Genomic DNA, 55117 nt, shown 5'->3' with positions numbered 1-55117 from the left:
GTGAGGGCGCTGTCCCGCTTCGATGTCGCGGTGGATCCGCGGCTGGAGTCGCTCACGCTGGAGCGCGGCGCGGACCGGCTGGACGTGACGTTCGGTCCCTCCGCCGTCAGCTGGGGGGGCCGCAACCTGTGGCAGGTGCGGATGCACGAGCGGGTCCACTGGCTGCGCCCGGACTGGAAGGAGAAGCTCACCGCCCAGGAGTCACGCGTGGCGGACTGTCTTCACGAGGGCCTGGCGAACAAGGAGATCTCCTCCCGGCTCGGGTGCTCCGTGGAGACGGTGAAGGTCCACATCAAGTCGCTGTTCGAGAAGACCGGCATCCACAGCCGCGGGGAGTTCGTCGCCAAGGGCCGCCGGGAGTGAGGCGGCCGGTGGGAGCTCGTCACCCGGGGACAGTGCTCAGAGCGCGCGGGCGAAGAAGTCGCGCAGGCGGCGCGCGTAGTCCTCGGGGGCCTTCTGCGCGTACTCGCCGTGGGCCGCCTCCGGCACCACCCATTGCTCGCGGGGCTCGCAGGCGGCGCGGTAGAGGCGGCCGTCCAGCTTCTGGGGGCCGTCCGGGTCGCTGCCGCCGTTGATGAGCAGCAGCGGCCGGCCCTCCAGCCGGCACATGCCGTCCACGGGCCTCACCGCGTCCACGTCGATGCCGGACCGGCGCAGGCCCCACAGCACCGCCCAGGTGCTCAGGCCGTAGTGCGAGCCCATGTCCCCCGCCAGGTCCGGGAACGCCCCCGCCGCCGCCACCGCCTTCACCCGCGCGTCCTCCTGCGCCACCAGCAGGGCCGTCGTCCCGCCCATGGAGAACCCGAACAGGCCCACGCGTCCCGGGGTGACGTCCGGCCGGGCCCGCACGAAGGCCAGGGCCGCGCGCACGTCCTCGCGCTCACTGTCGCCCCAGCCCACCGCGTCGCCTTCGCTTTCGCCCTGGCCGTGCAGGTCGAAGAGCAGCACGCCGTGCCCCGCCTCCGACAGCACCTTCGCTTCGAAGAGCACACGCGTGCGGTTGTCCGCGAAGCCGTGCACCAGCACCACCGCCGTCCCGTCGCGGGACGGCACGTACCACCCTTGAAGCTTCCGCCCCGCGGCCTCGAAGGACACGTCCTCCAGGTCTGGCAGCGCGTCCGGGTTGGGGGGCGGCGTCACCGGGATGCGCGCCGGGTGCACCAGCGCCTGGGCCGTGCGCAGACCTCGCGCCGCCGTGAACCCGCCCATGCCCAGCGCGCCCAGCGCGAGCCCCCACACGGCGATGCGACCCCAGCGGACGCGGTACTGCTTCGTGGACACGGTCAGCTCCGGACGGGGCCGCTCCCCACGCGCCAGCGCTCGACGAGGTTCGTCACGGCGGTCCCCCAGTCGGGGTACTCGAAGGTGAAGCCCGCGTCCAGCAGCCGCCCGGGCACCACGCGGCGGCTCTTGAGCAACAGCTCCGTGTCCGTGCGCATGAAGAACGCGCCCACCTCCAGCATCCACTTCGCCGCCGGCAGCCCCACGCTCACGTGCGCCGCCTCGCGCAGCTTCGCCATCAGCTCCCGCTGGGGCAGCGGGTTCGGCGCGGCCAGGTTCACCGGCCCGTCCAGGTCGTCGCGCTCCAGCAGCAGCTGCACCGCGCGCACGAAGTCCCGGTCGTGGATCCACGACACGTACTGCCGCCCGCTGCCCGCGGGGCCTCCCAGTCCCCGGCGCGTCAGGCCCAGGAGCACGTCGAAGATGCCCTCCTTGTCCGGGCTCATCACCATCGCGCTGCGCAGCGCCACCTTGCGCGTGCGGGGCGTGTCGGCCTCCGCCAGCGTGCGCTCCCAGGCCTGCGCGATGTCGATGCTGCGCTTCCAGTACGCGGGCACCCCCGGCTCGTTCCCGCCAATGAGCCCGGTGGCCTCGTCGTTGGGCGCGTCCATCCGGTGCGCGTACAGCGTCGCGGTGCTCATCTGCAGCCACACGCGCGGCGGCTTCGCGGCCTGCTGGATGGCCTGGCCCACCACCCGCGTGGAGTCCACCCGCGAGTCCATCATCTGGCGCAGGTTCTCCTCCGTGTAGCGGCAGTTCACGCTGCGCCCCGCCAGGTTGATGACCGCGTCGGCGCCATCCACCTCCTTCGCCCAGTCACCCAGGGTGCGCCCGTCCCAGGACACCGTGCGCGCCTCGCCCTGGCCTCCCCGGCTGATGAGGACGACGTCATCCCCCCGCGCGGTGAACGCCCGCGCCAGCAAGGCGCCCACCTGTCCCGTGCCACCCGGAATCACGACCTTCATGGACGAAGCCCCCTCATGTGGTGCGGCACCCGGAGGCATAGCGCGCACCCCGTCCGGGCCGCCCGGCTCCCGGAACCGGGCCCCCGGGTCGTCCTGGTGCCGCCGATGAGCCCCGCTTTTCCCCGGCTCCGGAGCCCGGCGGTGGGGCATTTTCCGGGATGTCCCGGGTCGGGCGGGAGAAACCAACCGGCTCGGAGGGAAAATGCGGCGCGTCACGCAACCGGGCCCGTGTCCGGACGACAATGCGTCATCCCCCCACCTCGAATCCTGAGGGCCGTCATGATCATCCCGTCCCGCCCGCTCTCCGCGACCCGCCCCTCGACGAACTCCGCGTCGGCCCCGGCCAACACGGCCCGTGTCACCCCGAAGGCGTTCTCGTCGGTCTCCACGTTCGAGGCCGGCCCTTCTGCGAAGAAGGCCCCGACGACGCCCACGACGCCGGTGCCCGCGCCGCAGGTGCCGGTGGAGGACGTGCCGCCCAAGTCGGATCCGCGCTACGACGGCCTGAAGGACCAGGCGCTGATCAACGCGCTGCACGACGCGGTCAGCAAGCACAAGAACCTGGGCTACGACCAGGCGCGGAAGATCATCTTCACCACCCTGGACAACCACGACGGCATCGTGACGTGCGTCTACACGGGCAAGGAACTGAAGACGAACAAGATCCCCAGCAGCAACGTGATGAACACCGAGCACACCTGGCCCCAGTCCAAGGGCGCCACGGGCGCGGCGAAGGCGGACCTGCACCACCTGTTCCCCACGGACAGCAAGGCCAACTCCATCCGGGGCAACTACCCCTTCGGCACGGTGACGAAGGTGAAGTGGGAGGAGAACGGCGCCAAGTTCGGCACCGACGCGCAGGGCCGCACCGTCTTCGAGCCGCCGGACGCGCACAAGGGCAACGTGGCGCGCGCGCTGTTCTACTTCTCCACCGTCTACAACAAGGCCATCCCGCCGCAAGACGAGGCGGTGCTCAAGGAGTGGAACAAGCTGGACAAGGTGGACGCGGCGGAGGTGGCGCGCAACGACGCCATCGAGACCTACCAGCAGAACCGCAACCCCTTCGTGGACGACGCGTCACTGGCCGACCGCATCGCGGACTTCTAGAGTCCGGGGCATGTCCCGTCCGCTCGCGCCCTTGTGGGCGCTCGTCCCTGGCCGCACCGGTGTCCCCCTGATGAAGGTGGGGGGCACGCCCGAGGCGCCGGGCCCCCTGGAGTGGCCCGCCTGCGCGATGTGCGGCGGGCCCCAGCGCTTCCTCTTCCAGCTGCCGCACGTCGAAGGACGGCTGGACCTGGCGCCGTACGCGTCGGTCCACGTCTTCCAGTGCGAGAACCCCGACACCGTCTGCTTCCGCTGGGACCCGGAGGAGGGCGCCAACGCGGCCGTGCCGGTGAAGGCGGGCGCGCCGTCCGTGAGCGCGCCGCCGGGGCCGGTGAAGCCGTACGCGGAATGGACGCTCGGCTTCGAGCCCGCCACCGAGGACACCGAGGCCCTGTCGGTGGACGTCAACGAGGCCACCGAGGAGCAGTTCGCCGCGCTCGACCGCGCCAAGGAGGAGGCGCCGGAGAGCAAGGTGGGCGGCGTGCCCGTGTGGCTCAACGGAGAAGCCATGCCGGAGTGCTGTGACGCGCCCATGCGCTTCGTCGCGCAGCTGGCCGCGATGCCGTTCGGCCTGGACTTCGGAGACAACGGCCGGGGCTACCTCTTCCGGTGCACCCGGGAGGACTGCCTGCGCCCCTTCCGCTTCCTCACGCAGGGCGCCTGAGCCTCAGCGCTGCATCGCCTTGAGCAGCTTGTGGGCGTCCTCCGCGCTGAGCTTGCCGGCCTCCACCAGGTCCAGTACTCGGCGCATCTCCTCGTCGGGGATGCCCCGGGCCTGCTGCGGAGGCGGGGGCGGCACGGGCGGCTGCGGCCGGTGGTGCCGGGAGCCCTGGCCTGCCCAGGGCGGCGCGCCCCAGGAGTTCGCCCAGGCGTGGGCCCACTGGTTCGCGTGGCGCTCGGCGCGGCGCTGCCAGCGCTCCGCCTGACGCTGCCAGCGCAGTGACTCCTCCTCCCAGCCCTCCGCGTCCTCGCCGCGCGAACGGCCCGACTCGCGGATGCGCACCGAGCCCAGCTCCGTCTCCAACAGGAGGGTCGTGGCGGCCTGGGGGTTGGACGGGTAGCGCGTCTGCGCCGAGCCCAGCGACGTATGGGCGGAGATGTTCACGTCCAGCCCGGGCACCAGGCGCAGCTCCACCGCGCCCACCTGCGTCCCGATGCGGTGCTCGCCCACGTCCAGCGCGTCCACGTCCAGCTTCACCGCGCCCGCGGCGGCGTGGACGTGGAGGGTGCCGCCCACGCGCTCGCCGATGATGCGGCCCGCGCCCGTGCGCAGGGTCAGCTTGCCGTGCACGTCGCGCAGGCTCGCCGTGCCCGCGTCGGTGTTCAGCTCCAGCTCGCAGTCCTTCAGGCCGGAGATGCGCACCGCGCCCGCGTCCAGCAGGAGCTTCGCGCGCACGTCCGGTGGAACGAACAGCTCCGCCTGTCCACCGTGGCGCCAGAACAGGGACAGGAAGCCGGCCTCGCGCGGCATCAGCTCCACCTTCGTCACCCGGCCGTGCTCCTGGATGCGCGTCTCCACCCGGCCGTGCGTCACCAGGTAGGGCTTCTCTCCCTCCGGCAGCGGCGACACGACGAGCGTGGCGGCGGGCGCGTGCAGCACCAGCTCCGCGTGCTGTCCCCACGGAATCGCGTGGCGCTGAGTCCCTTCTCGCGAGGAAGACGAGGCGTCGGAGGACGGCGTGGCTTCAGGGTCCATCATGGGGTTACTCCCGTGCCTTCTTGAGACGTTGAGCGGCCTCGTCCGCGTCGATGAGCCCGGCCGCGAGGTCATCGAGAATCTGCGCCCGGCGCGGGGAGCCGCGCTCCCGGGGCGGAGGTGGCGGCGCGGGAGGCGTGGGAGGCGTGGGAGGCGGCGGGGCTCCGGGCGCCTGGCCCAGGGCCTCCACCACGTCGTCCAGCCGCGCCACCACCGTCGGATAGGAGAGGCCCAGCGCCTGCTCCACGTCCTTGATCTTCCCCCGGCAGGCCATGAACACGCGCACGAACGCGAGCTGCTCCGGAGACAGCTGCTGCACCCAGCCCGTCGTGAAGCGCCCCTCCACCGCGGACGCGCACCCGTCGCAGCGCACCCGTTCGATGACGGTGCCGCCTCCACAGACGGGGCAGCGGGTGGGCACGGGCCAGGTGGACTTGGAGGTCGTCATGGTAGGTTATTCAGAAAATCAATTTCAGAATTGAGAATATTGATTTCTATGGCGCTGACAAGGGCGGGAGTTCATTTCCAGGAAAGACGGACACTTCCGAGCCGGTGGCCACGAAGGCGGAGTGGGGCGTGCCCCGGAGGCACTCCGTGAAGGCGGGGCCGTAGAAGCGGGCCACGTCGCAGTCGAAGGCGGTCTCCCGGGCGCGCCAGACGGTCCAGCGGGGATGCTCCACGCGGTACTCGGCGCAGCCGCCGTCGCGCTGGGCGGTGTAGCCCCAGTAGTGCTCGGTGATGAACTCCTCCTGGGAGCCGGGGGCGCTCTCGGCCGGCGTGCCGAGCGTCCGGGCCGACAGCTGGTGCCAGCGGCCGTGGGACTTCCAGGCGTACTCGACGTGGCCGGGCGCGCCGGTGTCCGCGCCGTCCATGTTCACGGCGTGGCGCATGGGGTGCGCGACGTAGGGCTCGTTGTAGAGGACACGCGCCACGGTGGCGATGGCGAGCCGGGGCACGATTTCGCGCACGAACACCACGCCGCGCCGCCAGCCTTCGGGGCCCAGGCGGCGCACGTAGAAGCGCAGGTTCACCTCATCGAAGTCCCGGTGGAACGGCACCGCGAGTCCCCGCACGCGCGTGTCGAGGAAGCGGAAGCCGACCATGCTCGCGAACGTGCGGCCCTGCCACGCGTCGAGCTCCGTGCCACGAGGGACGAGGGGCCGCAGCACCGCCGGATCCACCTCGTAGTTGAGCATCAGCAGGTACCGCCACGTCGCCGTCAGGAAGGGGCGCATGCACGAGGTCTAGCGCGCACGCGACACCCGGGCCCAGGCCCGCCCCCTTGCGCGGCTTCTGTCGCGCAGAAGCGCGGGCCGCCGTTCAGGGAACGGAGGGCTGCGCCTGTGGCTTCCTGGGCGCAAACCCCCGCTCCAGCCGCTCCCGCCACTTCAGCGCGGGCCGCTCCACGCCATGGTGCAGCGCGAGCGAGGCGAGCAGCACCGCCACGGCGCCGCCCACCCACGTGACGACGTGGAACGCGTCCATGCCATGTGGTGCCAGCGCTTCCCGCACGCCGTGCTGCACGGCCTTGTGCGTGAGGTAGACGGTGAAGCTCAGGACCGCGAAGGTCTTCACGCCCGGGATGCGCGCGCAGACGCGCGAGGCCGCGGGGCCCGCGAGCGACAGCAACAGCGCCGAGAAGCCCAGGGCGGCCAGGGGGAACGCCAGCAGGACATAGGGGAGGTAGCGGTAGTGCTCCTCGTTGATGAAGAGGACGCCGCCCAGGCACGCGAGTCCCACGAGGGCCATGGCCCGTGCGCGGGCGCCGCGAGTCCAGCGCTCCCAGGCCTGTGGCCGGAAGACGCGCAGGGCCGCGAGCAGCACGCCGCACATCAGCCCGTCGAGCCGCGCGTACGTCGGGTAGTAGAGGAGCATGTCGAAGTCGCGCCACCCTGGATCGGCCGGCCCGAGCGCGGAGAAGTGGTGCTGCCACAGCCCGCCGCGCAGGAGCATGCCGCCGCCCATCACGGCCGCCGCGATCGCGATGAGGGACGGCGCGCGGAGGCGCCCGCGCAGCGCGAGCACGGTGAGCGGCAGCACCAGATAGAAGTGCTCCTCCACGCACAGGGACCACGCGTGGGAGAAGCCATTGATGCGCAGGCCGAAGTTCTGGGTGAAGGTGAGGAAGCGCCACGCGGGCGTCACCAGGGGCCGCTCCGTCCAGGCCGGTACGAAGAGGTAGAGGCCCAGCACGACCAGGAAGGACGGAAGGATGCGCAGCGCGCGCCGCAGGTAGAAGCGCCGCAGCGACGGCGTCTCACCGCGCGACACCGGCTCCAGCAGCTGTGAGCCGATGAGGAAGCCGCTGAGCACGAAGAACAGCTCCACGCCCGTCCACCCGAAGTTGGCGAACGACTGGTAGGCCTCGTGCCCTTGGGGACGGGGGTAGTGGTAGACGACGACGACGAGGATGGCCAGGCACCGGAGCAGGTCCAGGCCGGCCAGATGGCGCGGTTCGGTGGCGTTCAGCGGAGTCAGCTTTCAGCGGGGGGATGCGCCCGATGCTAGCAAGGCGCGCCCGACCCGCCAGTGACACGCCGCTCAGCCCATTCGGGACGCGTCGGACCCGACGCGCCGGACACGCGTTGGCGCAGCCCCCGCCCGGATGCGCCCATGGCCCGAGCGACCAGGCGCCAGGCTCTTGGAAGCGAATGCGCTCCATCGCGATGAGAAGGTGAGAACCCGTTGATGGCTCCCCGTCGGAGGCGAACCGAAAAAACCTGTCCGACAGTCGGACCGGTTGGGAGAACCGCCGCCAGGGGAGGCCTCCTTGCCGCCCGAGCCGCGGAAACCTGTCGGACAGTCGGACAGGTTTTGGAGAACCGCCGCCAGGGGAGGGCCCCTTGCCGCCCGGGAAGCGGAAACCTGTCCGACAGTCGGACAGGTTTTGGGGCCGGGTCGGGCGGGAGGTGGGCATCCGGGTCCTGGAGCTTGGGGCCCTCGGCTTCACGCTTCGGACGGTGCCCTGGTCACACCTGGCACGCTCGGTGCCTGCTCTGGCTGCTCCATCGAATCCGGTCCCTTGGGTCAGGGCGTCTGGGCGTCCAGGTCCTCTACCCTCGCTCCCAGGCGCGCCGGCACACTTGCCAGGACCCGGAACTCCCTCGCTGAACGTTCGGTGTGCACGTCCGCGCCGTTCATCGTGGTCGTGCACCAGGCGTGCAGCTCGCGCAGCGCTCCGGCGAGGAAGGCCTCCCGCGTGGCTCGCCGCTGCACCTTGCCGCTGGAGGTCTTGGGCAGGCTCCCGGGCTCGATGAGCACCACCGCTCGGGGCCTCACCTCGTGCACCGTCGCCAGACGTCCTCGGATGGCTCCCATCACTGGCGCCACTTCGCCGTCCCACTTGCGTGCATCCACCTCCTGCACCACGACGAGGTGCTCCTCGCCGTCCACCTCCACGCCGAAGGCCACGCCGCATCCGGGCCTGAGCGCGGGGTGGCTCTCCTCCACCACCGACTCCAGGTCCTGGGGGTACAGGTTCCTGCCACGCACGATGATCAGGTCCTTCTCTCGCCCCGTGACGTACAGCTCTCCGTCGTCCAGGAAGCCCAGGTCCCCGGTCCTCAGGTAGGGCCCGTCTCCCTGCGCGGTCCTTGCCTGGAAGACCCTCGCGGACTCGTCCTCGCGCCTCCAGTAGCCCTTCGCCACGCTCGGCCCCTTCACCCAGACCTCGCCCACCTCGTCCGGCGGGAGCTCGCGGCGGGTGTCCGGCGCCACGATGCACAGGGATTGATCCGGCAGCGTCGCTCCGCTGCCCACCAGCGTCCGGGCCGCGCCAATGGGCGCCCTCGCGCTGCCTGCCTCCAGCGCGGCGGTGTCCACGTCTCGGAGGACGGGGGCTGCCTCCTTCGCTCCACCGGAGACGATGAGCGTCCCTTCCGCCAGGCCGTAGCATGGGTAGAACGCCTCTCGCCGGAAGCCATGCGGGCCGAACGCCTCCGTGAAGCGCTCCAGGGTGTCCGGGCGGATGGGCTCCGCGCCGCAGAACGCCACCTCCCAGCGGCCCAGGTCCAGGCCCTCCCGTTGCGCGAGCGGGATGCGCCGCACGCACAGGTCGAACGCGAAGTTGGGCCCGCCGCTGATGGTGCCGCCGAAGCGGGTGAGCGCCTCCAGCCACGCGCGGGGCCGCTTGAGGAACGTCAGCGGCGACATCAGCGCCGTGTGGAAGCCCTGCGCCAGCGGCACCAGCACGCCTCCAATGAGACCCATGTCGTGATACGGCGGCAGCCAGATGACGCCCACGCTGTCGTCGCGCGTCTGGAAGGCGCGGCGGATGGCTCCCAGGTTGTGCAGCAGGTTGCCGTGGCTGAGCATCACGCCCCGGGGCGTCCCGGTGCTGCCGGACGTGTACTGGAGAAAGGCCAGCGTGTCGGCCGTGACGTCCGGCCGCTTCCACTCCGCCGCGTCGCCTTCCTCCAGCGCGTCCGTCGCCACCCACTTCAGCGCTCGCAGCTCCGGCGCGTCCGTGAAGAGCAGCTCCGCCATGGACCGGATGAAGGACGTGGTGAGCACCACCGTGGCCCCGGAGTCCGCGATGAGCGCACGCAGGCGGGGCAGGGTGCGCTCCAGCCTCGATGGGTCCGGTGGATATGCCGGCACCGCCACCAACCCCGAGCACACGCAGCCGAAGAAGCCTCGGAGGTAGTCCGCGCCGGGCGGATAGAGCAGGACCGCGCGCTCGCCCCCGGCCGCGAGCGACTGGAGCGCCGCGGCGATGCGGTGTGCGCTCGATGCCAGCGCACCCCGCGTGAGCGTCACCTCCGCGTCGTCCTCCAGGAAGGTGTAGAGGCGTGGATCCGGAGGACGGCGGCTCCGCTCGTCGAGCAGGTCGATCAGCGTGACGGACATGCGCACCTCAATAGCTGCCGCCAATCATCAGGACGCCCGAGTAGCGGCCGTCCCCCGCGCCAAGGTCCTGCGTGGGCGAGAAGTCCTGGCCGAAGAGGAAGCTGTAGGTGCCGCGCACCTCGGCCGTGAGCTGGGGGTTGAGCTTGAATCGCACGCCCGCTCCCACGGGCGCGTAGCCCCCGGTGTCGTCGAAGAACCGGAAGAAGTTGCCCTCGCGCACCGAGTAGCGCTCGACGCCAATGCCTCCGTGCACGTAGGGCTGCAGCCGGGTGGGGGTGAAGCCAATCGTGAGCTCCGCCTGCCCTCCGTTTCGCACGATGTCCGGCGTGGCGAAGAAGTTGGAGCTGTCCGCGACGGACAGGCTGCTCACACCGCCGCTGTAGCCCAGCTCCAGGCCCAGGTAGTCATTGGCGCGGTAGCCCACGACGACGCCATACGACGGCCCCGGATCCAGGTTGGGCGCGAGCTTGCCCGTGTAGCCCTCCACGCCCAATCCCAGGAGGAAGTACGGGCCCTGCCAATCCACCCGGCCCATCCGCGTGGGCGCGTCCGTCGGTGGGTCCTGGGCCCGGGCGGCGCCACCCGTCAGTCCTGCCAGGCAGAGCCCCAACGCGATGCTTCGCCTCATGACCGCTCCCTCCATGTGTCTCATGCGCAGCCAGAAGGTGGTCTCCGGGGGAGGGGCGAACAACGAACGGACAGGCGGTACCCCGGAGGCCCACGGCGCCCCCGAGGGTGGGGGAGGCAGCGCACGGAGCCGGGCCCCGGCCTGCCTCCCTGCCCATCCCCTGTGAACCCCTGCGCGCGGCTTCCACCTTGAGCCGTACCCGGAGGCCCGCCGCACCTCCTCCTCGCGTCCGGGACGGGAGCACCCCGCCATGAACGACGCCGCCCACCCCCAGCCCGTCGCGGGCCCGTCCACCCCTTCCGGCATCCAGGACCGCGCCCGGCGCGTGCTCGCGCAGCTGGACGCGGTGCTGCCGGACGTGGACGCCCTCTACAGGGACCTGCATGAACACCCGGAGCTGTCCGGTCAGGAAGCGCGCACGGCCGCCCAGGTGGCGCGCCGGTTGGAGGCGGAGGGCTACGAGGTGAGCCGGGACGTGGGCGGCCACGGCGTGGTGGGCCTGCTGCGCAACGGTGACGGGCCCACGGTGCTCCTGCGTGGGGACATGGATGCGCTGCCCGTGGAGGAGAAGACGGGGCTGCCGTACGCGAGCCGCGCGCGGACGGAGGACGGCGAGCCGGTGATGCACGCGTGCGGCCACGACGTCCATACGGCGTGCCTGGTGGGCACGGCGGCGGTGCTGGCGCGCTCGCGCGACGCTTGGCGCGGCACGGTGATGGTGGTGGGGCAGCCGGCGGAGGAGACCCTCCAGGGCGCGAAGGCGATGCTGGACGCCGGGCTCTACTCGCGCTTCGGCACGCCGGACGCAGTGCTGGGCCAGCACACGGCGCCGCTGCCGGTGGGCACCTTCATGCACCGCGAGGGCGTGACGATGATGGGCTCCGCGCACGTGCGGATCCGACTCTTCGGCCGGGGCGCGCATGGAGCGCAGCCGGAGCTGTCCGTGGACCCCGTGGTGCTGGGGGCCAGCGTGGTGCTGCGCCTGCAGACCATCGTGTCGCGCGAGCTGTCACCGCTGGAGGCCGCGGTGGTGACGGTGGGCCACTTCCAGGCGGGCTCGCGCGCCAACGTGATTCCGGAGGAGGCCCTGCTGGAGCTGACGGTGCGCACGGAGGACGACGCGGTGCAGGCCCGGGTGCTCGCCGCCATCGAACGCATCGCGAAGGGCGAGGCCGCGGCGGCGGGCGCGCCGGAGCCTCCCCAGGTGGAGGTCCTGAACCGAGGGCCGGTGAACCGCAACGACCCGGAGCTCCTCCGCCGCGTCCGGGACGCGCACGCGGAATGGTTCGGTCACGCCGCGCTGGTGCCGGGCGTGCTCGCCACCGCGAGCGAGGACTTCCCCTTCTTCGCCCAGGGGCCGGAGCACCCGGTGCCCACCGCGTACTGGTACGCGGGCATCACGCCGCGAAAGGCCTGGGAGGAGGCGCCGGGCTCGACGCCGCTGGAGAAGGTGGCGCACGTCCCCGGGCCGCACTCCAGCCGCTACGCGCCGGACCGCGAGGGCTCGCTGCGCAGCGGCTGCGAGTCCCTCACCGTGGCGGCGCTGGCCTGCCTGCACGGAGGCGATGCGCCCGTGGAGCATTGAGAGAGGCCCCGGCCTGGAACGGGGCCGCTGGCCCGGCTGGCTCCCCGTCGCTTGCCCCCGCCGCGAGTGCCTCCAACTTGAGAGGCGGACGACACTTCTGGAGGACATCCTGATGAAGCTTCCGCTCATGGCCTCGATGACCGCGCTCCTGCTGGGCGGCTGTGCCACGCAGACCGCGTCCGTTCCACAGGAGTCCCCGTCCGAGGCATTCGCCAGCGACGAGATGTCCTGGGACGCGGAGGAGTCGCCTCGCACGCAGGAGATGCTGCGCGAGCATGGAATGAACTTCTACGGAGACGTGGGCGCCGAGGCCCAGGCCAACGCGGAGGCCACCGGAGGCACGGGCAGCCCATGGTCCTCGAAGCCGGAGGACTTCCAATGCGTGGACATCAACGAGGTGGGCACGGGCGGCTCGGGCAGCATCGACCTGCGCGACGTGGACAATCTGGCTCCGGAAGCCGTGCCGTCGCAGAACCCCGGCGCGCGGTTGGACATCATCCCGGAGGCCTGGAACCGCAACAAGGGCATCGGCACGAGCCCCGTGGCGCCGTCCACCGGCACGCCTCCCGCGGAGGGCAGCGGCGGCGCCGGCCATTAGGCGCTGACGCCTCAGCCCTGCTGCTTCACCAGCCGGGTCAGCTCGCGGTCCAGCGTGGCCGCGAACTGCTGGCGGTCCTGCGGTGAGAAGCCGCCGGGGCCGCCCGTGTTCACGCCGCTGTCGCGCAGCTCCTGCATGAAGTTCCGCATCGACAGCCGCTCGTCGATGGTCTCCGGCGTGAAGAGCTCCCCGCGGGGATCCATCACCACGACGCCCTTGGGGACGAGCAGCGCGGCCAGCGGGATGTCCTGCGTGACGGCCAGGTCCCCGGCCTCCGCGGACGTGGCGATGTGCCGGTCCGCCACGTCCAGCCCCGCGCCCACCTGCACGGTGGACACGTACGCCAGGCGCGGCAGCGCCAGCGGCTTGTTCGCCACGAAGACGATGGGCACCTTCACGCGCTGCACGGCGCGCAGCAGGATGTCCCGCACGGGCCCGGGACACGCATCGGCATCGACCCAGATTTTCATGCGCGCCATCCTCGCTGATTTTCCCCCGCGTGACGCGGACCGCGCGCAGGGCGCGGAGATTCGCTAGAAGCGGCTCCGTGCTCCCGGCGTCCTCCCCGTCCCGCCGCGACTTCGCGGCTTCGTCCCTCGCGGCCTGGCTGCTGTGTCTGGGGTTGTTCGCGGTCTACACCGCGAGCCAGGTGCAGATGCAGACGGACTCGCTGTGGTCCATCCCCTCCGCGGCCAGCATCCTCCACGAGGGCAACGCCGACCTGGACGAGTACGCGCCGTCGTTCGCCCCGGCGACCGCGTACGCGCGAGGCGTCCACGGCGGCCACACCTATTACGAGTACCCGCCCGGGGTGATGGTCGCCGCGCTCCCGTTCCTCGCGGCCGCGGAGGGGCTGTTCTCGTTGGGCCGGCCGCTGCTCGCGCACCTGGGGACTCCCGGCGCGGATGCGCTGGCGTGGCTGGAGGTGTTCCGGAGCACCGGCAAGGTGGACCTGGGCGCCTTCCACCGCACCGAGAACCTCATCGCTTCGTTCTACGTGTGCGCCGCCGCGGGCGTGCTGCTCGTCGCGCTGCGCAGGCGCGTGTCCGCCCGCGCCGCGCTCGTCACCGTCCTGCTCTTCGGGCTGGGGACGACGGCGTACTCCACCGCCAGCCGCGTCCTCTGGCAGCACGGCCCCGGGCTGCTCGCCATCGCCTGTGTCGTGCTGCTGCTGGCGAGGCCCGCGCAGACGCCGCGCACCGCGTTCCTCGCCGGGCTCGCGGTGGCGCTCGCGTATGTGTGCCGGCCCACGCACTCCCTCTCCGTGGTCGTCGTCACCGCGTCCTTCGCCCTGCGCTTCCGCCGGCTGCTGCCCGCGTACTTCGCGGGCGCGGCGCTCGTGGCGCTGCCGTTCTGCGGGTACAACCTCCGCACCTACGGCTCCATCCTGTCGCCGTATTACACGCACCCGCTGGACGTGATGGGTTCGCGCTTCCTCATGGCGCTGGCCACGAACCTGGTGAGCCCTTCGCGCGGGCTGCTCCTCTATTCGCCGTTCCTGGTGCTCGCCGGGGTGGGGTTCGTCCAGCGGTGGCAGAGCCGGGAGTTGACGCCCCCCGAGAAGGCCTTCGCCGTCATCGTGCTCCTGCACTGGGTGGCCATCTCCGCGTTCCCCGTCTGGTGGGCGGGGCACTCCGTGGGGCCGCGCTTCTTCACGGACGTGCTGCCCTATCTGGCCGTCTTCCTCGCGTATCCCGTGCAGCTCGCGGTGGATGCGCCCCGCCAGCATCGCGCCCTGGTGGGCGTGCTCGCCGCGACGGCCGCGTTCAGCTTCGTCTTCCACTGGCGCGCCTCCACCTCCTACGACGTGCATGCGTGGAACTCCGTGCCGGTGGACGTGGACAGCGCGCCGGAGCGCGTCTGGGATTGGAAGGATCCGCAGCTCGTGCGAGCCATTCCAGCCCGCTTCCGAGGCAACGTCCCATAGGACAGGGGCTCCGCCGCCTGTCTGCCTCCCTGCATGCGTTGGCGCCCGGACAGCCAGGGGTCTTGGCGTGCGCCGGGAACGCCTCCAGCTTTCCACCGGACCTTGCTGTTCGAGGAGGCGGTGTCATGGCGAAGGCGATGAGCAAGCTGCCGCGCGCGCTGGGCTGGTTCAGCGTGGGCCTGGGCGTCACGGAGTTGTTGGGTGCGTGGAACCTGCTGCGGTTCTTCGGCATCTCGCGCGGGGACACGTGGGTGCGGGCCTACGGCGCCCGGGAGCTCGCCGCCGGTGTGGCGCTGCTGAGCCCCGCGAAGAAGCGCCCGTGGCTGTGGGCGCGCGTGGCAGGTGACGCGCTCGACCTGGCCACCATGGGCAGGGGCCTGCGCGAGCCGGGAGTGCGCAAGGGCCGCCTGCTCGCCGCCACCGGCGCTGTCGCGGGCATCACGCTGCTGGACATCTACGCCGCCGCGAGGGCGTAGGCCCACGCGGGACGTGCGCTAGGCTTCCTCCCTCTTCAAAAGGAAGGAAGCCCGTGCGCCCCGTTCTCCTGTCCCTGCTGCTCCTGTCCTCGCTCGCGGGTGCCGCCGCCCCGAAGGCGCAGGACCCCTTCGTCTTCACGGGCGTGGAGCGCATCGTCGCCGTGGCGGACGTGCACGGCGACGTGGACGCGCTGAAGGAAGTGCTCCGGCTCGCGGGCCTCATTGACGCGAAGGACCGCTGGATTGGCGGCAAGGCGCACCTGGTGCAGACCGGGGACCTGCCGGACCGGGGCGACCACACCCGCGACGCCTTCGAGTTGCTCATGCGCCTGGAAACCGAGGCGCGCAAGGCCGGCGGCCGCGTGCACCCGCTCCTGGGCAACCACGAGCTGATGAACATGCGCGGGGACCTGCGCTACGTCACGCCCGGCGAGTTCGCCTCCTTCGCGGATCAGTCCCCCGTCGCGGACGGCCCGGGCGAGCCCAAGGGGCTCCACGGCCACGCCGCCGCCTACGCCGCAGACGGGCGCTACGGGAAGTGGCTGCGCTCGCACCCCGCCGTCATCCGCATCAACGACACGCTCTTCCTCCACGGCGGCCTGGCGCCCACCGTCCCCGGCACCACCCTGGAGGAGGTGAACCGCTGGGTGTGGCAGGACCTGACGCCGGGGCAGGCGCCGGGCGGCGGCGTGGATCCTCAGGGCCCGGTGTGGTTCCGCGGCTACGCCATCGATGACGAAGCGAAGTGGGACGCGGGACTCACGCAGGTGCTGGAGCGCTTCGGCGCCCGCCGCATGGTGATGGGCCACACGCCGTCCAAGGATGGCCGGCTCTCCATCCGCTTCGGCGGCCGGGTCATCGTCATCGACACGGGCCTCAGCACCCACTACGGCCGCCACCTGGCCGCGCTGGAGCTTCGCGGCGACCGCCTCACCGCGCTCTACCCGGAAGGCCGCGTGCCCCTGCTCACCACGCCCAAGGCCGCCACTCCGGCCCCGCGCCCGGCGGCGAAGACGGGCACGAAGTAGGCGGTCCTCTTCGCTGAACGCCCACTGGGAGGGGGCGCTGGAAGTCTTTTGACTTTGATATTCAGTATCAATATCATCTGGCCCCATCAAGCGCAGGGAGCCGCGATGCACGAGGGATGCGGGCCACAGGGAAGTGCCGGAGAGCTGCGCTGCATGTGCGGCAGCCTGCTGGCGCGACTGGTGCCGGGCGGCGTGGAGCTGAAGTGCCGCCGGTGTCACCGGACGCAGGTGGTGCCGCTGGAGGCCGGGCCTTCGGCGGAGCCACGGGGTGGCGGTGCTCCCCGGAGGGGTGAGCGAGGCTGAGACGCATGGAAGGAACGGGCCTCCGGTGAGGGGCTCGCGGCAGTGTGTTTCCTGCGGCCCGAGGCCCTTGAGCCCAGCGCCCGACCGGCCTCCCGTGAGCGGAGGCCCCCGGCTTTCGCGCCGGGAGGACGAGGGATGTCCGGGCGTTGGTGGCTGTGCGCGCTGCTGTGGAGTGCCGTGTCCGGCCTGGCCCGGGCGGAGGACGTGCCGTCCGCGGATGGAGGCGTGGCGCAGGCCGCGTCGCCGTCCGAAGCGGAGCCCGCCCAGGCGGGGGAGGCCGCGCTTCCAGTGGAGGAGCCTCCCGCGCTCCAGACGGTGGTGACGGGCTCCCGCACGCAGGAGCGTCTGCGCGAGACGCCGGTGGCCACCGAGGTCATCACCCGCTCGGAGATTGTCGCCAGCGGCGCACGGGACGCATCGGAGCTGTTGAACGCGCGCCCGGGCTTCGGGGTGCGGCAGGGCTTCTCTGGCTCCGGGCTGTCCATGCAGGGCCTGGCCCCGGAGTACGTGCTGGTGCTGGTGGACGGCGAGCGCGTCACCGGCAAGGTGGACGGCGACATCGACCTGTCGCGCCTGTCGCTGGAGGACATCGAGCAGGTCGAAATCGTGAAGGGCCCCGGGTCCGTGCTCTACGGCAGCGACGCGGTGGCGGGCGTGGTGAACTTCATCACCCGCCGCGCGCAGCGCACCCTGGGCGCGGACCTGCGCGCCGCGTACGGCACGCTCGGGCGCCTGGAGCTGGACGCCACCGGTGAGGCGCGCGGCGACGCGTGGGGCCTGCGCATGAGCGCTGGACTCCAGCGGCGCGACGCCTACGACCTGGACGCCTCGGACATCGGCACCACGGGCAGCACGCTGAGCGGCCACGACGTGTCCGCGCGCGGTGACTGGCGCGGCGCGGAGACGCTGTCGCTGGAGGGCACCGCGTCCTATTCGCACCGCCTCCAGCGCGGCGTGGACCTGGGCGCCGCGGGCGCGGTGTTCGACCGGGCCACCCGCGACAACACCTTCAGCTCGCGCCTGTCTCCGGCCTGGCGGCTGGGGGAGAAGGTGAACCTGCGCACGGACGTGTCCTACGGGCACTACGCGCGGCGCTACCTGCGCGACCAGCGCAACGCCTCCGCGCTGGACACCGTGGAGGACACGCGCGACCAGCAGGCCCGCGTGGGCGCGCAGCTGGACGCGCGTCCCGGCGGCGGCCACGCGCTGGTGGTGGGCACCGAGTACCTGGGCGAATGGCTCCAGTCGGACCGGCTGGACGGTGGCCGCGGACGGCGCGGGCGCGGCTCGCTGTACGCGCAGGACAGCTGGACGCTGTGGGAGCGCCTGGGGTTGGTGGCGGTGCTCGGCGGACGGGTGGACGTGGATTCGCAGTTCGGGCTCGCGCTCACGCCCCGCTTCGCGCTGAAGGTGGACCCGCTGTCGTGGCTCACCGTGCGCGGCAGCTACGGCTGGGGCTACCGCGCGCCTGGCTTCCAGGACCTGCTCATCGACTTCGAGAACCCTGGCGTGGGCTACACCGTGCGCGGCAACCCGGACCTGAAGCCGGAGCGCTCGCGCAGCTTCAGCTTCAACGTGGAGACGCGCCCCACGCGTGACTCCGTGGTGTGGGTGGGCCTGTTCCAGCACTCGCTGCGCGACATGATCTCCGCGTCGCTCCAGTCCGAGGGCGACTTCCTGCGCTACTCGTACGTCAACATCGCCCGGGCCCGCGTGCGCGGCGGCGAGCTGGGCCTGCGCCAGACGCTGCCCGGCCGCATCCAGGTGGAGCTGGGCTACACGCTCACCGACGGCACCGACCAGGAGCTGGACCGCGCGCTGGAAGGCCAGGCGCGGCACCGGCTCACCGCGCAGGCCACGTGGCGTCACCGCGAGTGGCGCCTGGAGGCCAGCGTGCGCGGCGCGCTCACGGGCGAGCGTCCCTTCCATCCCGATACCAACGGAGACGGTGTGGCGGATTCCTACCGTGCCAGCCCCACCGTCTCCCTGGATGCCCGGGTCGCCTGGCTCATGCCAGCGGGCGGGCTCCAGCTTTTCGTAGTGGGCAGCAACCTCACTGGTGCGGGCAATCCGGCGGACCTGCCCATCCCCCCCCGCACCCTCCAGGCCGGTGTCTCCACCCGGCTCTGATTCTTCCCCCCTGCACCCTGAAGGAGTCCGCATGTTCCTCATTCCCTTTCGTCCTGGCTTCCTGGGCCGCGCCTGCGCGGCGCTGCTCATCGCGGGCCTGGGCACCGCGTGCGGTGACGACCTCCAGCCCACGCCAGGGCCCGGCGAGGACGAGAACCCCGGTGTCACGCCGCGGGACGGCGCGAACCTGAAGCACCACGACAACGGCGATGGCTCGTTCACCTCCGTCGTCGACGCGACCGGCATGGAAGCGTGGGTGGGCGTGGATCTGGACACGGGCGAGCAGGTGAGCGCGACGGAGGACGCGGTCTGGGACCTGGCCTTCCAGCGCTACACGGTGAAGGCGCGCGGCGGCGTCAGCGGCACGGGTGGCGTGCAGGTGGCCATCGTGCCGGGCACGGCGTTCGCGGCGCTCACCCAGGCGCCCGCGTCCGGCTACGTGACGGACGCGGCGGACGGCCCGGACACCGGCGACAGCCCGGACACCGTCTTCAACGCGGGGGACGGCTGGTACAGCTACGACCCGCCGACCCACACGCTCACGCCGCGCGACCAGCTCTACGTCGTGCGCTCGGATTCGGGGACGTACTTCAAGGTGCGGGTGCAGTCGTATTACGACGCCGCCGGCACGCCCGCGATGATGAAGCTGCTCTGGGCGAAGGTGGCCGCGCCGGCCGGGGTGCGGCCGTGATGGGCCGCACGGAGGAGGGGAGCCCGCTCGCCGCACTGAGGGAGCGCTGGGTGGCCCTGCGTGAGTCCGAGCCGCGCATGCGCATCCGCGACGCGGCGGACACGCTGGGGGTGAGCGAGGCGGAGCTGCTCGCCACCGGCTTGAATGGCGAGCTGGTGCGGCTGGAGCCGCGCCTGGACGTGCTGCTGCCCCGGCTGGAGTCGCTGGGCCGGGTGATGGCGCTCACGCGCAACGCGTCCGCCGTGCATGAGAAGAAGGGCGTCTACCGCAAGGTGGAGCTGCACGGCGCCCGGGCGCTGGTGCTGGACGAGGACATCGACCTGCGGCTGTTCCTGTCGCGCTGGTGCTTCGTCTTCGCGCTGCGCGAGGACCTCTCCGGCCAGGTGCGCCGCAGCTTCCAGGTGTTCGACGCCGCCGGTACGGCGGTGCACAAAATCTACCTCCAGGACGAAGCGAACGTCGCCGCCTTCGAGGGGCTGGTGCGCGAGCTCCAGCACGAGGACCCGGGCCACGTGCTGGACGTGGTGCCGGCGTCTCCTCCCGCCGGGCCCCGGCCGGATTCGGAGATCGACACGCTGGGGCTCAAGGCCGGCTGGCGCGCGCTCCAGGACACGCACGAGTTCTTCGCGCTGCTCGGCAGGTTCAAGGTGGCGCGCACGCAGGCGCTGCGGCTCGCGGGGACGGAGTTCGCGAAGCCGGTGACGCCGGACTCGCTGGGCTGGACGCTGGAGCGCGCCGCGGCGAGCGAGCTGCCCATCATGGTGTTCGTGGGCAACCCGGGCGCCATTCAAATCCACACCGGCCCGGTGCGCACGGTGCGGCCCATGGGCCCGTGGATGAACGTGATGGATCCGGGCTTCAACCTGCACGTCCGCGCGGACCACATCCACACCGCCTGGGTGGTGCGCAAGCCCACGCGCGACGGCGACGTCACCTCGCTGGAGCTGTTCGACGAGGCGGGGGAGAACATCGCGCTGCTCTTCGGCAAGCGGAAGCCGGGCGAGCTGGAGTCCCCCGCGTGGCGGGCGCTGATGGAGGAGTTGGTCCGGGCGCTGCCCGCGGTGGAGGTGGCGTCATGAGGCGGACGGGCTCGAAGTGGGGGCTCGTCGCGGCGCTGTTCTCGCTGGCGGCGCACGCGGCGCCGTCCGTCGCAGCGAAGCCCGCGCCGAAGCTCATCACCATTGGACCGGCCATCACGCAGACGGTGTTCGCGCTGGGCGCGGGCGACCGGGTGGTGGGCGTGGACGACTCCAGCGCGGCGCTGCCGGAGGCGTCGAAGGTGCGCACGGTGGGCTACCAGCGCGCGCTGTCCGCGGAAGGGGTGCTGTCGCTGGGCGCGGGCCTGCTCCTGGGCTCCGCGGAGGCCGGGCCTCCGCCGGTGCTGGAGCAGCTCAAGCAGGCGGGCATGAAGGTGGAGACGTTCGCCAACGAGCCCACGGTGGAGGGCGCGCGTGCGCGCATCCAGGGCATCGCGGAGCGGCTGGGCGCGCCGGAGCAGGGCAAGGCGCTGGTGGCGAAGCTGGACGCGGACCTGAAGAAGGCGGCGGACCGCGCGACGCGGGTGAGGGGGGCGAAGCCGCCGCGCATCCTCGCCATTTACGCGCGCGGCGCGGGCACGATGATGGTGGCGGGCTCGGGCACCGTGGCGGACACGCTCATCCGCCTGACGGGCGCGGTGAACGCGGCGGAATCGCTGCAGGGCTACAAGCCGCTGGGCGCGGAGGCCGTGGTGGCGGCGGCGGCGGAGTTCGTGCTGCTTCCCGCGAGCTCGGTGCCGGTGGTGGGCGGCGCGGAGGGGCTGGCGAAGCTGCCCGGGCTGTCGCAGGTGAAGGGCTGGAGGCTCGTCGCCGTGGACGACGTGGACTTCATGGGGCTGGGGCCCAATCTGGGCCAGGCGGTGGCTCGCGTGCAGGACGCGGTGGCCCCGGCTCCGGCTGCTGCTCCGGCGAAGGGCGGCGGCAAATGAGCGCGTCGGAGGCCATGTCCGTGCCCGCGTCGCGTCCGGTGCCTTCCAGTCTGCCGGGCGCGGGGCCCTGGGTGACGCTGGGGCTGCTGTTGGCGTTGATGGTCCTGGTGTCGTTGGCGGTGGGCTCCATGCCGGTGCCGCCGTCCGCCATCCTCGGAAGTCTCTGGGAGGCGCTGGGCCTGGGCGAGGCCTCCCACCGGATGGACGCCATGCAGCGCGCGGTGCTGCTCACCTTGCGCCTGCCGCGCGTGCTGATGGCCGTGCTGGTGGGCGGAGTGCTGGCGGCCACGGGCGCCGCGCTCCAGGCCCTCTTCCGCAATCCGCTGGTGGAGCCTGGTCTGCTGGGCACCTCCAGCGGGGCGGCGCTGGGCGCGGTGCTGGCCATCGTGCTGGACGTGACGCTGGCCGCGCACGTGGGGCCCTTCCGGATGCTGGTGGTGCCGGGGGCGGCCTTCCTGGGCGCGCTGGCGGCGACGGTGCTCGCCCTGCGGCTGGGCACGGGAGGAGGGCGCACGGACGCGCCGCGCGTGCTGCTGGCGGGCGTGGCGGTGAGCGCGGGCGCGTTCGCGGGCATGGGCCTGCTCACGCACAGCGCGTCGGACGCGCAGTTGCGCACCCTCACCTTCTGGAGTCTGGGCAGCCTGGGCGGCGCGTCGTGGGAGGCCGTGGGGGCCGCGGCGCTCCCGCTGGCCGTGACGCTGGGGTTGCTCCTGAGTGAGGCGCGGGCGCTCAACCTGATGCTCCTGGGCGAGCGTGAGGCGTGGCACCTGGGCGTGGACGTGGAGCGGCTCAAGCGCAAGCTCATCCTCGCCGCCGCGCTGGGCGTGGGCGCCGCGGTGTCGTTCTGCGGGATGATTGGCTTCGTGGGCCTGCTGGTGCCGGCGCTGTTGCGCATCGCGCTCGGTCCGGACCACCGGCGGCTGCTGGCCGCGTCCTCGCTGTCGGGGGCTTCGCTGCTCCTCGCGGCGGACCTGCTCGCGCGCACGTTGGCGGCCCCTTCCGAACTGCCGGTGGGCGCGCTCACGTCCGTGCTGGGCGTGCCCGCGTTCATCGCGCTGCTCGCACGCAAGGGGCTGCATGAGCCGCGAGGAACATGAGGCGGGGCGCGCCGCCGCGCCGGGCATGCTGCCGGGTGATGGCGCCATCGCGTTGCCAACTCGCACGCAAGGGCACGGCATGCGCCGCGAGGTACATGACGCGGGGCGCATCGCTGCGCCGGCATGCTGTCTGTTGATGGCGCCATCACGTTGCCTGTTCGCGCAAGGGGGCGGCATGCGCCGCGAGGTACATGACGCGGGGCGCATCGCTGCGCCGGGCATGCTGTTTGGTCATTGCACCATCGCGTTTCCTGCTCGGAAGGGGGCGGCATGAGCCTGGAGGCGCGCGGCATCGAGGTGTGGCGCGGACGGGGCAGGGTGGCCGGTCCGCTGTCGTTGGAGGTCCAGCCCGGCGAGGTGTTGGCCGTGGTGGGCCCCAACGGCGCGGGCAAGTCGTCCCTGGTCGCGGCGCTGTCGGGCGAGCTGCGCTGCAAGACGGGCGACGTGTACCTGGAGGGTCGAGCGCTGCACGAGTGGCCCTACCTGGAGCGCGCGCAGCGGTTGGGGGTGCTGCCGCAGGAGTCCTCGCTGGGCTTCGGCTTCACCGCGCTGGAGGTGGCGGCCCTGGGCCGCAGCCCGCATGCCCGGCGGGGCGGCGACGCGTCCGACCTGGACATCGCCCGCGCGGCGCTGGATGCCACCGACACGCAGCACCTGGCCTCGCGCGCGTACACCACGCTCTCCGGTGGCGAGCGGCAACGCGTGCAGCTGGCCCGCGTGCTCGCCCAGCTGTGGACGCCGCCCGCGCACGGGCACCGCTACCTGCTGCTGGACGAGCCGACGGCGAGCCTGGACCTGTCCCACCAGCACCTGGTGCTGGAGCGCGCCCGAGCGTTCGCGCAGGACGGCGGTGCGGTGCTCGCGGTGTTGCATGACCTGAACCTGGCCGCGCGCTACGCGGACCGCATCGCGGTGTTGGCTCAGGGGCAGTGCGTGCGGACGGGCACGCCTTCGGGAGTGCTGACGCCCGGCCTCATCGCGGGCACCTTCGGGTTGCAGGTGGAGGTGGTGTCGCGGCCGGACCTGCCCGGCCCGCTGGTGATTCCCCTGGGCCGCGCAACTGCGCAGCCCTGACGCACCGGTTTCCTCCCGCGAGGAGGGTTTCCACGCGCGCGAACGCCCCTCCAAGGCCACGCGTCGGGCCCTCCTCGCGGAAGGGCGTCGTGCCCTTCACATGCGGGCCACGCGCTCCCGCGTCGCGCGCCGGGGACGCGCCAGGGCCGGCTCCGGACGCAGGTAGCCGAGCGCGAGCGCGGCGATTTCATCCACGAACGCATCGTCCTCTACGTAGTCCGGCCGGTCCGTCAGCGCCGTGTGGCACAGCGCCTCCACGGTGTTCACGAGGATGAAGACCGCCATGTCCAGGTTCCGGGGGCGCAGGTCCTCGAGGCGGGGCGCGAGGAAGGCCCGCACCAGCCGGTGCAGCCGCTGCGAGTACGCATCCGACAGGCCCCACTGCCGCATCCGCGGCATCAGCTCGTGCAGCACCTGCTGCAGGCGAGGGTTCTCCCGCTTCACCGCGAGCACCTGCCGGATGATGGCGCGCATCGCCACCGGGAGTGGCTGTCCGGCGAGCGGCACCAGCCCGGCCTCGAAGTCCGCCAGTGACCGCGCGCGGTGCTGCTCCATCAGCGCCGTCACCAGCCCCTCCTTGCTGGGAAAGTACTGGTAGAGCGAGCCCACGCTCACCCCCGCTTCCTGGGCGATGCGGTTGGTGCTCGCGGCCTCGTAGCCATCCCTGAGCAGAACGCGAGCGGTCGCGGTGAGGATGGCGTCCACCGTGGCCTGCGCGCGCTCCTGGCGGGGCGCCCTGCGACGGGAGGGAGGGGGACGGCGGGGCATGAGGCCTCCTCGGGGAAATGTGAGCACCACGCGAGTTGAGAACGTGAGCGACCGCTCACATTCCAACCCCATGCAAACGACCTCGTCCCAGTCCCCTGTTCGTTCGTCCGTCTCCCCAGCCGCTTCGCGGGGCAAGGCCTTCCCCTACGCAGGCCACCGCGCGCTCGTGACGGGCGCGTCGTCCGGCCTGGGAGAGGTGGTCGCCCGCGAGCTGGCGGCGCGCGGAATGGACCTCTTCCTGGTGGCCCGCTCCGAGGACCGGATGCGCGCGCTGGCGGCGGAGCTGACGAAGGCCCACCCCATCCAGGCGGAGGTCATCGCTTTGGACCTGGGGCGCGAGGGCGCGGGCCGTGACCTGTACGCGCGTTGCCAGGAGAAGGGCCTGCGGGTGGATCTGCTGGTGAACAACGCGGGCTTCGGCACGCACGGGGCCTTCGACGCGGCGCCGTTCGAGCGGCAGCACGAGCAGGTGATGCTCAACGTCACGTCGCTGGTGGACACCAGCCACCTGTTCCTGCCGGGCATGCTCACGCGCGGCGTGGGCGGCATCCTCAACGTGGCCTCCACCGCGAGCTTCCAGCCGGTGCCGTACATGGCCATCTACGGGGCCACCAAGGCGTTCGTGCTGTCCTTCACGGAGGCGCTGTCGGAGGAGACGCGCGAGCGCGGCGTGCGAGTGACTGCCCTGTGCCCGGGGCCCGTGAAGACGGCGTTCTTCGATGTGGTGGGCACCCGGCAGGCGGCCGTCGGTCCCATGGCGACAGCCGAGGAGGTGGTGCTGCGTGGCCTCAAGGCCCTGGACCAGGGCAGGGCGTCGGTGGTGCCGGGGTGGCGCAACTGGCTGCAGGCCAAGCTGACGCGCTTCACGCCGCGCTGGCTGGGCCTGCGCGTGGCGGCGGGGATGCTGCGGCCGCCGGAGGCAGTGGGCAAGGGCACCGCGCGGCTCGCGCCGTAGCGGTGTGCCGTTGGCTCAAGGACACCGGACGCCGCTTCGGCACTGGCGGCGTGGGCGAGTCCAGGTCCGCGGCGCTCCGCGCGTCGGCGAGCTGGAAGAAGGCCTCGCCGCGCGGGGCCCACCCGCCAGTGAAGACGAACGAAGCCCTCCAGCTCCGAAGGTCTGCTGCCACGGAAGGCCACCGCGGCCGGGTCGAGCCACTGCGCCGTGTCGATGGCACCCTCATCCGTCGCGAACTCCAGCCCCGGTCCTTCCGGCGCCCGGACGTGCAGCGACTTGCACGGGGCTGGCAAATCCCATGGCCTGAAGTTCTCCGCGATAAGCACAGCGCCGCCCACCGGGCACGCTTTCCGGAAACCAGTCCGACAGTCGGACAGGGATGCGCCGCATGAAGCCCCAGCCTCGATGGTGGGCCACGGTCGTGGCGGTGCGCGGACGCGAAGGTGGGGCACGGACAGAGGTCCCCGCCCGAGCCCGGTTGCCTCAAAACCAGTCCGACTGTCGGACAGGGATGCACCGCATGAAGCCCCACCTCGATGGTGGGCCACGGTCGTGGCGGTGCGCGGACGCGAAGGTGGGGCACGGACAAGAGGTCCCCGCCCGAGCTCGGTTGCCTCAAAACCAGTCCGACTGTCGGACAGGGATGCACCGCATGAAGCCCCAACCTCGATGGTGGGCCGCAGTCGTGGCCGTGCGCGGACGCGAAGGTGCGGCATGGATAGAGGTCCCCTCCCGGGCCCGGCTGCCTCAAAACCTGTCCGACTGTCGGACAGGTTTTCGCCGCATGCAGCCCGAAGCCGTGAGTTTGTCCGACAGTCGGACAGCTTTTCATCGCTCGGGCCCGGAGGGCGCGCCCTTCCGATAGGCGACGCGGAGGGTTTGCCCGCGCGTCCATGTCAGACCCCTGTGGTTGGATGGCGATGCTGGAACGAGGAAGGGGAATGGGGATGGGACGGGGAGGACTCGTGGCCTATGTGGAGGCGCAAATCGAGCGCGATATCGCGCTGGGGCGGCTGCACCCGAGCGGGCAGTTTGGTTCCGAAGCGAAGCTGGCGCGCCGCTATGAGGTATGCCGGGGTACCATCCGCGAGGCGCTGCGGCGGCTGGCGGCGAGGGGCCTGGTGGTGCAGCGCTCCGGACGAAAGACGCGCGCGGTGGCGCTGGATGAGTCGCTGACGCTGGAGAACCTGTCCCTGGCACTGCATGGCGTGCGCACCCCGAAGGCCCGGTGGCTTCTGGAGGGCTACTTCAGCCTCAAGCGGCAGGCGCTGGTGGAGCTTCTGGTCGACTGCTGCGCGAGGGCCTCGGACCTCGACCTGGACCGGCTGGGGAGCACGTGCTTCCAGCTCCAGGACGCGGCGCGCTGGGAGTCAGGGGAAGCCTGCGCGCAGGCGGAGTTCGAGTTGCTGCGGTTGGCGGCCCGGGTGGCGGAGCGGCCCGGGCATGTGCTCCTGGTTCAGTCCCTACAGCGGGCCTTTCTGGGCTGTGCGGCGCGGCTGCAGCCCCTCATGGGCGGAGAGGCGCTGCGTGAGTGGGCCTGGTACGCGATGGGGGCCCTGCGGGAGCGCGACGCGCGGGCGCTCCAGCACGAGCTGCCGGCCCTGCTGAAGGCGCGCGATGAGCGCCTGCTGGACGCCTTCGCCCCAACCTCCCAGGGGCGCCCCTCCTCTCAGGACGACCACGCCCAGGACGCCCGCGCCCAGGACGACCACGCCCAGGACGCCCGCGCCCAGGAGGAGCGCTCCCCGGCCCCTGCGTCAGCCACCGCGCAGGTCGATGCAATGGAGGCACCCCCCGACGTGGAGGCGTGTGGCCCTGGCGGTCCCACCCGCGCAGTCGAGAGCAGTGAGGTGCTCGTCCATGAGCACGGCTTCCTCGTGGAGCAGACCGCCGGGCCGCTGCTGTTTCCAGCCGCCATCGGGCTCGTACCCTGTGACCCAGTCAGGGCGTGTGCCGGGGACTCGGTGAGCGCGGCCTTGGGCAACGTGTCCTGCTGTCGGACAGGTCCTGCCGCCTTGGGAGTGGAGGAGCGACTCTTGCCCGGGACTCCGCCCATGGGCTCTCGCGGCTTCTCCCAGGGGGCGGTGCACACGGGCGGCGGTCCGCTTCACCGTGGCCGGGGCCCGCTGGGGCGGTGGGCTGCTCGCCTCTGGCGATTCATTGCCATGACCCTGGGGCTGCCTGATTCATGAGTGGCGACAGGCCTTGCGTCCTCTGTTGCCGTTTGGGGCGACTTGCGTCTGTCTCACTGCTCAAGGGACGGCCTTGGTGGTGGCGGGCGCGAAGGCCTCTCGCAGCACCTTCGCCTCCAGCGAGCGGTAGATGTTGGCGTGGCGCAGGTCGGGCCGGGGTTCGTACTTCCACTTCAGTCCCGTGGGCGCGTTCGCGCGGAGCGCTTCGGCCAGGCGTCCGGCCTCGGCCGCGACGTCGTCACCGGCGGACGCCACGTAGAGCGTGGCCTTCAGGTCCGGCTTCGCCTTGAGTGGGTCGCCGGCCTTTCGCACCCATTCCTCGTTGTTCCACCAGAGGCTGGGGCTCAGCGCGATGGAGGTGCTGAACATCCCGGGCTGGAGGAAGAACGTCTCCAGGATGAACAGCCCCGCGAGCGACTCGCCGATGATGGCCGTCTCGTCGGTGACGCGGTACTTGCGGCGGACGTGGGGCATCAGCTCGTCGCGCAGGAAGGCGCGGAACGCCGCGGAGCCGCCGACGCGCGGGGCGATCTTCTTGTCCTCCTCGACCTGCGTGGGCCCGGTCATGTCCCGGCGCCGTTCGGTGTTCTCGATGCCGACGAGGATGACGGGCCGCATCTCCCCGGCGCGGATGGCCGTGTCCACGGTGGTGGCGACGTGCGGGAAGTCCTCCTGCTCGCCACCGTCGGGCATGTAGAGCACGGGGTAGCGCACGCCCTTCGCCGCGTCGTAGCCGGGCGGCGTGTAGACGTTGATGCGCCGCGTTTCCCGGAGCTTCTTCGACCGCAGCGTGAACGTCGTGTGCGGAGGCATTGGCTCCGTTTCAGCGGCATGACCCACGCCGCTGACGAGGACGACGGCGAGCAGGAACAGACGGACGCACCGCATGGGCTGCTACCTCCGGAGGGGGAGAATGCTCGTGTGACTCAGCGCTTTCGGGACGGCGGCCGGGACGACGACGGCGACTTCGCCTTGGGCACGCGCCGGGCGACGAAGAGGGTGTGCTTCGGTCCCTTGGTGCCGTGCGCCGTGGGGTGGAGGAGGTTGACGGTGAAGCCCACCTCTTCCAGCAGCTTCACGTACGCGACCGAGGGCCCGGCGCTCCACACCACCAGCGTTCCGTTGGCGCGCAGGGAGTTGAAGGCGTGCGACACGCCGGTGAGGTCGTAGAGGCTGTCGTTGTCCGGGTGGGTCATGGCCTTCGGGCCGTTGTCCACGTCGAGCAGGATGGCGTCGAAGGCGCCCTGCTGCCTGCGCATCACCTTGCCCACGTCACCCTCCACCACGGTGACGCGCGGGTCCTCCAGCGGCGCCTTCGCCAGCGGCGCGAGCACCCCCCGGTTCCACTCCACGACCGGGGACATCAGCTCCGCGACGACGATGCGGGCACCCGGCCCCAGGCGGTCGAGCACCGCGCGGACCGTGAAGCCGAAGCCCAGCCCGCCCACGAGCACCCGGGCGGGCGCGTCCGCCTTGAGGTTCGCGCAGCCGGCCTCGGCCATGGCCATCTCCGAGCCATGCTGGCGGCTGGACATCAACGTCTGACCGCGCACGCGCAGCACGTACTCTTCGTCCCGCCGGGCGAGCACGACTTCGCCCACGTCCGGCACCTGCGCTCGCTCCACTGTTTCCCAGGGCTTCATGCCAGCGCTCTTCGCGCGACCGGGCCTCCGGGTCAAGTCGCCGCCTTGACACCCCGGGACGTGCCTGCGAAATGCCGGACGACCGCCCCCACCCCATGGAACGCAACGGACGACAGGCGTGGCCCCCGGAGCTCTCCGAGCCCTTGCGCGAGGTGGACCGCCTGCGCCGGGGAGGCCGCTACACGTCGGCGCTCGCGCTGGCCCGGACGCTGGCGGAGGCGCATCCGACACAGGTGCGGGTGCTGGTGGAGGTGGGGCTGACGCTGGGCGTGTGGGGAGGCCAGCCGGCGGAGGCGCTGCCCTGGTTCGACCGCGTGCTGGAGCTGGCGCCCGGCCACGTGGCCACGCGCTACCACCGGGCGCTCACGCTCGCCCGGCTGGGCAGGCACGCGGAGGCGGTGGAGGGCTTCACGCAGGTGGAGGCCGAGGGCTTCCGCAAGGCGCTGGTGCTGCACATGAAGCGCGCGGAGTCGCTCGAAGCGCTGGGCCGGCTGGCGGAGGCGGAGGCGGACTGGACGGCGGCCCTGGCGGAGGACCGGGGCAACCCGTGGCTGCTCCAGCAGCGGGCCCGGAGCCGCGCCCGCGCGGGGCGGATGGACGCCGCGGAGGCGGACCTCACCGAAGCGCTCGCGTCCCAGCAGGGCGAAGCGGTGGACCCGGAGCTGCTGTACGAGCGGGGCGTGCTCCGGCTCCAGCGCGGTGATGTCGCGGGCGCGCACGCGGACTTCGACGCGGGGCTCCAGTCCTTCCGCGTGGGCGACCCGCCGTCGTTGCTGGACGCGCTCCGGCACGGGCGCCAGGACGCGACAGCCCGTGAGGGTGGGGCGCGCTGAGCGCTTCTTGGCGAGCCCCAGTCCATCAAGGGGCATGGCACCGGGGGGCTGACCCGGTTCTTGGGCACTCTTAAGATTCAGGCCATGGTGAATGACAGGCATCCCCTTCGGGCCGCGTCCGAACTCGCCCAGGCAGGGAGGACGGCCGAGGCCATCGCTTGCCTCGAAGCGGCTCTCGCGCTCACCCGGTCAGACAAGGAAAGGCCCGCCAATGCCTCCCTTCTGGCGAGAACAGCGGGCCTCCACTGCGAGGTCACCGGGAGACTTTCGCAGGCAGCGCGCTACTACGAAGAAGCCATTGCTACGGCGGATCCGGATCCACTCCTCCTGATTGCATTGGCGAGCGTCCTCTGGCGGTCAGGCCAGGCGGACAGCGCACGCTCGCAGCTGGCAAGCGCCGAATCCCTGGCCCAGTCCCTCGCGGATGCGGATGCCTTGAAGCGGGTCGCCAACATCCGCGCGGAGTGGGCGAGCGACGACCGTTGAGCATCTCTCGCGGGGCTAGGCGTGTTCGGCGTGTGCTGGCGTGGGACGACCGCCGCCACGGTTCGCGACCGCGAAGAGCGCTGCTCCGAGCAGCGTGAGCGCGACGGCGGCCCAGGCCGGCGCGAGGTACCCATACCCGGCCGCGATGACCAGGCCGCCCAGCCACGCTCCCGCGGCGTTGGCGATGTTCAGGGCGGAGTGGGACATCGACGCGGCCAGTGAGGGCGCGCCGGGCGAGGCCTCCATCAGCCGCACCTGCACCGCGGGCGCGAGGAACTGCGCCGCGATGCCGATGAGGAACACCAGCGGGACCGCCGCCCAGGGCGACGTGGCCGTGAGCGCGAACAGGACCATCACCACCGTCGTCGCGCCGAACCCGACCCACATCGCGAGCGTCACCGAGTGGTCCGTGAGGCGGCCACCCAGAAACGCCCCCACCGTCATGCCCACGCCGAAGAGGGCGAGCACCCACGGCAGTGCCGACTCGGGCATGCCCGACGCGAACGTCAGCGTCGGCGCGATGTAGCTGTAGACCGCGAACAGCCCCCCGAAGCCCACCGCGCCCACCAGCGACGTCCACCACACCTGCGGCTGCTTCAGCGCGGACAGCTCCTGACGGATGCTGCTTCCTCCTAGTGACGCCATGTGCGGCACCCACAGCCAGAGGGCCGCGAGCGTCACCAGGCCGATGGCGCCGACCAGCAGGAACGTGCTCCGCCAGCCCAGCTGCTGCCCCAGGAACGTCGCCGCCGGGACGCCGATGATGTTGGCGACGGTGAGTCCGGCCATGATCAGCGCCACCGCGCGCCCCTTGCGCCCGGGCCCCAGCAGCTCGGCGCCCACGACGGACGCCACCCCGAAGTAGGCCCCGTGCGGCAGGCCCGCCATGAACCGGGCCGCGATGAGCGTTTCAATCGTGGGCGCCAGCGCCGAGGCCGTGTTGCCCAGGGTGAACGCCACCATCAACACCAGCAGCAGCGCCCGGCGCGACATCCGCGCGGTCACGATGGCGACCAGCGGCGCTCCCACGACGACGCCCAGCGCATAGGCGGCGATGACGTGCCCGCTCCGGGGAATCGTCGTCCCGAGCCCGCTCGCGATCCGCGGGAGGATGCCCATGGTGGCGAACTCGGTCGTCCCGATGCCAAAGCCCCCCAGGGACAGCGCCAGGAGGGCCCTGCCTACGTCTTGTGTCTTCACCCGCGTCCCCGTATCAGGTCGGCGGACGCCTGTCGCATCGGGGCTCAGCCCTCGCGGGGGATGGGCTCGAACTCGAGCGTCTTCCCGTGGGGGCGCACGTAATAGAGGTGGATGCGCAGGTGCGGGTACGCCGTCTGCAACTCCTTCGCGCCGAAGTGCAGGTCCTTCAGCTGCTGCTCCACGGCGATGTCCGGCCCCAGCGCGCTGTGCTTCGCGTGGTAGTAGCCGCACCCCGCGTGCGCCAGCATCAGCACGTCCTCGATGTGGTGGCCTTCGATGAGGAAGCGGGCGGCCTTCGTGAAGCCCTCGCTCTCCAGGTAGTCCGACGCCCAGCGGTTGAGGAGCGCGGGGCCTCCAGGGAGGGTGAGCGTGTCGATGCGCGGGTGGCCCAGGTGGCGGGCCAGGTCCTCCACGGCCTCGGTGAAGCGTCCGTCCGGGCAGTACACGGCCAGGGTCTTCGGGTGGACGGGCTCGAAGGGGACGGGGGAGACGTAGGGTGCGCTCATGCGCCCCAGGTTAATGGCTTCCGGCTCCCACGAAAGCGCCTTCGGGCCGTTCCGTGGGAACTGGGAAGCACTCCTGGAGCACCTCCAGCACGGCGGGCTCCTGGGGGTTGTTGAAGTGGCGCCCCCCGGGGATGAGGCGGACCTCCGCGCCCAGGCGCTCCTCGAAGAGGCGCGTGTTGCGGCGGAAGTCGGACGTGAAGGGGTCGGAGTCCGACAGCACCACCACGCAGCGGCGGAGCGCGGCGCGGATCCGCTCGAAGTCCATGGGCGTGTCCAGCCACGGCCGCAGCGTGTCCCAGGGCGTGTCGACCTCGAACCAGCCCGCGACGAACACGGCGCCTTCCACGGTGTGGCCCGCAGGCAGCGCGGACAGGTAGCGCATCACGGCCTGACAGCCGACGCTGTGGCCCAGGAACACGGTGGAGGGATGGGGCACCGGGCCCACCTCCGCGGCGAGCGTGGACACCCAGCCGTCGATGGTGGGCGCGCCCGGCGTGGGCATGGCCAGCGTGCGGACGTCGTCGAAGAGGGGCGGCGGCGTGCGCAGCTTCGCGGTGAGCCACGGATAGAAGTCCGTGTCGGGGCTTCCGGCCCAGCGGGGGACCATGATGAGCGAGCGGGTCATGGCCGCCCAGTGTGCCACGGGCTCAGCCCTCGCGAATGGCCCGGGCCTCCAGCGCGGCGCGGGCCCGCTCCGCGAGCCGCAGGCTGTCGGGCAGCTCCCGGCCCAGCAGCCTGGGGGCGCCCACGGCCAGCGCCACCGCGTTGCTGTAGAAGCATGCCTGCGCCCGGGACAGGTCCGCGAGCGGCAGCACGCGCTCCACCACCGGCAGGCCGTCCACGGACGCCATGGCCAGCAGCACCGCTCTCGCGATGCCCGGCAGGCACGGCGCGGACAGCGGCGGGGTGACGAGCGCGCCGTCCAGTTGCACGAAGAGGTTGGCGGTGGGCAGCTCGCAGACCTCCGCCGCCTCATTGGTGAGCACGGGCATCCACGGCTGCAGCGCGTGCTGGCGGAAGTACGCCAGGCCCTTGTGGTTCACCGTGCGCTCCGCGCGCCGGTACGCCCCGGCCTCCACGCCCTCCAGTTCGCGGCCCTGCCGGTGCAGCGCTTCGAGCTCCGGGGGCAAGGGCCGGAAGGTGCACAGCACGTGTCCGTCGCTGACCGCGAGCTTGCCCACGCCGGTGAAGCGGGGACCCATCGCCGCATCCGCGCTGAGACAGCGCCGCAGGGCTTCCCGCACGGCGTCCTCGCGAAGGAGCGCGGGCGCCGGAGCGCGCACGGCGGTGGGGAACGCGTCCAGGCTTGAGCGCAGGCGGGCCAGGTGCCGCGCGAGGAACCGCGGCTGCCCGGCGTCGATGCGGAACGTGGTGAAGAAGCCCGCGCCGAAGAAGAAGCCCTGGGAGAAGTCGTGCAGGCGCAGGTCCTCCCAGCGCTGGACGACGCCATCGACGGAGACGGTCTGCGGGTGCATGGGTTCATTCTAGAGCCACGCCAGCGCCCGGCGAGTGGCGTCACGGGATGGCGGGCAGCGTGAAGAAGAACGCGGCGCCGTGGCCCGGCGGGCTCTCCACCCAGACGCGGCCGCCGTGGGCCTCCACCAGCCCCTTGACGATGGCGAGCCCCAACCCCGCGCCCGCCCTGCGCGTGTGGATGGCCTGCCAGAAGCGGTCGAACACGTGGGGCAGCGACCGCGGGTCGATGCCCGGCCCCGAGTCCACCACGCGGAAGCACACCTGCTCCCCCTGCCGCTCGGCCTTCAGGAGGATGCGGCCCCCGGCCGGGGTGAAGCGGATGGCGTTGCCCACCAGGTTCTGGAAGACGCGCACCAGGCGCGCCCGGTCCGCGCGCACCGGGGGCAGGCCCGGCCCGGTCTCCACGTCGAGCCGCAGCGCCTTGTCCGCCGCCAACAGCTCGTTCAGGGCCTGCACCTGGTGGAGCAGCGGGGGCACGTCCAGCGGCTCCAGGTCCAGCGTCGTGTGCCCCGACTCCACGTGCGCCACCTCCAGCAGGTCGTCGATGAGCCCCTCCATGTTGCCCACCACGAGGCGGACCTTGCGCAGGGCCTCCGCGGCGTGCGCCTCCTCGTGCGTCCGGAGCAGGCTGCGCTCCGCGGAGCGGGACAGCAGCGAGATGGTGTTCAGCGGCGCGCGCAGGTCATGGGAGACGATGCCCAGCGTCTCGTCGCGCGCGGCGACGGCCTGCTTCGCGGTGCGGTACAGCCGCGCGTTCTCCAGCGCCAGCGCGGTCCGCCGCGCCAGCTCCTCCACCAGGGGGATGCTCTCCTTGCCGTAGCGCAGGCCCGTGTGCGCGGACACCAGCAGCAGCGCCCCCAGGGCGTGGTCCTGGAAGGCCAGCGGCACGGCCACCGCGGACACCACGCCGGGGCTGTCCTCGGCGGGCCCTGGCAGGAGCACTCCCGCGCCCGTGCGCACCGCCTGCGCCACGGTCCGCCCCAAGGCGGTCTGGGCCCCGGGGGCGCACGCCGCTCGCAGCGCGTCCGCCAGCTCGGGCGTCACGGCGGTGGCCTCGGTGGCGGGCCCCTCGTCGAGGCAGCCGTCCCGCGTGGAGACGGCGCAGCCGTCCGCGAGCGTGGGCACCGCGAGCGTCACCACGGTGCGGACCACCTCCCCGCAGTCCAGGGAGCGGGTGCTGGCGGCGCCCATGTCGGAGAGGAAGCGGCCCCACAGCTCCACGCGCCGCTTCTCGGTGATGTCGCGGAAGTAGACGGAGAGCCCCTCCGGGGACGGGTACGCCACGACGCGCAGCCAGCGGTTGTCCACGACCGAGGGTTGCTCCTCCTCCACCGGGAGCTGCGCCGCCGAGGCCCGGCGCACCAGGGCCGCCATGGCCGGGCCGTGGTCGCCGGAGAAGACGTCCTCCAGCCGCCGGCCCAGCAGCACCTCGCGCTTGAGGCCGAAGTGGGCCTCGGCGGGCCGGTTCACGTAGGTGAAGCGTCCGTCCCGGTCGAACGCGGCGAAGCCGTCGGTGATGCGCTCGAGCACCGCGTTCATCCGCTCGCGCGCGGCCTCCGCCTCCTCCCGGGCGGCCTCCTCCCGCACCAGCCGGTTGCGCGCCTCGTCGGCTTCGTGGCGGGCGGTGATGTCCTCGTGGGCCATCACCACGCGCATCGGGCCCGACCCGATGAAGCGCGTGGCGCGCAGCAGGAACCAGCGCCGCTTGCCTCCCGCGGGCTCGTGGCACGGGTAGTCCAGGAGGAACGACTCGCGGCGGCCCGCGAGGATGTCGCGGATGCCTTGCGCCACGGAGGCCGCCTCCCCGGCGTTCGCGCCGCGCGCGGCCTCCGTCACCCGCAGGTAGTTCGCGCCCACGCCGCAGCGGCCGTCATCGTCCTGACAGCCGTTGTCGTGCGCGAAGCGCCTCCAGGCGGCGTTGACGGCGAGGATGGCGCCCTGGCCATCCAGGATGGCGATGTGCGTGGACAGCGAGTCGAGCGTGGCGCGCAGGAACTTCTCCGACTCATGCCGCGCATGTTCGGCGCGGACGCGGGCGCTGACATCCCGGAAGGTGATGGTGAGGCCTCCCGAGGAGGGGTACGCCCGCACGTCCAGCCAGGCCTCGAGGGGTTCGTAGTAGGCCTCGAACGCGACATGGACCTGCTGCGTGAGCGCCCGCTGGTACTCCTGCTCGAACACGGAGCCGCGCGCCTCGGGGAACTCGTCCCAGACGTTGTGCCCGAGGAGCTCCTCGCGCGGGCGGCGCAGCACCCACTCGCTGCTCGCGTTGAGGTAGGTGAAGCGCCAGGAGCGGTCGAGCGAGAAGACCGCGTCCGAGATGCGCTCCAGGGCGTCGAGGGCCTGGATGGACGAGGAGTCCCCGGGCGCGGGGGGGCCACGCGCGGTCCACTCCTGGCCCTGTCTCACGGCCATTCCTCTACTCCCCTCATGAGAGACACTTGGAGGAAGTATGGGAGCCGCTGCCGCGAGAAGCCGCGTGAGGCCGGCTCTCTGCTCGTGGGCCGGTTCCACCCGCGGGAGGGGAGCGCCCCCCTGCCCGCGGGCTCCGGTGCCGGAGGGTTACTGGGCCGCCGGCGCGAACCCGGGGCATTCCTCACTGAATCCCGTGAGCGCGTACGCGGTCATCTGGCCCGTTCGCAAGGGAGTCCTGCCGCAGAAGCACCGATCCGAGCCGACCTCCGTCGTGTACGTGGCGTCGCTGTAATAGATGGTCAAGGAGTCGGTCGTGCAGCGGTAGAGCGCGTCCACGCGCCTCTCCGGCTCCGAGGCCGCGCGCTGCTCGGCTTCGTCCATTCCACAGCCAAACTGAAGTCCGACGACGGCAAGGCCCAGCATCAATGAGCGGCGCATGGTGTCTCCAGGAGAGAGGGGGGAGCTGCCTGTCCATGGTGCCACGTTGGCTCGCGCGAAGGTCCGTGGGTGGGCGCAAAGGCTCTCAAATGCCTGGGTTGTGTTGGATTCACGACCCGGGTGGACTCAGCCCGCGTTGCGGATGCCCTGCTCCCCGGAGCGGTGCGCGAGCTGGAGGATCTCCTCCTCCGACAGTTGCTCTGTCTTGATGATGTTCCGGTCCGCCTTGAGCTGTTCGACCTGGCCTTCACGCAGGACATGGAATTGACCTGTCTTCTGCGCCGGGAGGCGAACCGAGGCGTCCACGCGCGCCTCCGAGAACATCGGCTTGAGCTTCCGGAGCGCGGTCTCCTCCTTCACGCGGCCCGCGAACCAGGCGCGCACGTTGTCGCGGCACTTGTAGTCCAGATCGCCCGGGCTCTGCGTCGCGAGCATCACGCCGACGCCGGCCGAACGCGCTCGCCGGAGCAGGTTCTCCATGGGCTGCTTCGTGGCGGGGATGCCGACCGCGGGCAGGTAGATGTCCGCCTCGTCGAAGAGGAGGACCGCCTGGAGCCTGGGCGACGGGTGCTGGCTGGCCCAGCGATTGGCCTCCACCAGCAGCTGTGACACCCAGAACAGCGAGCTGTGCAACCCGCCCAGGAACTTGGTGCTGATGATGGTGAGCCGTGTCTTGCCCGGCACCTTCGCGGCCCCCAGCCCCAGCAGCTCGTTCATGTCGAGCTTCTCTCCCGTGTTGGAGAGCAGCGCCTGCGCGTTGAGCCGCAGCGTCGCCAGGTCCTGGGCCAGCTTGACGAAGACCTTGTCATCCAGCCCGTGCGCCTCCTGGACGAGCGTCATGTCCTGCGCGGCGACGAAGCGCTGGATGAGGTCCAGGGTGATCTCCTTGCCGGACGGACGCTGCACCAACAGGCGCAGCGCCAGGGCCAGCAGGGCCTTCGCGGCCTTGTCCTTCTGGCTGCTCTTGTACTCCAGCATGGTGGAGAGGGCGTCCGCCGCCTGCTGGAGGATTTGATCGCGCTCCTCGGGTGAGAGCTTGTCGAGCCCCCGGGGCACCACTGGAATCGACAGCGGGCGTCCGTCCGAGCGGCCCGGCGTGTAGAGCGCCACGTCCACGCGCTCGCGCAGTTGCTTGCGGCGCTCGACCATCATCGGGTCGTCCAGTTCCTCGTCCCACGCCTCGTCGCGCGCATACGCGGCGAGGTCGCCCTTGCGGTCCACGAGGATGGCGGGAACACCCTGGATCACCAGCTGCTCGATGAGGTTCAAGGCGAGCGTCGTCTTGCCGCTGCCAGGACCGCCGAGGAAGGCGCTGTGCTTGTTCAGCTCATCCGCTTGGACGAAGACGGTGTTGGCGAAGACGCCTTCGGAGACGCCCACGCGCATCTGGCCCTTGGGGCCTTCGCCCTTCTTCGAGTTCCTGGGCACTTCTTCCGGATGGACCGTGGGCGTCGGCTTCTCTTCCGTGTGCGGCAGGATGTGGCCCGCGGGAGTCACTTCCCATTCGTTGACCCCGTCCGTCACGGAGGCCTCGCTCGAAGTGGCGGTCTTGCTGGACACGGGCGTGGCTGCCGCCGTGGCCGAAGGCACGTACTTCTCCAGGGACAGCAGGTCCGTGATGCCCTGGAGCCGCGTCACCGGACGGGCCACGCGGCTCCAGCCGAGGAACGCGGCTTCGTCGTGCTGCTTTCGGAACGCCTTCAACGCGAGCAGCTCCCGCAGGTCGCTGGGCCCCACCACCGCCCGTCTGCCGCCCTTGCGGTGGAGCACCGCGGTCTGGTCCGCCACGAGCGTGCCCAGGCCCCCAGGGAACTCCGTGGAGCGCACCAGTACCGGGAGGTTCTTCTTCGCGGCCTTGATGGCGCCCTCCATCTGCCTCGCCAGGTGTCCACCTCGCGAGGTGGTGTTGCAGATCGCGACGTACAGATGGGTGTTTCCCGGCTGGATCGTGACGTCGAGCGCACCCTTCCCACAGGGCTCCACCAGGAAGCGGGTGGCGCCTCCCAATTCCTCCGCGCTCACCTGGATGCCCCAGTCGAGCAGCGCCGCGATATCCGCATCTTCTTCGGGCACACGCTCCTTGAACTTCGCCTTGAAGTCCGTCCAGGCCTGATCCAGGTCTGGCGCCAGAGGCGTCTGCGTGATGACGGTGACTCCCTTCGCGGGAGACTGATGCTTCTCCGGCAGGGGGAACGCCGCCGGCAGCTTCCCATCCTGGATGGCCTGCTCCCGGTAGCGGTGGCAGGCGTTCAGGATGTCGCGCGTCCGCTGTCCGCTCAGCAAATCGAAGCCCTGGGGCGGAATGGGGTAGGTGGGCTGGGACGGGTTGAACGCGATGCCCTGCTGCTCGTACAGGGACTTCAGCCGGCGGGCCGCGATGTCGCGTCCCGTCTGCGCGGTGACGTTGAGCTCCAGGTCCACGGGCTCGGGGTTGCGCTCGATGCGGTCGAGCATCGCGCGGTTGAGGTGCGAGCGCGTCGCGACCCAGAAGTCGGACAGGCAGCAGACCACCACGATGGCCGAGGGCACCTGGGCCGCCAGCGCCACCAGCGTGCTCATCGCGCGGCGGAAGGAGGGCTCCATCTGGGGCCTCTGCTCGAAGTCGAGCATGTCCTCCACCTGGTCGACGCAGAGGACCATCGCCTTGCCGAAGATGCCCATCAGCTGACCCAGCTGGATGAGCATCCGGCTGGGAGACTCCTCGGTGTTGCGAGGCACCAGGTTGCCGATGATGGCCCGGTCCTCGGGTGACATCTCCTCGCAGCGCAGCCACTGGACGATGCGGTGGTGGAAGCGGGCCTCGCGGCGCTGGAGGCAGAGCAGGGCGCGCAGCAGGTTGACGTCGATGTTCCGGAACGCAGCGTCCGCGTGCAGGTCGTCCGCGACCGCGCGGATGTTGCCGTGCAGCTCCTCGTCGTCCAGCACGTCCTCGTCCGGGATGTGGGCCGCGAAGATGTTCGTGCAGCGCTTGAGCACGGCCTCGGACAGCAGCATCAGCCCCGTGTCTTCGACGTGGCCGTGGTCATACGGCTTCTCCAGCGAGTCGATGACTTCCGACAGGATGTACCGGTCGTAGTGCGTCACATCGACGGTCATGGGCAGATACCCGACGTAGCCCCTGCCGCTCTCGTGCACGCTGTTGCGGAAGGCGCGCACCAGGTGTGTCTTCCCGCTGCCGGAGTCCCCCTTCAAGAGGAGGATCCGTCCGTCCTCCGGCGGCGTCTGGGCGGTGGCGCGCTTCACGAGCCGCTCGAACGCCACCCGCGCGGGGGCATTGATGGAGGGCACGTCGAACGGATCCCGCTTCCAGAGCGTCTGGCCCTGCTGGACGCTGTTGAAGATCTCGGGGCCATCGGACAGGAACGCTTGCAGACGGGCGTCTTTGGACATGGGGAGGCTCCTGAGCGGGATGGGGCTAGAGGACGACGAAGTGGAAGGTGGCGCCGACGGCGCGCACTTCGGATTCAGTGATGTCCCGGGGGTTCATGGCCGCCAGCAGGTCCGCGCGTCCCAGGGACAGCTGATTCGCGCGGTTGGCTTCGAGCAGCGCCTCGTTGAACGCCGGGCGGTCCGCCCACTCCGGCTGCAACGCCTTCCACACGTGGGAGATGAAGACCTTGTTGTCACCGAAGCGGCCTGAAGGAGGCACGGCCCCCGCCGTGTCCAGCACCCGCCGGGCGAAAGACACCGTGTCCGTGGGCAGCGTCTTGGGGGTGACCTTCACGGCCGCCTCCACGAGCTTCGGCCTGGGCGCGGAAACCCGGTCCGCCTCCGCCAGCACCCACTCCCGCAGCGCCGCCATCCGCACCACCTCCGCGTCCACCCGTGCCGCCCCTACCGCGCGGGCGGCCAGCTGCTCCACGCCGCGCTTCGGGTCGCGGACCTCCTGCTCCAGCAGCTGGCCCAGCAGGTGCGCCTGCACCGCGCGCAGCGAGAACGCCTCGTCCGTCTCCACGCCCAGCTGCCGCCACAGCAGCCGGTCGCGCACCTGCGCCAGCGTCGGCGTCTCCGGCCCCTCCAGCTTGTGCGCCCGCTTGAGCACCAGGGCCCGCACGCCGTCCGCGTCCGACAGGCGCCCCAGCGCGGACTTGGAACCCGGCAGGCCCAGCCCCTTCGCCAGCAGGTGCTGCTGCTTCACGCGCTTCCACGTGAGCCCCTTGGGGGAGTCCACTCGCAGGAACTTCAACGCCTGCTGACGGCCCGCCCCCGTCAACGCCAGCCCCGAACGGCCCCGGGCCTCCACGAGCTTGTCCTCCAGCAGCTCCGTCAGCAGCGCGTCGAACCGGCCGCTCCATTCGCCCCGGCTCCAGCGGTGCTCCACGAACGCGTGCAGCGTCTTCGTCAGCTCGGCGCGCGTGCCGGCCTTCTTCTCCGAGCGCGTCGCCAGCCAGGCCAGGGCCAGGCCCTGAAGCCGGGTGTCAGGAGTGTCGGTGTCCATGTCGTGGCTCCCGCCCGCCAGGCTCGCGCCCGCGGGCTTCAATCAACGTGTCGAGGGTGTGGAGGATGTGCTCCAGCTGGGACAGCACATCCGTCGCGAGCAGCCGGTACACCCAGTAGCCCTCGCGCTGCAGGTCCAGGTCCTTGCGACGGTCGCGGCGGAACCGCTCCGGATCCTGGAAGTGGTGGTAGCCGTCGATCTCCACCGCGATGCGCAGCCGGCGGCACAGCAGGTCCACCTCCCAGCTGCGCTTGTCCTCGGGGTGCAGCCGGGCGTTGAGCTCGAAGAGGCCCGCCGTGGCGGGGTGCTCCTCCAGCCGGTCGCGCAGGTACGCCTCCGCCTTGCTCCGCGCCCGGTCCGCGCCCGCCGCGCCCGCGCCCGTCAGCACCGCCAGCGCCACCTCGGCGGCGCTCACCCGCTGCTGCTCGGGTGCGCCCGTGCGCTCCAGCTTCCGGAGCGTCGCCACCGCGCTCGCGGCCTCGGAGGGCTCCACGGGCACCTCCAGCACGCCCTCGCGCACCAGCGCCTTCAGCCGCGTCTCCCCGCCCGCCAGGAACGCCCCCAGCGCCTCGCTGGACACCACGCACGCCACCGCGAGCGCCGGCACCGCGGTGCTCAGCACCCCCGCCACCTGGAGCCCCCGGTGCGATGGCGCCTCCCCCACCGCCATTCGCACCACCGGGGCCTTCCCGGGCGGCACCAGCGCGTGCAGCGCGCGCAGCCCCGCGCCCAGGTTCTTCGCGAGCGCCGTGCGCACGGCGTCTGGGAGCGTTCCTGGCTCCACCGCCTCCCGTTCAATCACCAGCTCCCGGCACAGCGCCCACGTGGCGTCCGCCAGCATCGCGGGCGGCGGCAGCGCCTCCAGCAACACGCGCCGCTCATGGGCTGTCTTTCCCCGGAACACCGGCGTGTGTCTGGGGTTCGCCGCCGTCAGGCTGAACGCCGCCAGCGCCTCCGCGTCCGCCCCCAGGTCCCGGGTCGCCGCCAGCGCCCGGGCCCAGCCCAGCGCCGCCTCGTGCGGGTCCTCCCCGGACACCTCCACCACCGTCAGCCCGTGCCTCGCGGCCCACTGGCTCCAGAGGGTCCCTCCCAGGGCCTCCGGCCCCTCCAGCACGCTCAGCGTCGCGATGCCCTCCGCCCTGCGCCGGGCCTGACGGTCCAGCGCATCCAGCAGCGCGACTTCACCCGCCAATGGCAAGCACTACCCCCCGGGGGTGATGGCTTCACCGCCCCTCGTGAGCAAAAGACTGCTCCCACGGGTCGGGTGAAGACAAGCCCCCCAAAGGAGGTATGGGGTTGCCGGGAAGGAAGGGACCCGGGTGGGTCTGAGAGGCTTTAGCGCCCTGCGTCGTCGCCGGTCTCCCGACGGAGGAGCAGCCCCAACCCGGCCGCCGCGAGCGCTGAGACCATGCCCGTCAGGAAGGGGGCCTGGGTGCTCCATGACGCATACATCCAGCCGCTCGCCACCGGCCCTACCGTGCGGGCCAGGCCGCCGCACGACTGCGCCAGCCCCAGCACGGCGCCCTGCTGCGCCGGCGGGGCGACCTGCGAGGCCTGGCTCGAAATCAACGGCTGCAGGAAGCCCGTCCCCACGCCCACCAGCACCACGGAGGCCATCATCGGAAGCGCCTGCCACGACACCGCGAGCCCCGCCATGCCGCCCGCGAGCAGGAGCGCTCCGCAGATCATCAGCCGGAACTCACCCGCCGCGCGCGACAGCGGGCCAATCAGCCCGCCCTGGATGACCATGCCCAGGCCGCCCACCACGGCGAAGGTGTAGCCCACCTCCTTGGAGCCCCAGCCCAGCCGCGCCTGCACCAGCAGCGCGAACGCCACCTGGAGCGTGGTCATGGACAGGAACACCGCGAAGAACAACCCCAGCACCATCCCCAAGGCCTTGCGCCGCGGCGAGTCCTGCAACGCGGACCAGCGCGTCTGGGATTTCGCCTCCGCGCGCTGCTCCACCGGGTGCGTCTCCGGCATCAAGAAGAACGCGGCCAGGAATCCCACCAGCGCCAGGCCTCCCGCGAGCAGCGGCGGCACCCACGGGCCCAGCCCGGAGAACAGGCCGCCCAGCGTGGGCCCCAGCACCATGCCCAGGCCAATGCCCGCGCCAATGCGCCCCATGGCCCGGGCGCGCGTCTCCTTCGTCGTCACGTCCGCGAGCGCCGCCTGACACGCGGCGATGTTGCCGGACGTCGCCCCCGCCAGGATGCGCGACGCGAACAGGAGCGGCAGCATCCGCTGGTGGCTGGCCAGCGCGAACAGCGCCATGGCCACCGCGTTCGCCAAGAGGCTCAGGAGGATGACGGACCGCCGCCCGTGCCGGTCCGAGTAGCGCCCGAGCAGCGGCGTGGCGAGCAGCTGCGTGAAGCTGAAGCACCCCAGGAGGATGCCCACCGTGCGCGCCGAGCCGCCCATGGACTGTACGTAGAAGGGCAGCATCGGGATGACGATGCCGAAGCCCACCAGGTCCAGGAACACGGTGAAGAACACCACCGCCTCCACCCGGCGCAGCAGGCCCGGCGTGGCCACGGGGGCCGCGCCCACGCTCTCAGCCACCATTGCCCGCCCGGTCCACCGGCAGCGCGTCCGCGTAGGCGCGCAGGATGCGGCCCTCGTCGTAGGTGTACTGGAAGCCCGTGGCCTCCAGGAAGCGCTTGTTGTCCACCACGATGGGGTAGCGCAGGTGGTCCGTGGCCCCCACGGACAGCCGCGGGAAGCCCGCCCGGCCCAGCAGCAGCGACAGCACCGGGGACGGCAGCGGCACCGGCGTGCGGCCCGTGCCCTTGATGATGACCGACAGCGGGATGGGCGCGGGCCCCGCGACGTTGAAGATGCCGCGCACCTGCTTCTCCATCGCCAGTTGCAGCGCCGTCACCACGTCCTCCTCCTGGAGCACGTGGAAGAGCGGGTCGTAGCCCAGCACCATGGGCACGCGCTTGCCGCGCAAGAGGTTCGCGAGCGTGCCCGTGCCCGGCGTGCCCAGCGTGTAGACGAGCCGCAGCACCGCGGTGGTGACGTCCGGCAGGCGCCACAGCGCCGTCGCCGCGTACAGGTCCGCGGCCACCAGGTCCGCCAGCTCCGGGATGGCCTCCAGCGCGCGCGGGGGCTCGTCCTCGCTGTGGTACAGCGGCGAGTCCGGCGCCGCGCCGTAGAACGTGTGCCGCCCCACGAAGAGCACCTGCTTCACGCCGTGCGCCGCGCAGTGGTCGAACAGCGCCTTGGTGCCGTCCAGGTTGATGCGGCCGCGCTCGTGGCCCTGCACGGTGAACGCCGTCACCGTGGCCATGTGGATGACGGCCTCCGGCTTCCAGCGGCGGAAGACGTCCTCGGCGGCGCGCTTGCGGATGTCCACCGGGTGCACGTCGATGCCCTTGGGCGCGTCCCGCCACGGGCGCACGTCGATGCCCGCGACCTCATGGCCGCTGTCGCGCAGCTTCAGCGCCAGCCTGCGCGCGATGCCGCCGGAGATGCCCGCGATCAACACCCTCATGGCAACAGCCTCCGGGCCCGGCGCAGGTTGCGCTCGGCGCGGTTGTCTTCGATGAGCCGCTGGATGCTCGCCTTCACCTGGTCCACGTAGCCCTGGATGACGTGGTCCTCCTCGTCGCCCGTGCCCTCGAAGACGAGCGGCTCGCCGTAGTGGATTTCCAGGCCGACGGGCAGGGGCAGGGGCAGCAGGTACGGCGTCAGCGGCACGTACGGGATGCCCAGCAGCCTGCCCAGCGCGTACGCGTTGGTGACCGTGGGGATGGCCGCGCCGCCGCCCAGGAAGGCGAAGGGGATGATGGGCGAGCGCGTCTGGAGCGCCAGCCGGATGAACCCCGTGCCGAAGTCCACCAGCGAGTAGCGGTCCGGGTAGAGCTTCGCGGTGCCCCGCGCGCCTTCCGGGAAGATCATCAGGAGCCGGTCGTCCTCCAAGAGGCGCACGGCGTGCTCGGGCAGGCCGGTGAACTGGCCGGTGCGGCTGGCCCACAGCGAGGCCACGGGGAACTTGTGGATGAAGCGCTCCACCATGCCCTGCGCCAGCCGGGGCGGGTCCATCTCCAGCATCGTGGAGGTGAGCACCATCATCCCGTCCACCGCGACGCCGCCGGAGTGGTTGCCCACCAGCATGCCGCGGCCCCTCTTGGGGATGTGCTGCACGCCGGTGCAGCGCACCCGGAAGTAGTTCCGGTAGAGGAAGGCGAAGAACTCCAGCGCCAGCTTCAGGTGCTTCTTGGAGATGCCGTACGGGTCGACACCGTACTCGTTGAAGGGCAGCTCCAACCGCTCCACCCGCTCTGACAGGGACTCGCTCTGGGGCACGGGGCGCACCGTAGCACCGCGCGTGCGCTTTGCACGGGGGGCCCGCGTCCCCCATTGTGCGCCCGTCGGGTGCCCTGGCCGGGGACCCAGGGAGTGACGCGTGATGGCGGGGCAGCAGTGGACGGGAATGCTGGACGGGGTGCTCGCGTGGGCCAAGGCCCTGCCGGCGGGGCTGTCCAACCAGGTGGCGGTGGACGTGGCCGGGCGGCGGGTGCGCCTGTCGCACGCGCGTGTGGAGGCGCTGTCCCGCGGCGTGCTGGGCCGCGTGAAGGGGCTCACCCTGCGCTCCTGGGACTGCACCCCGTCCGTGTACGACCTGCGGCTGGACGTGCGCGGCTGGAAGCTGCGGGTGGAGACCACCCCCCAGCGCGTGGAGCTGTCCGGGGGGCGCTACACGCTGTGGCTGGCCACGCCGGGCCGGGTGGAGCTGGAGGAGTCCCCCGGCGCGTCGTCGCTGCTGATGGGCGCGCTGCGCACGGGGGCGGGGAAGGCCGCGCTCCAGGCCCTGGCGCGCAAGCTGCTGCCGCCGGGGCTGGCCTGGGACGGACAGGTGCTCCGGGTGGAGGGAGCGTTGCCGAAGGAGGGCGCCCTGGCGGCCCGCCTCTTCGAGTCCTCCTCCCTGCGGATGACCGCGGAGCACTCCGCGGAGGGGCTGTGGCTGTCCGCGGAGGAGTGGCCGGGGCTTCTGGACCTGCTCCAGGCCGCGCTGGGGCCGGGGTAGGGCGCGCTTCTAGCGGCCCTCGCCGTCCCACACATTGGCGCGGCCTTCCAAAGGACCGCGCTGCGGGCGGACGACGCAGAAGCGCTGGCCGGTGGGGGCCTCCATCACCCACCAGCGCTTCACGTAGGCGATGCGCTTCGCGCCCAGGGCCTCCAGCCGCTCCACCTCCGCGTCCAGGTCATCCGACTCGATGTCCAGGTGGATGCGGCTCTCGTGCTCCACCTGCTGGATGAGGAGGCTCGGCTCCTCGGGCTTCGCCTCCAGCTCGCGGTAGGTGGGCGAGTCCGGATCCGCCGGCTTCATCGCCCGCCCCAGCGCCGCGCTCCAGAACCGGGTGGCGGCTTCGAAGTCCTCGACCTTGCAGTCGATGACGAACGTGCTGAGTCGGCTGTGATGCATGGCTCGCTCCTGATGGGCCGGGCAGGGGGGAAGCCCGTTGAGGGGGAGCCAGGGATACACCGAAAAGCGGGTGGACGGTATGACGGAGTGAAGGGTGGGCGGGAGGCCCGGAAGCCTCCCGTCCTTGGGGCCCTGCCTCAGTGGGGCCTCGCGAGCAGCTTGTCCAGCGCCGCGTAGCTCTCGTTGAGGCCCTGCTCCTCCAGCGTCATCGCTTATTCGACAGGGAGCGGACGAAGACGGAGTCGATGCCGTGGATGCGCAGGGAGACGAAGTCCTCCGCGGTGGCGTTCTCGTAGCCCGCGTCGCGCATCTCCTTCACGAACGCGGCGGTGACGCCGTGGATGCGCATGGACACCAGGTCGTCCGCGCTCAGGTCCTTGAAGCCCAGGCCGCGCATCTCGCGGATGAAGTCAGGCGTCACGCCGTGGATGCTCATGGACAGGAGTGAGTCCAGGGGCAGGCCCTTGAACCCCAGCGCCGCGAGGCCCTGGATGCGCTCCGGCGTGACGTTGTGGATTCGGCTGCTCACCAGCTGCTCGAGCGTCAGCTTCGGGTAGCCCTCGGCGGCCATGGCCCGGACGTATTCCGGGGTGACGCGGAAGATGCCCACCTGGGCCAGCTCCTCCACGGTGGTCACCTTCTGGCCCACGGCCGCGAGCGCCTGGACGCGCCGCGGGCCGACGTTCACGCTGGCCAGCAGGAACTGCTCGTCCGCGTCCGGCTTGGGAATGCCCAGCTCCGCCAGCTTCTTCGTGAAGCTGGCGTCCGGGCTGAAGCGCCAGGTGCCCACGCCCTGGCCGTCCTTGAAGCGGCCCTCGAAGTCGAAGGTGCCCGCTTCACGCACCAGCTTGAAGGGGGCGCTGCTCCCTTCCGCCGTGGACAGCCCCTGGAAGTCGGCGAGCGGCGCAAAGAAGCCGTGGTGCGAATCAGGACGGTCCCTGGGCTGCAATGACAGCTGCAACTGCTGCTCCTTCACATACGCGCCCCACGTGCCGGTGCGCTGCGCTTCGGCGGCGAGGACGGGGAGGGTGAGGAGCATCACGGCCAGGGTGAGCCACGGGGACAGGCGCGACGTCATGACGGCGACTCCTTTTCGGGCAAGGCGCGGCCCTTCCGCGCGCCCGGGATGGAGCGCGCGGTGGGGCTGCATGGGAGAGGATGGGAGGGGTTACTTCCGGAGCTTCTGCATGCGGCGGATGAAGTCCGCGTCCACGCCGCCGGTGCGCAGGCGCACCAGCTCATCCACGGTGGCGGGCTTCACGCCCGCGCCTTCCAGCTCGCGCAGGTAGCTGGAGTCGACCCCCAGCGCGCGCAGCTGCACGGCTTCATCCAGGCTCAGCTTCCCGAAGCCCGCGGCCTTCAGCTCGTTGAGCCACGCGGCGTTGATGCCCAGCGCCTTCGCGGACAGCAGGTCGTCGGAGTCCTCCTTGTCGAAGCCCAGGGCGGCCATCTGACCCAGCCACTCCGGCGTGACGCCCAGGTGCTTCAGGGACAGCAGCTGCTCGGCGGGGAGGGAGCGGCCGAAGCGGTCCGTCATGGACTTCACGTACTCCGGCGTGATGCCGGCGTGCTGGAAGCCCACCAGCGTGGCCACCGTGGGCTCGTAGCCCATGGCGGAGATGCGCTCGACGACCGCCGGTGTGACGCCCGCGACCTTCAGCTCGACGAGCTGATCCACGCTCAGCGGATCCACGCCCACGCGGGTCTTCTCGTCGTCGTCGTCGGACGCCTTCCTCTCCGCGCGGGCCTTCTCCTTCGAGGAGGGCCCGGGGTTCGGAACCGGCGCGAGGACCGGGGCGGGCGCCGGGGGCGGAGCAGGAGGCGCCGCGAGGACCGGGAGCGGCATCGGCGGGGGGACCGCGAGCCGGGCGGGTGCCACGGCGGCGCTCGCGGCGGTGGCGCGCGACGTGGACGCGGCGGGCGCCGGGGCGGCACTCGCGGCAGGAGACGCCAGGGCCTTCGACTCCGGCGCCTTCACGGGCTGCTGCACGGCGAGCGCCGTCAGCGGCACCGCCAGCGCCAGGCTGCTGGCCAGCGTGACGATGGACACCCCCGCCGCCCAGCGCGACGAGCACCGCGACGCGGGCGCCACCACCAGCCGCCGCACGCGGTCCTTCAGCGAACCACCCAGCGCGGACATCGCGGGCCCGCTGGCGTCCATGCCCTGCAACCGCAGCGCCTCCAGCGCGGTGAGCGCTCGGGCGTAGGGGAGGGCGCCGGGGCCCTGCCGCACCGCGAGGTCGTCACAGCAGTTCTCGCGCTCCACGCGGATGACCTGGGACATCCACCACACGGCCGGGTGGTAGAAGAGCAGCGTCTCCACCAGCGTCTGCACCACGTTCACCGCGAAGTCGTGACGGCGGATGTGGGCCAGCTCGTGGGCCAGCACCAGCTCCAGCTCCCGCACGGCCAGCCCGGTGAGCGTGGCGGTGGGGACCAGCACCACCGGCTTCAGCCAGCCCAGCGTGGACGGCACGTCCAGCTTCGACGACACCAGCAGGCGCACCGGACGCGTGAGGTTCAGCCGCCGCGCCAGCACCTCCAGCCGCTGCTGCCATTCCCACGACGCGTGCACCGCCTCGTCCACCTGCCGGCGCAGCCCCATCCAGCCCTTGAGCAGCCGCAGCGACGACGCCGCCACGCCCAGGCCCCACGCCAGCACCAGCCAGGGCAGGTGCTCGCCCACCTGCTGGAACATCCCGTCCAGCCGGGGCAGCGTCGCCGTATCCTTTATATGTGCGGGAGCAGGCAGCTCCGTCAGGGCGGCGCGCGCTGGCGCCGGCATGGGCGCCACGGTCCGCGGGACGACCGCCGTGCGCACCACCGGACGGGCTTCCGCCGCGCGCGAGGCATGCCGCCACGCGGTGGCCACCGGCAGCGCCAGCATGATGCCCAGCGCGCCGCACGCCAGCGCGTAGCGCAGGTTCGCCGAGCGCCGCCCCACCCACCGGAGCGCCAGCGCCAGGGCCACCGCCACCAGCGCGCCCTGCCACACCAGGTGCACGAGCGCCCAACCCACCGCTTCCAGGATGAGACCGTTCATGACTCCGACTCCTTCTCGAGCGAATCCAGCAGCTGGCGCAGCTCCGCCAGCTCCTCCGGGGACGTCTTCTTCGTGGACAGGGCCTGCAGGGCGAGCCGCGCCGGAGAGCCGCCGAACACGCGGTCCATCAGGTCGGTGACCAGCTGCTGCTGGGTGCTCTCCCGGGGGAGCCGGGCGCTGTAGACGTGCGCGCGCTGGGACTCGTCGCGCGTCACCAGCCCCTTCTCCGTCATGATCTGCATCGTCTTCAGGACGGTGGTGTAGCCGCTCCCATCCTGGAGCGTCTCGTGGACCTCGCGCACCGTGCGCGCCCCCCCGTCCCACAGCACCCGCAGGATGGCCAGCTCGGCATCCGTGGGGCGCGGCAGCTTTCCTCGGCTCATGGCTTCCTCTCTCCTCACCGCTTCCTACGCATAGTTATACGAACGATTTCGTAGGTGTCAACGAAGACTTTCGTACTTCACGGGCAAGGCGCCCTGTGGGGAGGGGAGAGGGCGTCCCCGAGGGCTGACGCCCAGACAAGCCATCAGGGAGGGGTGAACCGGACGGCGGGGTGTTTACCGTTTTCCCGACCGGGCCCATGGCCACGCGGCGGGGGAGCCCGAGGAGCCTGTCCATCCATGCGTGTCATCCTCTTCTGTCATTCCCTGCTGTCGGACTGGAACCACGGCGACGCCCACTTCCTGCGCGGGGTGGTGACGGAGCTGGCCGCGCGAGGCCACTCCGTGCGCGTGTTCGAACCGGAGGACGCGTCGAGCTTCCAGTGTCTGTTGGAGGAACCCCACGGCGTGGCAGTGCTCAACGAGGTCCGCGCCCTCTACCCGCGCGTGCGTCCGGAGCGCTACGCGCCCGGCGCGCTGGACCTGGAGGCCGTGCTCGATGGCGCGGACCTGGTGCTGGTGCACGCCGGGACGTCGCCGGACCTGGTGCGCCGCATGGGTGCGCACCGGCGTGACGGCGGCCGCTTCCGCCTGCTCTTCCACGACACCTGGCACCGGAGCGTGAGCGCGCCGGAGGTGATGGCCGGCTACGACCTGTCCCGGTACGACGGGGTGCTCGCCGCCGGAGACGTGCTCCGGGACCTCTACCTGGAGCGGGGCTGGGCCCGGCGCGCGTGGACCTGGCACGAGGCCGCCGACGTGCGCGTGTTCCACCCGCACCCGCGCAACCGCGAGGTGCGGGACCTGGTCTGGGTTGGCAATGGGGGGGACGGCGAGCGCACGAAGGAGCTGCAGGAGTTCCTCGTGGAGCCGGTGCACGAGCTGGGCCTCACCGCGCGGGTGCATGGCGTGCGCTACCCGGTCCCCGCCCTGCGCGCCCTCTTCGACGCCGGCATCGAGTACGCCGGCTGGCTGCCCAACCACCGCGTGCCGCTGGCCTTCTCCCAGGCGCGCGTCACGGTGCACATCCCCCGGCGCCCCTACGCCACGCTCTTGCCCGGCATCCCCACCATCCGCCCCTTCGAGGCGCTGGCGTGCGGCATCCCGCTGGTGTCCGCTCCCTGGGAGGACTCGGACGGGCTCTTCACCGCGGGACGGGACTACCTCGTCGCCCGGGACGGCGCGCAGATGCGGCGCCACCTGTCCGCGCTGGTCGCGGACGCGGAGATGCGGCACGCCTTCGCGGAAGCCGGTCTGCGCACGATACTGTCACGCCACACCTGCGCGCACCGGGTGGAGGCGCTGCTCATCCTCTGTCAGGAGCTGGGGATGTCCGGTGACGTCCTCCATCCACTGTCCTCGGAAAGAGTCCTCGCATGAGCCGCGGCCTGCGCTTCGCCTTCTTCGGTTCCAGCCTCGTGTCCACCTGGTGGAATGGCGCGGCCACCTACTACCGGGGCCTCTTGCGCGCCCTGCACGCGCGCGGGCACCAGGTCACCTTCTATGAACCGGATGCCTCCGGACGGCAGGAGCACCGCGACCTCCAGGAGCCGGGCGGGGCCCGCGTCGTCGTCTATTCCAACAACCCGGGCTCGGTGGACGAGTGCCTGGACGACGCCTTCGGCGTGGACGTGGTGGTGAAGGCCAGCGGCGTGGGGGCCCAAGACGCGTATCTGGATGCGTGTGTGCTGGAGCTGCGCCGCTCCGGCACGCAGGTGGTGTTCTGGGACGTGAGCGCGCCCGCCACGCTGGAGCACGTGGCGAAGGACGCCCATCACCTCTTTCGTGAGCGCATCCCGCGCTTCGACCGCATCCTCACGTCCGGCGGCGGCGCGCCGGTGGTGAACGCGTACCGCGAGCTGGGGGCGAAGCAGTGCGTGCCCATCTACCCGGCGGTGGATCCGGACACGCATCACCCCGTGGCGCCCGAGCCGCGCTTCGCCTGCGACCTGGCCTTCCTGGGCAACCGGCTGCCGGACCGCGAGGCGCGCGTGGAGGCCTGCTTCTTCCAGGTCGCGCAAGCGCTGCCCCACGCGCGCATGCTCCTGGGCGGCAACGGTTGGGAGGACCGCGTCGTGCCCGCGAACGTCGGGCGCCTGGGCCACGTCTACACGCAGGACCACAACGCGCTGAACTGTTCCGCGCGCGCGGTGCTCAACCTGCACCGCGACAGCATGGCGCGCTTCGGCTTCTCGCCGTCCCCGCGCGTGTTCGAGGCCGCGGGCGCGGGCGCCTGCCTCATCACCGACGCCTTCGAGGGCGTGGAGCGGTTCCTGGAGCCCGGCCGCGAGGTGCTGGTGGCCCGCTCCGGTGAGGAGGTCGCGGAGCACGTGAAGCGCCTCACCCCGGAGGACGCGCGGCGCATGGGACAGGCCGCGCTCCGGCGCGTGCTGGCCGAGCACACGTACGCGCACCGCGCCCTGGAGGTGGAGGCGGCGCTGGGCTGACACCGGCCGGGGTTGAAACCCGGCGGGGCCGGACGCATCGATGGGAGGGCATGACCTCCCCTCCGCCTCCCAAGCCCTGCGCCGTCTGTGGCCGCGCCATCACCTGGCGCCGCAAGTGGGCGCGCGACTGGGAACAGGTGCGGTACTGCTCGGATTCATGCCGGGGGAAGCGGACCGGGGCGCGGGATTCCCCGTGGGAGGCGCGCATCCTGGAGCTGCTCTCCCAGCGGGCAGGAGGCGCCACCGTGTGCCCCTCCGAGGTCGCCCGCGCGTCCGGCGAGGAGGACTGGCGCGCGTGCATGGAGCCCGTGCGCGAGGCGGCGCGCAGGCTCGTCGCTCGCGGGGTGTTGGACATCGTGCAGGGGGGAAGGGTGGTGGACCCGTCCACCGCGCGCGGACCCATCCGGTTGCGCCTGCGCGCCCGAGGCCCCGAGGTGTAGCGCCCCGCACAGGGCGTTCACGGACCGTGGAATCGCGCTTGCGCGCACATGGAGGGTCCGGCTACGCGCCGCCCCATGGCCCACGACACGAAGCCCGCGTTCGACATCATCCTGTGGGGCGCCACGGGATTCACTGGCCGCCTGGTGGCGGAGTACCTGGCTCGCAACCAGGACGCGCACCGCGCGAAGTGGGCCCTCGCCGGGCGGGACGAAGGAAAGCTGGAGCAGGTCCGCTCGGAGCTGGTGAAGGTGCGGCCGGAGTTCGCGGACCTGCCGGTGGTGCTCGCGGACGCGAAGGACGCGGCCTCGCTGGACGCGATGGTGGCGCGCACGCGCGTCATCATCTCCACCGTGGGCCCCTACGCCCGCTACGGCAACGAGCTGGTCGCCGCCTGCGTCCGCGCCGGCACGGACTACTGCGACCTGACGGGCGAGGTGCAGTTCATGCGCAAGACCATCGACGCTCATGACGCGCGGGCGCGCGAGACGGGCGCCCGCATCGTGCACACCTGCGGCTTCGACTCCATCCCCTCCGACCTGGGCACGCTGATGGTCCAGGACTACATGCGGGAGAGGCACGGCGGCCACTGCGACCAGGTGCGCTTCCACCTGACGCGCATGCGCGGCGGCTTCAGCGGCGGCACCATCGCCAGCATGATGGACACCCTGGCGGCGGTGAAGGCGGACCCGTCCCTCAAGAAGGTGCTGACCAGCGCCCACGCGTTGGATCCGGAGCCCTCCCGGGGCACGAAGGAGGAGCGCGACCTGGCCACGGTGAAGAAGAGCCCGGACACGGGCACGTGGACCGCGCCCTTCGTGATGGCCTCCGTCAACACGCGCGTCGTGCGGCGCTCCAACGCGCTCCTGGGCTTCCCGTGGGGCCGCGACTTCTTCTACTCGGAGGTCTCCGACTTCGGCCCCGGGCCCAAGGGCCTGGCGCTCGCCACGGCGACCACCGCGGGGCTGGGCGGCTTCATGGTCCTGTCCAACGTGGACCCCGTGCGGGAGCTCTTGGAGAAGCACGTGCTGCCCGCGCCGGGCGAGGGCCCGTCCGCCACCGTGCGCGAGCGCGGCCACTTCGAGGTGCGGCTCTTGGGCGAGGGCCACTCGCCCAAGAGCGGCCAGCGCGTGAAGGTGGAGGGGAAGGTCGCGGCGAAGGGCGACCCGGGCTACGCGGCCACGGCGCGCATGCTGGCGGAGTCCGCTCTGTGCCTCGCCTTCGACACCATCCCCAAGCGGGGCGGCGTCCTCACCCCCGCGTCCGCCATGGGCATGGTGCTGGTGGAGCGCCTGCGCAAGGCGGGCATGACGTTCGAGGTGCACGACCGCGCCGCGTGAGGGCGCGCTTCAGTCGCGCAGGTAGTGGCAGGTGTAGCCGCCGGGGTTCTTCACCAGGTAGTCCTGGTGGTAGCCCTCGGCGGGCACCCACTCGCCGGCGGCGGTGATTTGCGTGACGACGGGCCGGGACCACCTGCCGGCCTTGTCCACGCGGGCCTTCACCGCCTCCGCCGTCCGGCGCTGTTCGTCCGACAGGTAGAAGATGGCGGAGCGGTACTGCGAGCCCACGTCATTGCCCTGGCGGTTGAGCGTCGTCGGGTCGTGCATGCGGAAGAACCACTGCTCCAGTAGCGCCTCGTACGTCAGCAGCTTCGGGTTGAAGACGATGCGCACGGCCTCCGCGTGCCCCGTCTCCCCGGTGTGCACGTCCTCGTAGGTGGCGCCCTTCTTCGAGCCGCCCGTGTAGCCGACCTCCGTGTCGATGACGCCTGGAATCTTGCGGAGGATGTCCTCCATGCCCCAGAAGCACCCGCCCGCCAGGTACGCCGTCTCGCGCGGGGCCTCCGAGGGGGCCGCCGCCTTCGCCAGCACCCCGGCGCCCGCCGCGGGGGCGAGCGCTCCCTGGGGCTCAGCAGGGGCCGCGCGGCCGAAGGCGGGCAGCCACGCGCCATAGCCCTTCGCGGCCAGCTCGTTCACGGGGACGAAGCGCAGCGACGCGGAGTTGATGCAGTAGCGCAGGCCCGTGGGCTCGGGCCCGTCCTCGAAGACGTGGCCCAGGTGCGAGTCGCCGTCCTTCGAGCGCACCTCCACGCGCTCCATGCCCAGGGTGCTGTCGCGCTTCTCCACCACGTGGGCCTTGGCCAGGGGGCGGGTGAAGCTGGGCCAGCCGGTGCCGGACTCGAACTTGTCGCGCGAGGAGAACAGCGGCTCGCCGCTGACCACGTCGACGTAGAGCCCTTCGTCGTGGTTGTTCCAGTACGCGTTGCGGAAGGGCGGCTCGGTGGCCTCGTGCTGCGTCACCTGGTAGGCCAGGGGGGACAGGGTGCGCTTCAGCTCCGCGTCGGACGGCTTCGTGTACTTGCGGCCGTCCTGCACCGGGGCGGACGCTGTGGCCGCGGGCTTCGCGCCGGGCGGAGCGCCACGCGCCTCGGTGCACGCGCTCAGCGCGGTGGCCAGCACCAGCAAGGCGGGCCACAGCCGGCGTGCTACCGGCCGCGGGGTGGGAGACGGCACTGCACGGGCGGACGACATGGGTCGCGAAGCCTCCGGCGCCGCCGGAAGAAGGGCGCCACTTCAACCTACGCGCGACACCGGGGGACGGTTACAGCGGGGCCACGAGGACCTGCCGGCC

53 protein-coding genes (1 of these 53 cut by a window edge) are annotated in these 55117 nt (G+C 71.8%); 24 read left to right on the top strand and 29 right to left on the bottom strand.

Annotation, left to right across the window (positions count from 1 at the left end; translation table 11 throughout):
- Positions 1-363: the end of a helix-turn-helix transcriptional regulator gene (locus D7W82_RS11215; RefSeq protein WP_120618338.1), read on the top strand. Its footprint begins 708 nt before the window's first position; only the last 363 of its 1071 coding nucleotides appear in the window; the start codon falls outside the window, past its left edge; its stop codon occupies positions 361-363.
- A 36-nt stretch (positions 364-399) separates the two neighbouring features.
- On the opposite strand, the gene D7W82_RS11210 is transcribed toward D7W82_RS11215, so the two are convergent.
- Both D7W82_RS11210 and D7W82_RS11205 read right to left on the bottom strand, forming a co-directional pair.
- A complete protein-coding gene (locus tag D7W82_RS11210) occupies positions 400-1281 on the bottom strand; it encodes an alpha/beta hydrolase (protein WP_120618337.1) in 882 nt (293 codons plus the stop codon).
- 2 nt (positions 1282-1283) lie between these two features.
- Complete coding sequence (locus D7W82_RS11205) at positions 1284-2246, bottom strand: TIGR01777 family oxidoreductase (protein WP_120618336.1); 963 nt, start codon at positions 2244-2246, stop codon at positions 1284-1286.
- A gap of 279 nt (positions 2247-2525) precedes the next feature.
- Between D7W82_RS11205 and D7W82_RS11200 the strand changes: the two genes are divergently transcribed.
- Entirely contained in the window at positions 2526-3353 is an 828-nt protein-coding gene (locus tag D7W82_RS11200) for an endonuclease I family protein (RefSeq protein WP_120618335.1), read from the top strand.
- Positions 3354-3363: 10 nt separating this feature from the next.
- Positions 3364-4014 carry a hypothetical protein gene (locus D7W82_RS11195; RefSeq protein ID WP_120618334.1) on the top strand — a complete coding sequence of 217 codons (651 nt, stop codon included), beginning with the start codon at positions 3364-3366 and terminating at the stop codon, positions 4012-4014.
- Between the two features lie 3 nt (positions 4015-4017).
- Here D7W82_RS11195 and D7W82_RS11190 read toward each other — a convergent pair whose 3' ends face one another.
- From D7W82_RS11190 to D7W82_RS11165, 6 genes are all read right to left on the bottom strand, one after another.
- Entirely contained in the window at positions 4018-5049 is a 1032-nt protein-coding gene (locus tag D7W82_RS11190) for a hypothetical protein (protein ID WP_120618333.1), read from the bottom strand.
- A gap of 4 nt (positions 5050-5053) precedes the next feature.
- Positions 5054-5494, bottom strand: a complete 441-nt coding sequence (locus D7W82_RS11185) for a DUF2089 domain-containing protein (RefSeq protein WP_120618332.1) — start codon at positions 5492-5494, stop codon at positions 5054-5056.
- A gap of 46 nt (positions 5495-5540) precedes the next feature.
- A complete protein-coding gene (locus tag D7W82_RS11180) occupies positions 5541-6281 on the bottom strand; it encodes a YqjF family protein (protein ID WP_120618331.1) in 741 nt (246 codons plus the stop codon).
- An 85-nt stretch (positions 6282-6366) separates the two neighbouring features.
- Positions 6367-7476, bottom strand: coding sequence for an acyltransferase (locus D7W82_RS11175; protein WP_120618330.1), 1110 nt, complete (start codon positions 7474-7476; stop codon positions 6367-6369).
- Positions 7477-8073: 597 nt separating this feature from the next.
- Positions 8074-9894, bottom strand: coding sequence for a fatty acyl-AMP ligase (locus D7W82_RS11170; protein WP_120618329.1), 1821 nt, complete (start codon positions 9892-9894; stop codon positions 8074-8076).
- A gap of 7 nt (positions 9895-9901) precedes the next feature.
- Positions 9902-10522 carry an outer membrane beta-barrel protein gene (locus D7W82_RS11165; RefSeq protein WP_120618342.1) on the bottom strand — a complete coding sequence of 207 codons (621 nt, stop codon included), beginning with the start codon at positions 10520-10522 and terminating at the stop codon, positions 9902-9904.
- A gap of 250 nt (positions 10523-10772) precedes the next feature.
- On the opposite strand from D7W82_RS11165, the gene D7W82_RS11160 reads away from it, so the two are divergent.
- Complete coding sequence (locus D7W82_RS11160) at positions 10773-12107, top strand: amidohydrolase (protein ID WP_120618328.1); 1335 nt, start codon at positions 10773-10775, stop codon at positions 12105-12107.
- Positions 12108-12219: 112 nt separating this feature from the next.
- A complete protein-coding gene (locus D7W82_RS11155) occupies positions 12220-12705 on the top strand; it encodes a hypothetical protein (RefSeq protein ID WP_120618327.1) in 486 nt (161 codons plus the stop codon).
- A gap of 11 nt (positions 12706-12716) precedes the next feature.
- Here D7W82_RS11155 and D7W82_RS11150 read toward each other — a convergent pair whose 3' ends face one another.
- Positions 12717-13175, bottom strand: coding sequence for a YaiI/YqxD family protein (locus tag D7W82_RS11150; protein ID WP_014394487.1), 459 nt, complete (start codon positions 13173-13175; stop codon positions 12717-12719).
- 77 nt (positions 13176-13252) lie between these two features.
- Here D7W82_RS11150 and D7W82_RS11145 point away from each other — a divergent pair, with 77 nt between their 5' ends.
- From D7W82_RS11145 to D7W82_RS11100, 10 genes are all read left to right on the top strand, one after another.
- A complete protein-coding gene (locus tag D7W82_RS11145) occupies positions 13253-14632 on the top strand; it encodes a hypothetical protein (protein WP_120618326.1) in 1380 nt (459 codons plus the stop codon).
- Between the two features lie 125 nt (positions 14633-14757).
- Positions 14758-15108, top strand: a complete 351-nt coding sequence (locus tag D7W82_RS11140) for a hypothetical protein (RefSeq protein ID WP_120618325.1) — start codon at positions 14758-14760, stop codon at positions 15106-15108.
- A gap of 53 nt (positions 15109-15161) precedes the next feature.
- Entirely contained in the window at positions 15162-16136 is a 975-nt protein-coding gene (locus D7W82_RS11135) for a metallophosphoesterase (protein WP_120618324.1), read from the top strand.
- Positions 16137-16574: 438 nt separating this feature from the next.
- Positions 16575-18569: a TonB-dependent siderophore receptor gene (locus tag D7W82_RS11125; protein ID WP_120618322.1), complete on the top strand. Its 1995-nt coding sequence runs from the start codon at positions 16575-16577 to the stop codon at positions 18567-18569.
- A 31-nt stretch (positions 18570-18600) separates the two neighbouring features.
- Positions 18601-19260: an HmuY family protein gene (locus tag D7W82_RS11120; RefSeq protein WP_120618321.1), complete on the top strand. Its 660-nt coding sequence runs from the start codon at positions 18601-18603 to the stop codon at positions 19258-19260.
- A complete protein-coding gene (locus tag D7W82_RS11115; protein ID WP_120618320.1) occupies positions 19260-20339 on the top strand; it encodes a hemin-degrading factor in 1080 nt (359 codons plus the stop codon). Before D7W82_RS11120 ends, D7W82_RS11115 begins: the two co-directional genes overlap by 1 nt.
- Entirely contained in the window at positions 20336-21226 is an 891-nt protein-coding gene (locus tag D7W82_RS11110) for a hemin ABC transporter substrate-binding protein (protein WP_120618319.1), read from the top strand. The genes D7W82_RS11115 and D7W82_RS11110 overlap by 4 nt, the downstream gene beginning before the upstream one ends.
- Entirely contained in the window at positions 21223-22323 is a 1101-nt protein-coding gene (locus D7W82_RS11105; protein ID WP_120618318.1) for an iron ABC transporter permease, read from the top strand. Before D7W82_RS11110 ends, D7W82_RS11105 begins: the two co-directional genes overlap by 4 nt.
- Positions 22304-22597, top strand: a complete 294-nt coding sequence (locus D7W82_RS40040) for a hypothetical protein (RefSeq protein ID WP_147439295.1) — start codon at positions 22304-22306, stop codon at positions 22595-22597. The genes D7W82_RS11105 and D7W82_RS40040 overlap by 20 nt, the downstream gene beginning before the upstream one ends.
- Positions 22594-23397, top strand: coding sequence for a heme ABC transporter ATP-binding protein (locus D7W82_RS11100; protein ID WP_120618317.1), 804 nt, complete (start codon positions 22594-22596; stop codon positions 23395-23397). The genes D7W82_RS40040 and D7W82_RS11100 overlap by 4 nt, the downstream gene beginning before the upstream one ends.
- Before the next feature lie 96 nt (positions 23398-23493).
- On the opposite strand, the gene D7W82_RS11095 is transcribed toward D7W82_RS11100, so the two are convergent.
- Positions 23494-24165 (bottom strand): TetR/AcrR family transcriptional regulator, encoded by a 672-nt coding sequence (locus D7W82_RS11095; RefSeq protein ID WP_158617633.1) that lies wholly within the window; start codon positions 24163-24165, stop codon positions 23494-23496.
- 70 nt (positions 24166-24235) lie between these two features.
- Between D7W82_RS11095 and D7W82_RS11090 the strand changes: the two genes are divergently transcribed.
- Positions 24236-25120 carry an SDR family oxidoreductase gene (locus tag D7W82_RS11090; protein ID WP_120618315.1) on the top strand — a complete coding sequence of 295 codons (885 nt, stop codon included), beginning with the start codon at positions 24236-24238 and terminating at the stop codon, positions 25118-25120.
- A 941-nt stretch (positions 25121-26061) separates the two neighbouring features.
- Positions 26062-27312, top strand: a complete 1251-nt coding sequence (locus tag D7W82_RS11085) for a FadR/GntR family transcriptional regulator (protein ID WP_120618314.1) — start codon at positions 26062-26064, stop codon at positions 27310-27312.
- A gap of 60 nt (positions 27313-27372) precedes the next feature.
- Here the strand turns inward: D7W82_RS11085 and D7W82_RS11080 are convergent, their stop codons facing one another.
- Together D7W82_RS11080 and D7W82_RS11075 are read right to left on the bottom strand one after the other, a co-directional pair.
- A complete protein-coding gene (locus D7W82_RS11080; protein ID WP_120618313.1) occupies positions 27373-28200 on the bottom strand; it encodes an alpha/beta hydrolase in 828 nt (275 codons plus the stop codon).
- A gap of 38 nt (positions 28201-28238) precedes the next feature.
- Positions 28239-28955, bottom strand: coding sequence for a hypothetical protein (locus tag D7W82_RS11075; RefSeq protein ID WP_120618312.1), 717 nt, complete (start codon positions 28953-28955; stop codon positions 28239-28241).
- A gap of 95 nt (positions 28956-29050) precedes the next feature.
- Between D7W82_RS11075 and D7W82_RS11070 the strand changes: the two genes are divergently transcribed.
- Together D7W82_RS11070 and D7W82_RS11065 are read left to right on the top strand one after the other, a co-directional pair.
- Positions 29051-29788, top strand: coding sequence for a tetratricopeptide repeat protein (locus D7W82_RS11070; protein WP_120618341.1), 738 nt, complete (start codon positions 29051-29053; stop codon positions 29786-29788).
- An 84-nt stretch (positions 29789-29872) separates the two neighbouring features.
- Positions 29873-30274 (top strand): tetratricopeptide repeat protein, encoded by a 402-nt coding sequence (locus tag D7W82_RS11065; RefSeq protein ID WP_147439294.1) that lies wholly within the window; start codon positions 29873-29875, stop codon positions 30272-30274.
- Positions 30275-30289: 15 nt separating this feature from the next.
- Here D7W82_RS11065 and D7W82_RS11060 read toward each other — a convergent pair whose 3' ends face one another.
- From D7W82_RS11060 to D7W82_RS11005, 12 genes are all read right to left on the bottom strand, one after another.
- The gene (locus D7W82_RS11060; protein ID WP_120618310.1) at positions 30290-31474 is read right to left on the bottom strand and encodes an MFS transporter; all 1185 of its coding nucleotides are present in this window, start codon (positions 31472-31474) and stop codon (positions 30290-30292) included.
- Positions 31475-31518: 44 nt separating this feature from the next.
- Positions 31519-31980, bottom strand: coding sequence for a hypothetical protein (locus D7W82_RS11055; RefSeq protein WP_120618309.1), 462 nt, complete (start codon positions 31978-31980; stop codon positions 31519-31521).
- A gap of 10 nt (positions 31981-31990) precedes the next feature.
- Positions 31991-32605 (bottom strand): alpha/beta hydrolase, encoded by a 615-nt coding sequence (locus tag D7W82_RS11050; protein WP_120618308.1) that lies wholly within the window; start codon positions 32603-32605, stop codon positions 31991-31993.
- Between the two features lie 22 nt (positions 32606-32627).
- On the bottom strand, positions 32628-33455 hold the full coding sequence (locus tag D7W82_RS11045) for an aminotransferase class IV (protein ID WP_120618307.1): 828 nt from the start codon (positions 33453-33455) through the stop codon (positions 32628-32630).
- Between the two features lie 40 nt (positions 33456-33495).
- A complete protein-coding gene (locus D7W82_RS11040; protein WP_120618306.1) occupies positions 33496-35871 on the bottom strand; it encodes a PAS domain-containing protein in 2376 nt (791 codons plus the stop codon).
- A 147-nt stretch (positions 35872-36018) separates the two neighbouring features.
- A complete protein-coding gene (locus D7W82_RS11035; protein ID WP_120618305.1) occupies positions 36019-36309 on the bottom strand; it encodes a hypothetical protein in 291 nt (96 codons plus the stop codon).
- 126 nt (positions 36310-36435) lie between these two features.
- Positions 36436-39699, bottom strand: a complete 3264-nt coding sequence (locus D7W82_RS11030; RefSeq protein ID WP_120618304.1) for an ATP-binding protein — start codon at positions 39697-39699, stop codon at positions 36436-36438.
- Positions 39700-39724: 25 nt separating this feature from the next.
- Positions 39725-40747, bottom strand: a complete 1023-nt coding sequence (locus tag D7W82_RS11025; protein ID WP_120618340.1) for a hypothetical protein — start codon at positions 40745-40747, stop codon at positions 39725-39727.
- A complete protein-coding gene (locus D7W82_RS11020; RefSeq protein ID WP_120618303.1) occupies positions 40728-41939 on the bottom strand; it encodes an endonuclease domain-containing protein in 1212 nt (403 codons plus the stop codon). Before D7W82_RS11020 ends, D7W82_RS11025 begins: the two co-directional genes overlap by 20 nt.
- 143 nt (positions 41940-42082) lie before the next feature.
- On the bottom strand, positions 42083-43312 hold the full coding sequence (locus D7W82_RS11015) for an MFS transporter (protein ID WP_120618302.1): 1230 nt from the start codon (positions 43310-43312) through the stop codon (positions 42083-42085).
- Positions 43302-44243, bottom strand: coding sequence for an NAD-dependent epimerase/dehydratase family protein (locus D7W82_RS11010; RefSeq protein WP_120618301.1), 942 nt, complete (start codon positions 44241-44243; stop codon positions 43302-43304). Before D7W82_RS11010 ends, D7W82_RS11015 begins: the two co-directional genes overlap by 11 nt.
- Positions 44240-45067 (bottom strand): lysophospholipid acyltransferase family protein, encoded by an 828-nt coding sequence (locus D7W82_RS11005; RefSeq protein WP_120618300.1) that lies wholly within the window; start codon positions 45065-45067, stop codon positions 44240-44242. Before D7W82_RS11005 ends, D7W82_RS11010 begins: the two co-directional genes overlap by 4 nt.
- Positions 45068-45161: 94 nt before the next feature.
- Here D7W82_RS11005 and D7W82_RS11000 point away from each other — a divergent pair, with 94 nt between their 5' ends.
- Positions 45162-45779 (top strand): hypothetical protein, encoded by a 618-nt coding sequence (locus D7W82_RS11000; RefSeq protein WP_120618299.1) that lies wholly within the window; start codon positions 45162-45164, stop codon positions 45777-45779.
- A 9-nt stretch (positions 45780-45788) separates the two neighbouring features.
- Here D7W82_RS11000 and D7W82_RS10995 read toward each other — a convergent pair whose 3' ends face one another.
- The 4 genes from D7W82_RS10995 to D7W82_RS10980 all read right to left on the bottom strand — a co-directional run bounded on the left by D7W82_RS10995 (position 45789) and on the right by D7W82_RS10980 (position 49604).
- Entirely contained in the window at positions 45789-46178 is a 390-nt protein-coding gene (locus tag D7W82_RS10995) for a VOC family protein (RefSeq protein ID WP_120618298.1), read from the bottom strand.
- Positions 46179-46383: 205 nt separating this feature from the next.
- Positions 46384-47256, bottom strand: coding sequence for a 4-hydroxy-3-methylbut-2-enyl diphosphate reductase (locus D7W82_RS10990; RefSeq protein WP_120618297.1), 873 nt, complete (start codon positions 47254-47256; stop codon positions 46384-46386).
- 90 nt (positions 47257-47346) lie between these two features.
- Positions 47347-49221 (bottom strand): M56 family metallopeptidase, encoded by a 1875-nt coding sequence (locus D7W82_RS10985; RefSeq protein WP_120618296.1) that lies wholly within the window; start codon positions 49219-49221, stop codon positions 47347-47349.
- Positions 49218-49604: a BlaI/MecI/CopY family transcriptional regulator gene (locus D7W82_RS10980; protein WP_120618295.1), complete on the bottom strand. Its 387-nt coding sequence runs from the start codon at positions 49602-49604 to the stop codon at positions 49218-49220. Before D7W82_RS10980 ends, D7W82_RS10985 begins: the two co-directional genes overlap by 4 nt.
- A gap of 237 nt (positions 49605-49841) precedes the next feature.
- On the opposite strand from D7W82_RS10980, the gene D7W82_RS10975 reads away from it, so the two are divergent.
- The 4 genes from D7W82_RS10975 to D7W82_RS10960 all read left to right on the top strand — a co-directional run bounded on the left by D7W82_RS10975 (position 49842) and on the right by D7W82_RS10960 (position 53826).
- Entirely contained in the window at positions 49842-50981 is a 1140-nt protein-coding gene (locus D7W82_RS10975) for a glycosyltransferase (protein WP_120618294.1), read from the top strand.
- Entirely contained in the window at positions 50978-52048 is a 1071-nt protein-coding gene (locus D7W82_RS10970; RefSeq protein WP_120618293.1) for a glycosyltransferase, read from the top strand. The genes D7W82_RS10975 and D7W82_RS10970 overlap by 4 nt, the downstream gene beginning before the upstream one ends.
- A 50-nt stretch (positions 52049-52098) precedes the next feature.
- Positions 52099-52488 carry a DUF2256 and DUF3253 domain-containing protein gene (locus D7W82_RS10965; protein WP_120618292.1) on the top strand — a complete coding sequence of 130 codons (390 nt, stop codon included), beginning with the start codon at positions 52099-52101 and terminating at the stop codon, positions 52486-52488.
- 75 nt (positions 52489-52563) lie between these two features.
- On the top strand, positions 52564-53826 hold the full coding sequence (locus D7W82_RS10960; protein WP_120618291.1) for a trans-acting enoyl reductase family protein: 1263 nt from the start codon (positions 52564-52566) through the stop codon (positions 53824-53826).
- Between the two features lie 9 nt (positions 53827-53835).
- On the opposite strand, the gene D7W82_RS10955 is transcribed toward D7W82_RS10960, so the two are convergent.
- Complete coding sequence (locus D7W82_RS10955) at positions 53836-55017, bottom strand: bifunctional methionine sulfoxide reductase B/A protein (RefSeq protein WP_120618290.1); 1182 nt, start codon at positions 55015-55017, stop codon at positions 53836-53838.
- Between the last annotated feature and the right edge of the window lie 100 nt (positions 55018-55117).

Source organism: Corallococcus sp. CA049B (assembly GCF_003611685.1).
Classification (GTDB): domain Bacteria; phylum Myxococcota; class Myxococcia; order Myxococcales; family Myxococcaceae; genus Corallococcus; species Corallococcus coralloides.
The sequence above is the reverse complement of the archived record's forward strand: the minus strand, read 5'-3'. Positions and strand labels throughout refer to the sequence as shown.

Excerpts from the sequence above, each read along its gene's own strand:
- D7W82_RS11195 (WP_120618334.1), top strand. The coding sequence starts at position 3,364 with ATGTCCCGTCCGCTCGCGCCCTTGTGGGCGCTCGTCCCTGGCCGCACC.
- D7W82_RS11075 (WP_120618312.1), bottom strand. The coding sequence starts at position 28,955 with ATGAAGCCCTGGGAAACAGTGGAGCGAGCGCAGGTGCCGGACGTGGGC.
- D7W82_RS10970 (WP_120618293.1), top strand. The coding sequence starts at position 50,978 with ATGAGCCGCGGCCTGCGCTTCGCCTTCTTCGGTTCCAGCCTCGTGTCC.
- D7W82_RS11205 (WP_120618336.1), bottom strand. The coding sequence starts at position 2,246 with ATGAAGGTCGTGATTCCGGGTGGCACGGGACAGGTGGGCGCCTTGCTG.
- D7W82_RS11150 (WP_014394487.1), bottom strand. The coding sequence starts at position 13,175 with ATGAAAATCTGGGTCGATGCCGATGCGTGTCCCGGGCCCGTGCGGGAC.
- D7W82_RS10965 (WP_120618292.1), top strand. The coding sequence starts at position 52,099 with ATGACCTCCCCTCCGCCTCCCAAGCCCTGCGCCGTCTGTGGCCGCGCC.
- D7W82_RS11105 (WP_120618318.1), top strand. The coding sequence starts at position 21,223 with ATGAGCGCGTCGGAGGCCATGTCCGTGCCCGCGTCGCGTCCGGTGCCT.
- D7W82_RS11030 (WP_120618304.1), bottom strand. The coding sequence starts at position 39,699 with ATGTCCAAAGACGCCCGTCTGCAAGCGTTCCTGTCCGATGGCCCCGAG.
- D7W82_RS11165 (WP_120618342.1), bottom strand. The coding sequence starts at position 10,522 with ATGAGGCGAAGCATCGCGTTGGGGCTCTGCCTGGCAGGACTGACGGGT.
- D7W82_RS10980 (WP_120618295.1), bottom strand. The coding sequence starts at position 49,604 with ATGAGCCGAGGAAAGCTGCCGCGCCCCACGGATGCCGAGCTGGCCATC.
- D7W82_RS11055 (WP_120618309.1), bottom strand. The coding sequence starts at position 31,980 with ATGAGCGCACCCTACGTCTCCCCCGTCCCCTTCGAGCCCGTCCACCCG.
- D7W82_RS40040 (WP_147439295.1), top strand. The coding sequence starts at position 22,304 with ATGAGCCGCGAGGAACATGAGGCGGGGCGCGCCGCCGCGCCGGGCATG.
- D7W82_RS11160 (WP_120618328.1), top strand. The coding sequence starts at position 10,773 with ATGAACGACGCCGCCCACCCCCAGCCCGTCGCGGGCCCGTCCACCCCT.
- D7W82_RS11170 (WP_120618329.1), bottom strand. The coding sequence starts at position 9,894 with ATGTCCGTCACGCTGATCGACCTGCTCGACGAGCGGAGCCGCCGTCCT.
- D7W82_RS10955 (WP_120618290.1), bottom strand. The coding sequence starts at position 55,017 with ATGTCGTCCGCCCGTGCAGTGCCGTCTCCCACCCCGCGGCCGGTAGCA.
- D7W82_RS11050 (WP_120618308.1), bottom strand. The coding sequence starts at position 32,605 with ATGACCCGCTCGCTCATCATGGTCCCCCGCTGGGCCGGAAGCCCCGAC.
- D7W82_RS11190 (WP_120618333.1), bottom strand. The coding sequence starts at position 5,049 with ATGATGGACCCTGAAGCCACGCCGTCCTCCGACGCCTCGTCTTCCTCG.
- D7W82_RS11100 (WP_120618317.1), top strand. The coding sequence starts at position 22,594 with ATGAGCCTGGAGGCGCGCGGCATCGAGGTGTGGCGCGGACGGGGCAGG.
- D7W82_RS11015 (WP_120618302.1), bottom strand. The coding sequence starts at position 43,312 with ATGGTGGCTGAGAGCGTGGGCGCGGCCCCCGTGGCCACGCCGGGCCTG.
- D7W82_RS11155 (WP_120618327.1), top strand. The coding sequence starts at position 12,220 with ATGAAGCTTCCGCTCATGGCCTCGATGACCGCGCTCCTGCTGGGCGGC.
- D7W82_RS11140 (WP_120618325.1), top strand. The coding sequence starts at position 14,758 with ATGGCGAAGGCGATGAGCAAGCTGCCGCGCGCGCTGGGCTGGTTCAGC.
- D7W82_RS11000 (WP_120618299.1), top strand. The coding sequence starts at position 45,162 with ATGGCGGGGCAGCAGTGGACGGGAATGCTGGACGGGGTGCTCGCGTGG.
- D7W82_RS11010 (WP_120618301.1), bottom strand. The coding sequence starts at position 44,243 with ATGAGGGTGTTGATCGCGGGCATCTCCGGCGGCATCGCGCGCAGGCTG.
- D7W82_RS10975 (WP_120618294.1), top strand. The coding sequence starts at position 49,842 with ATGCGTGTCATCCTCTTCTGTCATTCCCTGCTGTCGGACTGGAACCAC.
- D7W82_RS10960 (WP_120618291.1), top strand. The coding sequence starts at position 52,564 with ATGGCCCACGACACGAAGCCCGCGTTCGACATCATCCTGTGGGGCGCC.
- D7W82_RS11035 (WP_120618305.1), bottom strand. The coding sequence starts at position 36,309 with ATGCGCCGCTCATTGATGCTGGGCCTTGCCGTCGTCGGACTTCAGTTT.
- D7W82_RS10985 (WP_120618296.1), bottom strand. The coding sequence starts at position 49,221 with ATGAACGGTCTCATCCTGGAAGCGGTGGGTTGGGCGCTCGTGCACCTG.
- D7W82_RS11070 (WP_120618341.1), top strand. The coding sequence starts at position 29,051 with ATGGAACGCAACGGACGACAGGCGTGGCCCCCGGAGCTCTCCGAGCCC.
- D7W82_RS11125 (WP_120618322.1), top strand. The coding sequence starts at position 16,575 with ATGTCCGGGCGTTGGTGGCTGTGCGCGCTGCTGTGGAGTGCCGTGTCC.
- D7W82_RS11025 (WP_120618340.1), bottom strand. The coding sequence starts at position 40,747 with ATGGACACCGACACTCCTGACACCCGGCTTCAGGGCCTGGCCCTGGCC.
- D7W82_RS11065 (WP_147439294.1), top strand. The coding sequence starts at position 29,873 with ATGGTGAATGACAGGCATCCCCTTCGGGCCGCGTCCGAACTCGCCCAG.
- D7W82_RS10990 (WP_120618297.1), bottom strand. The coding sequence starts at position 47,256 with ATGACGTCGCGCCTGTCCCCGTGGCTCACCCTGGCCGTGATGCTCCTC.
- D7W82_RS11045 (WP_120618307.1), bottom strand. The coding sequence starts at position 33,455 with ATGCACCCGCAGACCGTCTCCGTCGATGGCGTCGTCCAGCGCTGGGAG.
- D7W82_RS11115 (WP_120618320.1), top strand. The coding sequence starts at position 19,260 with ATGGGCCGCACGGAGGAGGGGAGCCCGCTCGCCGCACTGAGGGAGCGC.
- D7W82_RS11180 (WP_120618331.1), bottom strand. The coding sequence starts at position 6,281 with ATGCGCCCCTTCCTGACGGCGACGTGGCGGTACCTGCTGATGCTCAAC.
- D7W82_RS11090 (WP_120618315.1), top strand. The coding sequence starts at position 24,236 with ATGCAAACGACCTCGTCCCAGTCCCCTGTTCGTTCGTCCGTCTCCCCA.
- D7W82_RS11040 (WP_120618306.1), bottom strand. The coding sequence starts at position 35,871 with ATGGCCGTGAGACAGGGCCAGGAGTGGACCGCGCGTGGCCCCCCCGCG.
- D7W82_RS11110 (WP_120618319.1), top strand. The coding sequence starts at position 20,336 with ATGAGGCGGACGGGCTCGAAGTGGGGGCTCGTCGCGGCGCTGTTCTCG.
- D7W82_RS11200 (WP_120618335.1), top strand. The coding sequence starts at position 2,526 with ATGATCATCCCGTCCCGCCCGCTCTCCGCGACCCGCCCCTCGACGAAC.
- D7W82_RS11185 (WP_120618332.1), bottom strand. The coding sequence starts at position 5,494 with ATGACGACCTCCAAGTCCACCTGGCCCGTGCCCACCCGCTGCCCCGTC.
- D7W82_RS11080 (WP_120618313.1), bottom strand. The coding sequence starts at position 28,200 with ATGCGGTGCGTCCGTCTGTTCCTGCTCGCCGTCGTCCTCGTCAGCGGC.
- D7W82_RS11085 (WP_120618314.1), top strand. The coding sequence starts at position 26,062 with ATGGGGATGGGACGGGGAGGACTCGTGGCCTATGTGGAGGCGCAAATC.
- D7W82_RS11095 (WP_158617633.1), bottom strand. The coding sequence starts at position 24,165 with ATGCCCCGCCGTCCCCCTCCCTCCCGTCGCAGGGCGCCCCGCCAGGAG.
- D7W82_RS10995 (WP_120618298.1), bottom strand. The coding sequence starts at position 46,178 with ATGCATCACAGCCGACTCAGCACGTTCGTCATCGACTGCAAGGTCGAG.
- D7W82_RS11120 (WP_120618321.1), top strand. The coding sequence starts at position 18,601 with ATGTTCCTCATTCCCTTTCGTCCTGGCTTCCTGGGCCGCGCCTGCGCG.